General features: G+C 70.9%; 50 protein-coding genes, 3 pseudogenes and 4 CRISPR repeat arrays (1 of these 57 cut by a window edge). Of the genes and pseudogenes, 27 read left to right on the top strand and 26 right to left on the bottom strand.

From position 1 onward, the window contains the following. From ABZ194_RS18540 to fxlM (ABZ194_RS18530), 3 genes are all read right to left on the bottom strand, one after another. Positions 1 to 1541 carry the 5' portion of a lantibiotic dehydratase gene (locus ABZ194_RS18540; protein WP_355597717.1) on the bottom strand. The gene continues 1525 nt to the left of window position 1, outside the view, so the window shows 1541 of its 3066 coding nt (coding positions 1-1541); it begins with the start codon at positions 1539 to 1541; its stop codon lies beyond the left edge, outside the window. A gap of 86 nt (positions 1542 to 1627) precedes the next feature. Then, entirely contained in the window at positions 1628 to 1807 is a 180-nt protein-coding gene (locus tag ABZ194_RS18535) for an FxLD family lanthipeptide (RefSeq protein ID WP_355597715.1), read from the bottom strand. An 85-nt stretch (positions 1808 to 1892) separates the two neighbouring features. Next, positions 1893 to 3110: a methyltransferase, FxLD system gene (gene fxlM, locus ABZ194_RS18530; RefSeq protein ID WP_355597713.1), complete on the bottom strand. Its 1218-nt coding sequence runs from the start codon at positions 3108 to 3110 to the stop codon at positions 1893 to 1895. Between the two features lie 407 nt (positions 3111 to 3517). Between fxlM (ABZ194_RS18530) and ABZ194_RS18525 the strand changes: the two genes are divergently transcribed. Genes ABZ194_RS18525 through ABZ194_RS18515 form a run of 3 tightly spaced genes read left to right on the top strand, consistent with a single transcriptional unit; the run spans position 3518 to position 5094 of the window. Continuing rightward, complete coding sequence (locus ABZ194_RS18525) at positions 3518 to 3742, top strand: hypothetical protein (RefSeq protein ID WP_355597711.1); 225 nt, start codon at positions 3518 to 3520, stop codon at positions 3740 to 3742. Beyond that, entirely contained in the window at positions 3720 to 4238 is a 519-nt protein-coding gene (locus ABZ194_RS18520) for a DUF6879 family protein (RefSeq protein ID WP_355597709.1), read from the top strand. The genes ABZ194_RS18525 and ABZ194_RS18520 overlap by 23 nt, the downstream gene beginning before the upstream one ends. A 4-nt stretch (positions 4239 to 4242) precedes the next feature. Beyond that, a complete protein-coding gene (locus ABZ194_RS18515; RefSeq protein WP_355597707.1) occupies positions 4243 to 5094 on the top strand; it encodes a helix-turn-helix transcriptional regulator in 852 nt (283 codons plus the stop codon). A 205-nt stretch (positions 5095 to 5299) separates the two neighbouring features. After that, positions 5300 to 5568: a CRISPR direct-repeat array (repeat unit 25 nt; unit sequence GTCCTCCCCACGCCCGTGGGGGTGA). Between the two features lie 89 nt (positions 5569 to 5657). Here ABZ194_RS18515 and ABZ194_RS18510 read toward each other — a convergent pair. The 3 genes from ABZ194_RS18510 to ABZ194_RS18500 all read right to left on the bottom strand — a co-directional run bounded on the left by ABZ194_RS18510 (position 5658) and on the right by ABZ194_RS18500 (position 6953). Next, positions 5658 to 5870: a BldC family transcriptional regulator gene (locus ABZ194_RS18510; RefSeq protein ID WP_355597789.1), complete on the bottom strand. Its 213-nt coding sequence runs from the start codon at positions 5868 to 5870 to the stop codon at positions 5658 to 5660. Between the two features lie 319 nt (positions 5871 to 6189). After that, positions 6190 to 6735: a hypothetical protein gene (locus ABZ194_RS18505; protein WP_355597705.1), complete on the bottom strand. Its 546-nt coding sequence runs from the start codon at positions 6733 to 6735 to the stop codon at positions 6190 to 6192. Then, complete coding sequence (locus ABZ194_RS18500) at positions 6732 to 6953, bottom strand: hypothetical protein (protein ID WP_355597703.1); 222 nt, start codon at positions 6951 to 6953, stop codon at positions 6732 to 6734. Before ABZ194_RS18500 ends, ABZ194_RS18505 begins: the two co-directional genes overlap by 4 nt. A 172-nt stretch (positions 6954 to 7125) precedes the next feature. On the opposite strand from ABZ194_RS18500, the gene ABZ194_RS18495 reads away from it, so the two are divergent. Both ABZ194_RS18495 and ABZ194_RS18490 read left to right on the top strand, forming a co-directional pair. Continuing rightward, complete coding sequence (locus ABZ194_RS18495; RefSeq protein WP_355597701.1) at positions 7126 to 8460, top strand: helix-turn-helix transcriptional regulator; 1335 nt, start codon at positions 7126 to 7128, stop codon at positions 8458 to 8460. Positions 8461 to 8802: 342 nt separating this feature from the next. Beyond that, positions 8803 to 9588, top strand: a complete 786-nt coding sequence (locus ABZ194_RS18490; RefSeq protein WP_355597699.1) for a hypothetical protein — start codon at positions 8803 to 8805, stop codon at positions 9586 to 9588. 237 nt (positions 9589 to 9825) lie between these two features. On the opposite strand, the gene ABZ194_RS18485 is transcribed toward ABZ194_RS18490, so the two are convergent. Both ABZ194_RS18485 and ABZ194_RS18480 read right to left on the bottom strand, forming a co-directional pair. Further along, entirely contained in the window at positions 9826 to 10089 is a 264-nt protein-coding gene (locus ABZ194_RS18485; RefSeq protein WP_355597697.1) for a hypothetical protein, read from the bottom strand. A 254-nt stretch (positions 10090 to 10343) separates the two neighbouring features. Beyond that, entirely contained in the window at positions 10344 to 11543 is a 1200-nt protein-coding gene (locus ABZ194_RS18480; RefSeq protein ID WP_355597695.1) for an acyl-CoA dehydrogenase family protein, read from the bottom strand. 137 nt (positions 11544 to 11680) lie between these two features. Here ABZ194_RS18480 and ABZ194_RS18475 point away from each other — a divergent pair. From ABZ194_RS18475 to ABZ194_RS18465, 3 genes and pseudogenes are all read left to right on the top strand, one after another. Next, positions 11681 to 12655, top strand: a pseudogene (locus tag ABZ194_RS18475) (CoA transferase); the annotation flags it as partial. A 312-nt stretch (positions 12656 to 12967) separates the two neighbouring features. Next, positions 12968 to 13915 (top strand): CoA transferase, encoded by a 948-nt coding sequence (locus ABZ194_RS18470; RefSeq protein WP_355597787.1) that lies wholly within the window; start codon positions 12968 to 12970, stop codon positions 13913 to 13915. Further along, positions 13912 to 15651 (top strand): class I adenylate-forming enzyme family protein, encoded by a 1740-nt coding sequence (locus ABZ194_RS18465; protein ID WP_355597693.1) that lies wholly within the window; start codon positions 13912 to 13914, stop codon positions 15649 to 15651. The genes ABZ194_RS18470 and ABZ194_RS18465 overlap by 4 nt, the downstream gene beginning before the upstream one ends. A 98-nt stretch (positions 15652 to 15749) precedes the next feature. Here ABZ194_RS18465 and ABZ194_RS18460 read toward each other — a convergent pair whose 3' ends face one another. Beyond that, on the bottom strand, positions 15750 to 16352 hold the full coding sequence (locus ABZ194_RS18460) for a sigma-70 family RNA polymerase sigma factor (RefSeq protein ID WP_355597691.1): 603 nt from the start codon (positions 16350 to 16352) through the stop codon (positions 15750 to 15752). Between the two features lie 152 nt (positions 16353 to 16504). On the opposite strand from ABZ194_RS18460, the gene ABZ194_RS18455 reads away from it, so the two are divergent. Continuing rightward, positions 16505 to 17695 carry an MFS transporter gene (locus tag ABZ194_RS18455; RefSeq protein ID WP_355597689.1) on the top strand — a complete coding sequence of 397 codons (1191 nt, stop codon included), beginning with the start codon at positions 16505 to 16507 and terminating at the stop codon, positions 17693 to 17695. Next, on the top strand, positions 17692 to 18738 hold the full coding sequence (locus ABZ194_RS18450; protein WP_355597687.1) for a hypothetical protein: 1047 nt from the start codon (positions 17692 to 17694) through the stop codon (positions 18736 to 18738). Before ABZ194_RS18455 ends, ABZ194_RS18450 begins: the two co-directional genes overlap by 4 nt. On the opposite strand, the pseudogene ABZ194_RS18445 reads toward ABZ194_RS18450, so the two are convergent. The 7 genes and pseudogenes from ABZ194_RS18445 to ABZ194_RS18415 all read right to left on the bottom strand — a co-directional run. Beyond that, a pseudogene (locus tag ABZ194_RS18445) lies at positions 18707 to 18976 on the bottom strand (hypothetical protein); the annotation flags it as partial. The gene ABZ194_RS18450 and the pseudogene ABZ194_RS18445 sit on opposite strands and share 32 nt — an antisense overlap. A gap of 292 nt (positions 18977 to 19268) precedes the next feature. Beyond that, a pseudogene (locus ABZ194_RS18440) lies at positions 19269 to 20306 on the bottom strand (FAD-dependent monooxygenase); the annotation flags it as partial. 182 nt (positions 20307 to 20488) lie between these two features. After that, positions 20489 to 21277, bottom strand: a complete 789-nt coding sequence (locus ABZ194_RS18435; RefSeq protein ID WP_355597685.1) for a zinc ABC transporter substrate-binding protein — start codon at positions 21275 to 21277, stop codon at positions 20489 to 20491. Next, positions 21274 to 22113, bottom strand: a complete 840-nt coding sequence (locus ABZ194_RS18430; protein WP_355597683.1) for a metal ABC transporter permease — start codon at positions 22111 to 22113, stop codon at positions 21274 to 21276. The genes ABZ194_RS18435 and ABZ194_RS18430 overlap by 4 nt, the downstream gene beginning before the upstream one ends. Further along, positions 22110 to 22895 (bottom strand): ATP-binding cassette domain-containing protein, encoded by a 786-nt coding sequence (locus tag ABZ194_RS18425; protein WP_355597681.1) that lies wholly within the window; start codon positions 22893 to 22895, stop codon positions 22110 to 22112. Before ABZ194_RS18425 ends, ABZ194_RS18430 begins: the two co-directional genes overlap by 4 nt. A 432-nt stretch (positions 22896 to 23327) precedes the next feature. Next, positions 23328 to 23951 (bottom strand): copper resistance protein CopC, encoded by a 624-nt coding sequence (locus tag ABZ194_RS18420; protein ID WP_355597679.1) that lies wholly within the window; start codon positions 23949 to 23951, stop codon positions 23328 to 23330. Positions 23952 to 24080: 129 nt separating this feature from the next. Continuing rightward, complete coding sequence (locus tag ABZ194_RS18415) at positions 24081 to 24638, bottom strand: hypothetical protein (RefSeq protein ID WP_355597677.1); 558 nt, start codon at positions 24636 to 24638, stop codon at positions 24081 to 24083. A gap of 568 nt (positions 24639 to 25206) precedes the next feature. On the opposite strand from ABZ194_RS18415, the gene ABZ194_RS18410 reads away from it, so the two are divergent. The 5 genes from ABZ194_RS18410 to ABZ194_RS18390 all read left to right on the top strand — a co-directional run bounded on the left by ABZ194_RS18410 (position 25207) and on the right by ABZ194_RS18390 (position 28972). Then, entirely contained in the window at positions 25207 to 25677 is a 471-nt protein-coding gene (locus tag ABZ194_RS18410) for a hypothetical protein (protein ID WP_355597675.1), read from the top strand. A 484-nt stretch (positions 25678 to 26161) separates the two neighbouring features. Beyond that, positions 26162 to 26611, top strand: a complete 450-nt coding sequence (locus ABZ194_RS18405; RefSeq protein WP_355597673.1) for a hypothetical protein — start codon at positions 26162 to 26164, stop codon at positions 26609 to 26611. 67 nt (positions 26612 to 26678) lie between these two features. Further along, a complete protein-coding gene (locus tag ABZ194_RS18400; RefSeq protein ID WP_355597671.1) occupies positions 26679 to 27107 on the top strand; it encodes a hypothetical protein in 429 nt (142 codons plus the stop codon). Positions 27108 to 27110: 3 nt separating this feature from the next. Continuing rightward, complete coding sequence (cseB, locus tag ABZ194_RS18395; protein WP_355597669.1) at positions 27111 to 27773, top strand: two-component system response regulator CseB; 663 nt, start codon at positions 27111 to 27113, stop codon at positions 27771 to 27773. A gap of 2 nt (positions 27774 to 27775) precedes the next feature. Continuing rightward, positions 27776 to 28972, top strand: coding sequence for a HAMP domain-containing sensor histidine kinase (locus ABZ194_RS18390; RefSeq protein WP_355597667.1), 1197 nt, complete (start codon positions 27776 to 27778; stop codon positions 28970 to 28972). A 182-nt stretch (positions 28973 to 29154) separates the two neighbouring features. On the opposite strand, the gene ABZ194_RS18385 is transcribed toward ABZ194_RS18390, so the two are convergent. The 7 genes from ABZ194_RS18385 to ABZ194_RS18355 all read right to left on the bottom strand — a co-directional run bounded on the left by ABZ194_RS18385 (position 29155) and on the right by ABZ194_RS18355 (position 36902). Further along, the gene (locus tag ABZ194_RS18385; RefSeq protein ID WP_355597665.1) at positions 29155 to 30171 is read right to left on the bottom strand and encodes an NBR1-Ig-like domain-containing protein; all 1017 of its coding nucleotides are present in this window, start codon (positions 30169 to 30171) and stop codon (positions 29155 to 29157) included. A gap of 652 nt (positions 30172 to 30823) precedes the next feature. Then, positions 30824 to 31222 (bottom strand): hypothetical protein, encoded by a 399-nt coding sequence (locus ABZ194_RS18380; protein WP_355597663.1) that lies wholly within the window; start codon positions 31220 to 31222, stop codon positions 30824 to 30826. Beyond that, positions 31219 to 31374 (bottom strand): hypothetical protein, encoded by a 156-nt coding sequence (locus tag ABZ194_RS18375; protein ID WP_355597661.1) that lies wholly within the window; start codon positions 31372 to 31374, stop codon positions 31219 to 31221. Before ABZ194_RS18375 ends, ABZ194_RS18380 begins: the two co-directional genes overlap by 4 nt. A 183-nt stretch (positions 31375 to 31557) precedes the next feature. Beyond that, complete coding sequence (locus ABZ194_RS18370) at positions 31558 to 32199, bottom strand: hypothetical protein (protein WP_355597659.1); 642 nt, start codon at positions 32197 to 32199, stop codon at positions 31558 to 31560. A gap of 407 nt (positions 32200 to 32606) precedes the next feature. After that, on the bottom strand, positions 32607 to 34796 hold the full coding sequence (locus tag ABZ194_RS18365) for a transporter substrate-binding domain-containing protein (protein WP_355597657.1): 2190 nt from the start codon (positions 34794 to 34796) through the stop codon (positions 32607 to 32609). Between the two features lie 33 nt (positions 34797 to 34829). Next, on the bottom strand, positions 34830 to 35036 hold the full coding sequence (locus ABZ194_RS18360; RefSeq protein ID WP_355597655.1) for a hypothetical protein: 207 nt from the start codon (positions 35034 to 35036) through the stop codon (positions 34830 to 34832). 486 nt (positions 35037 to 35522) lie between these two features. Then, the gene (locus ABZ194_RS18355; RefSeq protein WP_355597653.1) at positions 35523 to 36902 is read right to left on the bottom strand and encodes an FAD/NAD(P)-binding protein; all 1380 of its coding nucleotides are present in this window, start codon (positions 36900 to 36902) and stop codon (positions 35523 to 35525) included. Between the two features lie 364 nt (positions 36903 to 37266). Between ABZ194_RS18355 and ABZ194_RS18350 the strand changes: the two genes are divergently transcribed. The 9 genes from ABZ194_RS18350 (at position 37267) to fxlM (ABZ194_RS18310) (ending at position 48655) form a co-directional block, all read left to right on the top strand. Continuing rightward, positions 37267 to 38028, top strand: a complete 762-nt coding sequence (locus ABZ194_RS18350) for a class I SAM-dependent methyltransferase (RefSeq protein WP_355597651.1) — start codon at positions 37267 to 37269, stop codon at positions 38026 to 38028. 3 nt (positions 38029 to 38031) lie between these two features. Then, a CRISPR array of direct repeats spans positions 38032 to 40010; the repeat unit is 28 nt; unit sequence GGACCATCCCCGCGTGCGCGGGGAGCAC. Positions 40011 to 40562: 552 nt separating this feature from the next. Further along, complete coding sequence (locus ABZ194_RS18345; protein WP_355597649.1) at positions 40563 to 40742, top strand: hypothetical protein; 180 nt, start codon at positions 40563 to 40565, stop codon at positions 40740 to 40742. A gap of 42 nt (positions 40743 to 40784) precedes the next feature. Further along, on the top strand, positions 40785 to 40970 hold the full coding sequence (locus ABZ194_RS18340) for a DUF397 domain-containing protein (protein WP_355597785.1): 186 nt from the start codon (positions 40785 to 40787) through the stop codon (positions 40968 to 40970). 380 nt (positions 40971 to 41350) lie between these two features. Next, positions 41351 to 41521: a helix-turn-helix transcriptional regulator gene (locus ABZ194_RS18335; RefSeq protein WP_355597783.1), complete on the top strand. Its 171-nt coding sequence runs from the start codon at positions 41351 to 41353 to the stop codon at positions 41519 to 41521. Between the two features lie 168 nt (positions 41522 to 41689). Continuing rightward, a complete protein-coding gene (locus ABZ194_RS18330) occupies positions 41690 to 42679 on the top strand; it encodes a hypothetical protein (RefSeq protein ID WP_355597647.1) in 990 nt (329 codons plus the stop codon). Positions 42680 to 42981: 302 nt separating this feature from the next. Next, positions 42982 to 43146 (top strand): FxLD family lanthipeptide, encoded by a 165-nt coding sequence (locus ABZ194_RS18325; RefSeq protein ID WP_355597645.1) that lies wholly within the window; start codon positions 42982 to 42984, stop codon positions 43144 to 43146. Between the two features lie 78 nt (positions 43147 to 43224). Beyond that, positions 43225 to 46236: a lantibiotic dehydratase gene (locus ABZ194_RS18320; protein ID WP_355597643.1), complete on the top strand. Its 3012-nt coding sequence runs from the start codon at positions 43225 to 43227 to the stop codon at positions 46234 to 46236. After that, positions 46233 to 47414 (top strand): lanthionine synthetase C family protein, encoded by a 1182-nt coding sequence (locus ABZ194_RS18315; protein WP_355597641.1) that lies wholly within the window; start codon positions 46233 to 46235, stop codon positions 47412 to 47414. The genes ABZ194_RS18320 and ABZ194_RS18315 overlap by 4 nt, the downstream gene beginning before the upstream one ends. A gap of 35 nt (positions 47415 to 47449) precedes the next feature. Next, positions 47450 to 48655, top strand: coding sequence for a methyltransferase, FxLD system (fxlM, locus tag ABZ194_RS18310; protein ID WP_355597639.1), 1206 nt, complete (start codon positions 47450 to 47452; stop codon positions 48653 to 48655). Positions 48656 to 48719: 64 nt separating this feature from the next. Beyond that, positions 48720 to 52069: direct repeats of the CRISPR family, unit length 29 nt; unit sequence GGGACCATCCCCGCGTGCGCGGGGAGCAC. A 470-nt stretch (positions 52070 to 52539) separates the two neighbouring features. Here fxlM (ABZ194_RS18310) and ABZ194_RS18305 read toward each other — a convergent pair. From ABZ194_RS18305 to ABZ194_RS18295, 3 genes are all read right to left on the bottom strand, one after another. Further along, positions 52540 to 52785, bottom strand: a complete 246-nt coding sequence (locus ABZ194_RS18305; protein ID WP_355597637.1) for a BldC family transcriptional regulator — start codon at positions 52783 to 52785, stop codon at positions 52540 to 52542. Between the two features lie 370 nt (positions 52786 to 53155). After that, complete coding sequence (locus tag ABZ194_RS18300; protein ID WP_355597635.1) at positions 53156 to 53617, bottom strand: hypothetical protein; 462 nt, start codon at positions 53615 to 53617, stop codon at positions 53156 to 53158. Next, entirely contained in the window at positions 53614 to 53829 is a 216-nt protein-coding gene (locus ABZ194_RS18295; protein ID WP_355597633.1) for a hypothetical protein, read from the bottom strand. Before ABZ194_RS18295 ends, ABZ194_RS18300 begins: the two co-directional genes overlap by 4 nt. Before the next feature lie 809 nt (positions 53830 to 54638). Here ABZ194_RS18295 and ABZ194_RS18290 point away from each other — a divergent pair. The 3 genes from ABZ194_RS18290 (at position 54639) to ABZ194_RS18280 (ending at position 56076) form a co-directional block, all read left to right on the top strand. Further along, entirely contained in the window at positions 54639 to 54914 is a 276-nt protein-coding gene (locus ABZ194_RS18290) for a GntR family transcriptional regulator (RefSeq protein ID WP_355597631.1), read from the top strand. Positions 54915 to 55040: 126 nt separating this feature from the next. Beyond that, on the top strand, positions 55041 to 55889 hold the full coding sequence (locus tag ABZ194_RS18285) for a helix-turn-helix transcriptional regulator (RefSeq protein WP_355597629.1): 849 nt from the start codon (positions 55041 to 55043) through the stop codon (positions 55887 to 55889). Then, complete coding sequence (locus ABZ194_RS18280) at positions 55873 to 56076, top strand: DUF397 domain-containing protein (RefSeq protein WP_355597627.1); 204 nt, start codon at positions 55873 to 55875, stop codon at positions 56074 to 56076. Before ABZ194_RS18285 ends, ABZ194_RS18280 begins: the two co-directional genes overlap by 17 nt. A gap of 105 nt (positions 56077 to 56181) precedes the next feature. Beyond that, positions 56182 to 56393: direct repeats of the CRISPR family, unit length 29 nt; unit sequence GGGACCATCCCCGCGTGCGCGGGGAGCAC. Between the last annotated feature and the right edge of the window lie 116 nt (positions 56394 to 56509).

Genomic DNA, 56509 nt, shown 5'->3' with positions numbered 1-56509 from the left:
GCGAGCGCGTCCCGGGCGCCTGGGGGCAGGCTCGCGTACAGGGGGCTCATCCGCTGCCGGTGCTCGTCGTCGAACAGGTCCAGGAACCGGCCGGTGATGGTGCCCACAGCGCGCGATGCCCCGGTGACGACGAGCGTGAACCGGCCCTCGCCCAACGCCTGGCCGGTGGGCGCGTCGATCCGCACGGTCAGCTCCGTACTGGGCTGAACCGGCGCGTCCGAGGGCACCCCGCCAAGGTCGGCGATCATGTCGTCGTCGAGCAGGATCTCCCGCTGGCGGCGCATGGCGGCGTTGTGCGCCAGCGCCAGCAGCTTGCGGTCGCGGTCGGTCAACGCCGTCTCCTCGGGTGCGCGTGCGCCGTCGTACCCGGCCGGGTAGCCGAGCCCGACGTCGGCGTCAACGGCTTCCCGGAGCGGGAGCAGGGCGCGTGGGCCGTAGCGGTCCAGGAACCGTTCATGCCAGGCATCCCAGCCCGCGTTGAGGGCGGGCCGGCGGGTCAGGCGGACCAGCGCGGATGCTGCCGCAGCCGCTTCTGCCGCCACGGCGGCGGGCACCGTCACCTCCCCGTCCAGCCGCAGATCAACCCAGAGCGGCGGGCGGGCGGTGCGGTGGATGACCGCCATCGCGGACATCGCCCGTGTCCGGTGCTCGCCCGCCACGGCGGCAGGCGCCCGGTCATGAGCGGCGAGCTCGTCGGCGACGGCGCGCAAACCCTTTACGACGTCGGCCACCCCGCCGACCTCGTCGGCGTTCACAGCGTCCAGTTCGCGCAGGAGATGCCTGAGCGGATCGGTGGTCGTCATGGGCGGGCGCAGGCTGGTGAGCAGGAGGTGTTGGGCCACCAGTTCGGCCATTAACGCGTCGATCGTGGTCTCGGCGGTTCGCGGGAAGGCGGCCAACAGCCGGTCCATCAGCCCCGTGATCGGAAGCGGGTCACGCGCCAGCCGGAGGATTGTCCGTACGGGGTCGATGGCGCGCACGCTCACCTCCTCCGGTGCGCCGCCCGCCACGCTGTTGGCGCGGTGTTCGAGCACCATGCGGCCGTCCCGCTCGAACACGAGGTTGTTGGCCGCCACCGTCAAGCGCCGCCGCAGCGCCGTCTCACCTTCCAACCGCTGAACGACCGCGGCGAGCCATTCCGCTGTGACGCGGGCTATCGCGCGGTGCGCGTCCCCGATCCGCACCACCGGCAGGTCCGTTGCTGCGCTGATGCGGGCCGGGGCCACCCCGGCGAACAGCCCGAACGGCGTTGAGCGGCCCGAGGCGCGCAGCAGGTAGCGCATCGTGGAGAGCACCGCACGGCGCACGGCCGGAACAGACATCTGCTCTCCGGCGCAGATCTCGCGCACCCGCCGCGCCAGATCCGGGCTGGCCTGCTCCACAGCCGCCGCGAAGCCCGGCTTCTGCCACGTACGAGCCAACCAGGCCCGCCAGGAGGCGCGGCCCGCGTCCGGGCAGGTCAGGTCAGGCCACGATGCGATCTGCTGGTCCGGCGGCCACGATGGGGCGCGTAACACCGCGGCGTCGAGGTATCGGTACATCAAGTCGCTCCCGTAGCGGGGGCGCCCGGCTGGTCGGTGAGCCACGCCGGCCGGGCGTTCGGATCAGGCTTCGCCCAGCGGGGCGCCTACTTGCAGCTCACGCACGCGGTCCCGCACGTCGAGTTGCAGCCGTCGTCGGTCATGCGGATGAGCTGCTCGGCGGCCACACCGGACTCGACGATGGACACGTCCAGCTCGGCGAGCCAGTCGGTGTCCTGGGGTTCCAGCGCGAGTGCAGCCACACCTTCGGTAGAACGAACGATCATGAAGGTTCCTCCTTCGTTGGGTGGGTGGGATTCCCCGGCGCCTCCCCGGGCAGATCGTCGGACCTGCCCGGGGAAACCCGGCGGTCTATGGCCAGGTGACGACGACGGTCCCGTGCCGCTTCGCGACGGCTCCGGCAGAGGGGGCCGTCGGTATGGCGGGCTTGGGGATGTACTGGATGGACGCGGCGCCGCGCCAGCAGTACTTGTCCGCCCACTGGCGCAGCAGCTCCACGTACCGGGTGGCGACGTTCTCGGCCGCAGGCCCATGAGCGTAGACGCCGCTCTCGTATCCGCTGCTCATGTCGTCGTTCTCCCGCGCGGCCCGGTAGGCGAAGCTGTCGCCGTCGAGCAGAACGGGTACGCCTTTGAGCGTCGAGCTCGCGAGCAACTCCTGGTCGACCGCCTCCTGCCCGGAGTACAGCAGCGCCATGTTGGGGGCGTTGGTGAGCAGGAACAGCGCCAACTCGTCGGGCATGTCGAACACGGCCCCGGACCAGCGTTCGATTCTCGGTAGGTGCAACGCCCGCCGCAGCGCCTCCGCATCAACCATGAGATCCTCGTCATCGAGGCGCAGCACCACCCCATCATCGATCGTGACGGTCCGTTCGATGTGGGAGCCGGCCCCCTGGAACGGCACGAAGACGCACAACCCGTAGCTACGGCTGACCAGGCCGCCCCCGCTGTCGCGGTCGAATGCGATCCAGCGCGTCGTCCCCTTCAACCGGAGAGGGACGACGATCCGGCCATCGTCTGCAAGCTGCTCGATCCACGCGGGCGGGATATCCCAGCTCCCGGCCGTGACGATGATCCTGTCGAAGGGGGCGGCCATGGGGACGTCCTGCTCCGCGTCGGCCAGCACCACATGGACGTGGCCGTATCCGGCCTCGTGCAGGAACGTGCCGGCGCGTTCGATGATGTACGGGTCGATGTCCACCGTGGTGACGCGTCCGTTGTCGCCGACGAGCTCGGCCAGCAATGCCGCGTTGTAGCCGCCGGAACCAACTTCGAGGACCCGCATGCCAGGTTCGATCGCGGCCGCTTCCAGCATGGTGGCCTGGAGATGGGGGGCGGATACGGAGCTGAGGGTCAGACCGTTGCCGTCGGTTTTGACGATCGGTGTGGCGTCCACGGCGTAGGCGACCTTCAGCGGCTCACCCGGCGTGAACAGGTGGCGCGGTACGGAGGTGAAGGCAGCCGCCACAGACTCAGACCGGATCGCCCCCTGGTCGCGGAGCTCGCGCACCATGGCGGCGCGCACTATGGCGGCTTCCTCGACGTCGTTGTCGGTGGTCACGTCGCTCACGGGTAGGTCCCCCTCTTTTTTGGTTGTGGTGGGCAGGTCGATGGTGGCTGTCGGTCGGCCGCTCCAGGGTTAGCCGCGCCGCCCCCTTCCCTTGAGGAAGGTGTCGGACTTGTCTGGACTTCTCGGCTCGGGCCGGCGCCGTGTCACGGAGCCGCCGCCGACAGGTCTGATCGTGACGTCCGGAGCGGCGTGCGATGTGGGGTTGCGGACCCGCAGCTGTCCATGCTGACAAGGTATGGATGCCGTTCTGAACAGCTCAATGTCGTTGCCGCACCTTGCGCGCGCCAGGCCCGTACCGCGTCAAAGCGGATGGCGATTGGCAATTTCTGGCAATCGTGTTGAGGTCAGAGCACGGCCGGGCGCAAGCTACGGCACACAGGCACTCCATCCCCAGCAGGAGGCATCCCATGGCACTTCGATTTCTCGGCAAGGATCCCGACAGCCCCGACGGCGACTCGCCAACCGTCTGGGAGGACGGTGACGACTACATCCTGCAGGGCTTCACCATCACCGACACCGCCACTCTCCAGCATGTGGGCGACATGCCCGAGGGCGAAATGCTGATCCGCTTCCCCAAGCGCATGATGCAGTTCTTCCCGGAGGTAGCCGGTGGCGGCAACAGCAACGCTTAAGCAACTCCTGACCGCCTGTCAGCGCTCTGCCTGGCATCTGGAGATGCGCGACGGCTACACCCTGAACGATCCCGACCTCAGCGCCTGGCAATCCGGGCACAGGATCGACCTGGATGACCGTTCCTCGTGGTGGCGGCCATGGCTGCAGAACATCGTCGACGCTGTAGGCCGGGGCGTTGAGGTACAGCGAGCGCGCGTCGTATCGGAGCCGATCAGCCCCTACATCCGGTACGAGTACGACGTCACCGTCCCGAACATACGGGCGGGGGAGCATGTGCGATGGCTGCCCCGCCGAAAGGCCACGGATCTGATGTTGCCCGCGAACGACTTCTGGCTGTTCGACGGCAGCACGCTGCTCGTTCATTACTTCAGCGGGGTGGGTGACAAGGTGGGAGAGGAGCTCGTCACCGATCCCATCGTGGTCAAGCAGCAGGCGGAGGCGTTCGAGGCCGTATGGCAGCGTGCCACCCCGCACGAGGACTATCGGCCAGCCTGAGCCCGTGCGCCCAACGTCCTCCAGCGCTCAGCAGGCGCTCGAACTCCTGGCGGCGAGACTCCGCCACCTTCGGCAAGAAGCCAGCCTGTCCGGTCGTGATCTCGCGCGGCTGACAGGCTGGCACGCCTCCAAGGTGAGCCGCATCGAGCACGCCCGCCGGCGCCCGGCCGCAGCCGACATCCGCATCTGGTGTCGCTGTTGCGGTGCGCCGGAGCAGGCGAACGAACTGGTGGCCTCGCTGGAGACGATCGAGGGCATGTTCGTCGAGTGGCGGCACACGGAGCGCAGCGGGCTGCGCCAGGCTCAAGAGGCGGTGCTTCCTCTGTGGGAGCGGACACGGCGATTCCGGATCTACTCGTCCAAGCTGATCCCGGGGCCGTTGCAGATCGGCCCCTACATCGCGGCGGTGCTTACGGCGCTCATGCTGCGCCGGAGCGTCCCCGACGACGTGACTGAGGCAGTACAGGTGCGCCTGGACAAGCAGCGGGTGGTCCAGGAGGGCGACCACCGATTCGCGGTCGTGCTGGAGGAGAGTGTTCTCCGCGCTCCCATCGGCGGCGGTGAGGTGATGGCCGCCCAGCTCGGTCACCTGCTCACCGCGAGCGTGATGCCGTCCGTGTCGCTCGGCATCATCCCCCTCGGGGTCGACCGCTCCCGCATGTGGCCCACGGAGTCGTTCTTCATGTTCGACGACGATGAGGTCACCGTGGAACTGGTGTCGGGGCATCTGACGATCACGCAGCCCCACGAGATCGCCATGTATGGCAAGGTGTTCACGAAGATGGCGGAGCTCGCGGTGTACGGCAAGGCGGCCCGCAACCTCATCACGTCGGCGGTGGCCGCCCTGGACGACTGACTGGCCTCTGCTGTGCAAGGCGACGTCCCGCCCCCTGGTCGTCCTGGCCACCCTCGGCAGCAGCCTGCGGTAGCCGATGGCCGCGTTGCTACTGTGCGCTGACCTTTCGCGACCGGGGCCGTAGGCTTGCTATGTGGGTGCTCAGCTACTGTGTCGCGCTTGTCGGAAACTTCAAGTGCAAATGTGAAACGGCAGGTCAGGAAGTGTCCTCCCCACGCCCGTGGGGGTGAACCGGCGGAGCTGCTCGGCCAGGCCGGGGCGGCGGCGTCCTCCCCACGCCCGTGGGGGTGAACCGCGGAGCCGATTGCGCGGATCACCTCTGCGCTGGTCCTCCCCACGCCCGTGGGGGTGAGCCGTGGCTCGGCGACGAGCTGTTCCACCGCGCGGAGTCCTCCCCACGCCCGTGGGGGTGAGCCGCTGGCTCGGCCTGCCGTAAGGGTTTCACGAACGTCCTCCCCACGCCTGTGGGGGTGAACCAGACGGTGGGTGGTGCCCGGACGGCTCGCGGAGCGGATCATCACGAGCCGTCCGGGGTCAGAGGGGACTTCCCGGGTGGCGGCTCGTCACTCGCCGCGTTTGTAGGTGCTGTCCGCCAGGAGGGCGAGGACTTCGGCTCTGCGGTAGCGGCGGTGCCCGCCCAGGGTGCGGATGCTGGTGAGTCTTCCTGCCTGGGCCCAGCGGGTGACGGTTTTGGGGTCGACGCGGAACATGATCGCGACCTCGGTCGGGGTGAGCAGCGCCTCGAACCGGGGCGGGAGGACGGGGAAGGGGGTGATGAGGGCGGAGCCGTCACCACCGATGACCTTGATGCCTTTCATGGGGATCTCCTGGTGGGGGTCGGGGGTATGGGCGGACGCAGTCGAGGATCTCGGTGTGTACGGCGAGCGCGGTGTGTACGGCGGGCGCGGCCGGCCAGGGCGCTTGGAGGGGTGCACCGGCCGGGCCGGGGGTGCGGTCCGGCCGGTGCGTGCGGCCCTCTTCCCCCTCCGGGAGAGGGCCGCGCTGGGGTGCGGCCCGGGACCCCTCCGGCCCGGGTCGCACGGCGGTGGGCGCGATGACGCGCTACGGGGGCGTGCGTGCCGTCACGCCGGCTTTTTAGGCCGCGTCCCGGTAGGGGTGGTGGGGCGCGGCGGCGGATGCCGGGGAAGGGACGCCGCCGCGCCTGCTCGGAGGAGACGAGGACGCCAGGGGCGTCGGGAGAGGCGAGGACGCCGGAGGTATCGGGGGCGCCGATGCGGCAGGGGACGCCGAAGCGGTCGGGGCGGCCGGGGGTGCCGACGTAGTCGGAGGGGCCGGGGCGGTCGAGTTGGCCGGGGTGGTCGGGGCGGTGAGGGAGATCTCGCGGCGGGTGGTCACGGCCATGACCGCCTCGTACATCCGCCTCTCCAGTTCCTCGGCATCGGCGGCCTCGATCATCAGCGGTTCGGAGGTCGCCCAGGTGGCCAGGGCGTAGAAGCGTCGGCTGCCCACGCCGTACAGCACGGTCCAGCTCGGCCACGCCTGGGCGAGTCGTTCGGCCTGGGCTCGGGCCGGGCCGTCCCACAGGCGGCGGTGCACCGTCGTGGGGCGGGCCTGCCCGGCGCGGTGACGGCCGGAAGTACCGGAGGGGTGGGAGTCGCGGGGGTCGCGGCGCCACATCACGACCTCACCGCCTGGGCCGCCGCCGTCTCCTCCTGACGGGCGGTCTCGGCCCGCAACTGCTCGAAGGTGTCGGCGTCCACCGTCCGCTCGGCCCCGGCATAGGCGGCCTGGAGGGAGAACGGCTCCCGGCGGCTGGCCCAGAAGCGGCCCCTGTCGCTGAGGAACACCTGCCAGCCGGGGATGGCGGGTGCGGGCACGGCGGCCCTAACATCACTCATGGATCGCACCTCTTTTGCGATCAAGGAGCCCCGTATGGCCTGCTCGCCTGCGGGGTTCCGCTTTACGTAACGCTGACTGCTGCCATAGTTGATGTCACGGAGAGTGTGCGACAAGGCACACCACGTCGCGCCGGCGCCGGTGCGACGCATGAGACGGATCGCGAGGGCAGACGTGACCGGACAATCGACATCGACCACCTCGGCCGAATGGCAGGAGTTCGGCCGCACTCTGCGGACATGGCGAGAGCGGCGCGACCTGAGCCTGCGTGATCTCGCCGAGCGAATCCGATGGCACTTCTCACTGATCGGCAAATGGGAGCAGGGCAAGAACCGCCCGCCCGCCGAGGCGATCACGGCCCTTGACGCCGAACTCGACGCCAAAGGCGAACTCGTAACCCGGGGGCTGCGTGCCGCCATGACCGACGCCGACCGATGGCGAAAGGTTATTCTCGAAGCAAAAGCCTCAACCCGGGATGAGGGCGAGGATATGGAGCGCAGACGACTGATGCGGGATGCCGCAGCCGTCGCCGTCGGCGGTACGGTCGCACCCGCGCTGGCCGCCTTGACCGACGCCTGGCAGGCGTCCCAACCACGTATTCCTGGTGCGAGCGTGTCACAGGAAATGATCGACGACTGGGAGGACGCCGCAGACATCCACGCCAAGCGGGCGTACGTCGATCCACCCGCCGTCGTCCTGGCCGCGCTCGCCGCCGACTTCACCGACATGGCCCCTCACCTGAGCCGGGCTCAACCTGAGCCGGTACAGAGTGACCTCGCCCACGCCGCCGCACGCCACGCGGCCCTGATCGCCGGAAAATGGTTCGACCTGGGAAACCGCCGCGAAGCACACCGCTGGTGGACGAAGACACGGACCCTGAGCGAACGATCCGGAGACACCCTGCTGGCGGCATGGCTGACAGGCCGGGAAGTGCTCTACCGGAGGCAAGATCCGGGCGAGAACCTCGATGACGTGCTTCTCCTGGCCGAGCAGGCTCGCCGTCTCGCCGGAAACCGTCCCAGTGTGCCGCTCGTAGCCGCGCTCTGTGCCGAAGCGCAGACTCTCGCGACGTTGGGTCGTCATGCCGAAGCGGTGGCCGCCTTACGGAAGGCCGAAGATGTGTTCGATCAGTTTCCGTCTCAGATCATCAGCCTGGATTCCAACTGGGCTCTCTGCGGGACCTACTACGATCAAAGTCTGATCTACACGCTCGCCGGAGATGCCAAGCGAGCCACCGAAGCACAGCGTGCCGCCGAGGGCCTCTATCCAGCGGAGCACCGTACGGCGATTCTGATAGCGCTGCACAATGCGGCGCTGAATGCTCGCACGGACCCGGAGCAAGGCGCACAGCAGGCGTTGAGACTCGTGGAAGCGCTCCCGGTCGCACGGCGGGATGTACGGGTTAGGGCGACGGCTCGCATCGTGCTGGACGTCACTCCGGAGAAGGCGCGTGCGCTGCCCGCTGTGCGGGAACTGCGTGCTCTGACGATGGGTGACCGATCCGCCTGAGCCGGACACGGCGACGTCCCGCCGGTCACCGACCGGCGGGACGTTTTTGCTGTTAATAGGCACTTCCCTGTTGAGGTCAGGTGCGTAATCAACGTTCGTGCTAGCACGGACTCGACGGCTCCAGCCTCAACGCGGGCAACTACAGTCCTCCCCACGCCTGTGGAGGTGAACCGGCGTGACCGGTTCAGGGTGTGTGAATATGAGGTGTTGTTTTATGTGGGGAGACATGGAGGCCCCTTGTGTCATGTGTCGAGGCGAGGGGGTGTTCCTCGGTTCTTCGAATTCAGGAACTTATGCCGAGGAAATCTTGACGCCTTTCCTTCGTTGGGTTTACCTCGACACATGAGTGATGTCACCTCGTTTTCCTCCCCCGCCGGGGAATCCCGGAAATCCGGGGAGAGAATAAGTAGATACAGGTCGGCGGCCTACTCCCAGGCGAGTCTCGCCCGGCTGGTCCTCGCGGAGCAGGCCTGTGAGCTGGCCGATGCCGCCCGTGACCTGGTGCCCACCACGTCCGATGCTCATGCCGCCGAGGGTGAGTTCGTCAAGGACTCCACCCGCCTGGTCGAGACGGCCCGCCGCCTGCTGGAGGCCGCCGTGGTCTATGAACACCTCAGAGGCACCACATGGGAGAGCATCGGTGTCGCGTTGGGTGAGGTCGGAGGTCAGGCCGCCCACGAGCGCTACGGGCGGGTCGGCAGAGAGTTTCAGCAGCGGTTCCTGCACGCCTGGCTGAGGCCCGAGCGCGCTCACGAGATATTCACCACCGCCGATGATCTCGCCCGGTTCGTCGCACACCTGGATGCCTGGGTGGTCGCCCATCGCGAACTCGACGAAATCGACCATGGCGATCAGCCGATCACCGCGGGGCTGCGGCCGATGAGCATTGCCGAGCGCTCCGCCCTGATCGCCCAGGCCGCGTCCCAGCTCCAGGTCATGGCCGCCGACCCGGGGGCCGATGTCCGGCACTGCCGGGAGTTGGAGATCGGTCTGTGCCGCCGCAGCATCGAGCTGTATGAGGATCTGATCGTCCAGAGTCCCGGTGATCCCGGCGCGCTCACCGCTCTGGCCGGCGCCCGCGCCCGCCTGGCCGTACTCCAGGCCGATGAGGCGGCTGCGACCAGGTAGGAGGCGCGTCGCGTCGCTGTCGTTCTCCCCGCGTCCGGGGCGTGACGTACCCCGATCCCGTGAGATCGGGGAGGCGGTCCCGCCCTGGGGGAAGCCGACGAGCCGGGTCTTCTTGTTCTCGTCGGGTGGTCTCGCCTCGAAGTGGAGGACGGGTGAGCGGTTATCGCCGCTCACCCGTTTTCTCTCTCCGGGGTTCGCCGGGCGTGGCTCCTCCGGGAGGGCGGGGTCGGTTACGGGTTAGGTGCGCTTCCAGCGCCACTGGCCGTTGCTGTACTCGCTGCACCTGTAACGGCGGTTTGTGGTCTTCGCGTAGCCGTATTTTCCGTGGGCGGCCCATGGGCAGAACGCGCCCGGGGTGACGCAGTTCCAGTGGTTGCCGGACCGCTGGTAGGTGCACGCGGCCGTCGTGGTGGCGGCGTGCCCCTGGGTGGAGGCTGCGGCGGGGAGACCTGCTGTCGGGATGATCACGGCGGAGGCGACCAGAGCTGCGGATATCAGCATTTTTCTAAGCAAGAGGCGCTCCAGGAGAGAAGGAAGGACACAATTGAGACGATTCGCTGGGGCATCAGGTTGTCCAGTGAATGGTGTTTTGTTGGAGCTCCAGGGGCGGATTTGGCGTCACGCGCGAAGAACCCCCGAATTGCCCTTAGAAGATGAGGTCTTTTTGGGTATTTGTCGTATTTATTGGTGATTCCGGGCGGGGGAGTGTGGTGGGCGCTGCCGCCGGTGAGTCGCCGGTGTCTCGCGGATGTGGTTCAGCCGAGGACCCGCTTGGCCACCGAGGTGATGTGCAGTTCGTCGGGGCCGTCGAGGAGGCGGGCTATTCGGCCGGTGCGGAACAGGGCGGGCAGCGGGGTGTCGGGGCCGAGGCCGGCCGCGCCGTGGATCTGGATGGCCGCGTCGCTGACCTGCTGGAGCATCCGGGCGGAGGCCACCTTGGCCAGGCCGGTCTCTATCCGGGCGTCCAGCCCGGCGTCCACCCGGGCGACGGCCTCGAACACCAGCGGACGTGTCGTCCTGATCGCGAGCAGCGCCTCGAAGACGAGCCGCTGGACGAGCTGGAGGTCGGCCAGCCGTCCGGAGGCCGTCGGCCGCGAACGGGCCCGGTCGCGCATGAGGGTGAAGGCGCGTTCGGCCTGGCCGAGCCAGCGTAGGCAGCGCAGCAGGCGGCCGAGCCGTACCCGTTCGGCGATCACGCGCAGTCCCCGGCCCGGCTCGCCGAGCAGATGGTCGGGCGGGACCCTGACCCCGTCCAGGACGATCTCCCACTGGCCGCCCGCGCCCAGGATCGGCAGCTCGCGGACCACCCGGAAACCGGGGGCGGATGTGGGGACGAGCAGCAGGGACAGGCCGGTCGTGGAAGGCGGCGCGGCGCAGGTGCGGGCGAGTACGGCGGCCAGGCCCGCCTCGCCCGCGCCGGTGACGAACCATTTTCGGCCGTGGACGGTCCACGAGCCGTCGGCCTCCTGGCGTGCCCAGGTGGCGGTGAGGCCGGGATCGGAGCCGGGCGTCTCCGGTTCGGTCATCGCGTTGCACACGGTCATTCGCCCGCCGGCGATCTGGGGCAGATACCGGTCTCTCAGGGTGGCCGCGGCGTGTCCGGTGAGGACGGTCGCGTCCAGCAGCGCGGTGGAGCCCAGTACGGCGGGGCCGTGATCGCTCGCCCCCTCCGCCTCCGCCACGTGCGCGTACTCCGTCAGTGACAGGCCGGTGCCTCCCAGCTCGGCCGGGAGCGGCAGCCCCCACAGCCCCTCGGCCCGTGCTTCGTGCCGGAGGCGTCTGAGGAGCGTCCGCGCGGCGCCGCCCCCCGAGTCCAGTTTCCGTTCGTACGGCATCACACGCTCGCGGACGAACGCGGCCACCCGGTCGCGGACCTTGAGCACGTGAGGCGGACAGGCGGGCGCGCCCCAGCCGGATCCCTCGGGATCGGTCATGACGTCGGCCTGCTGTGACATTCCAACTCCATACATGTCGGGAACTGAGTGAAAAATCCATCCGACTTCCTGCTGTGAAACAGGTCGCGTGAACGCGTCTCCGAGTTCCCGTTCGCATCAGGCGCGACTCGCGGCCACCCCCGAGGGAGAGGAGAGTTATGACATATTCCGTCACCGGCGGAGTGGTGCGTCCACTGGCCGGCATCGGGCTGCGGACGGCCGGGCCACCCGCCCTCACCACCGTCGCGGCCCGCCATCTCGCCCTGCTCGGCGCAGTCGGCCCCGTTCCGGACCCCGCCGACGCCCCGTCGGCCACCTCCGGCCTTGGATCCGTGCCCTCGAACGATCCCGAGGACGTGACCTCGAACGATTCCGGGACGGTGCTTCCGGATGGTTCTGAGGTCGTGACCTCGGGTGGTTCCGGGGGTGCGGCATCGAACGGGCCGGAGGGCACGGTCTCGGGTGGTTTCGGGGGCACGGCCTCGGGTGGCTCCGGGGCGACGGCATCGGGTGGGCCGGGGATCGTGTCGCTCGTGGACACGGACGGACGCCCGCTCACCGTCGAGATCTCCTGGGCGGAGGTCACCCCGGACGGCGAGGTGACCGACGAGGCCACCGCGCAGGCGGCGACCGGGGTCATGCACGTCCACGGGCGCCGTGACGGCGAGCCGCGTGGCCTGGCCGCCGACTATCTGACGACCGCGTGCTCGGTGCTGGCCGTCCAGGGGCTCCTGGCGGGGTTGATCGGCCGTGCGCGAGGTGTCACCGTCGAGACCGTCCGGACCGGGGTGGACCTGGCCGGGCTGCTCGCCGTCGGCCAGTATCTGGCCGCGGCCACCGCCGAGGACGACGAGGTGGTGCCGTTCGCGCCCGGGGGACCGCCGTTCGTCACGGCCGACGGGGTGTGCTTCGAGGTCGAGACACTGGACCCGGCCGTGTGGGTGGCGTTCTGGCGGGCGCTCGGCGTGGCCGAACGCCTCGCCGGATCCGCCTGGAGGCATTTTCAGTTCCGCTACGCCACCGCGTGCTGCCCGCTCCCCGGGGAACTGCACGCGCGGGCCCGCTTGACCGGCTGGGAGGGGGTGCGGCGCGCGGCGGCGGAGTCGGGGGCGTCGCTCTGCGCGCTCCGATCCCTCGCCGACCGTCTGGCCGAACCCCGCGAACGGATGCCTTGGCGATTCTCCCTCGGCTCCCAGATCCTCGACTCCCCGATCCCCGGCCCGTCCATCCCCGGCCCGTCCATCCCCGGCCCGTCCATCCCCGGCCTGCCCGGCTCAGGCCCGCCCGTGTCAGGGTTGCCCGCCTCAGACCCGTCCGTGTCAGACCCGTCCGGCTCAGGTATGCCCGGCTCAGGTCCGCCCGTGTCGGGGTTGCCTGCCTCAGGGCCGCCTGCCTCAGGGCCGTTTGCCTCAGGGGCGTCGCGGTCGACGGGGGGCGTCCGTCCGCTGACAGGGCTCACGGTCCTGGAGGCGGGGCGGCGGATCCAGGCACCGCTGGCCGCCCACCTGCTGGGCCTGCTCGGTGCCGACGTGGTGCGGATCGAACCGCCCGGCGGAGATCCGCTGCGCGGCATGCCGCCCACGTGCGGCGATCTGTCGGCCCGCTGGCTGGCGCTCAACCGGGGCAAACGCGCGGTGGAGATCGACATCAAGTCGGCCTCGGGCCGGGCCGGGCTGCGTGACCTGGTCGCGGACGCCGATGTGTTCCTGCACAACTGGGCCCCGGGCACCGCCGAGCGTCTCGGCCTGGACGACGGTGATCTGTCGGCGGTCAATCCCGGCCTGGTCTACGCCTACACCAGCGGCTGGGCCGGGAGGCTGGCCGACGCCCCGCTGGGCACCGACTTCATGGTCCAGGCCCGCACCGGGGTGGGCGAGGCCGTACGGCCCGCCGACCAGCCGCCCGCCCCGTCGCTGATGACCCTGCTCGACGTCCTCGGCGGGCTGCTGGGCGCCGAGGCGGTGCTGGCCGGGCTGTTGCTGCGTGAGCGTGTGGGACGCGGGGTGCGGGTGGACTCCTCGCTGCTGGGGGCGGCCGAGATGCTCACCGAGCCCGCACTGCGCCGGGCCGCGTCCGGTGCCGCCCCGCGATCGCCGGCCGGATTCCGCGGCCCGCTGCGGACGGCGGACGGCTGGGTGGCCGTCGCCGACGACTGCGCCGGGCGAGCGGACGCGGTTTCGCTTACCGGGTTGGCCGTGCCTGGTGTGGACGCGGTCCCGCTCACCGGGCTGACCACCGTTGAGGCGCTCGCCGTTCTCCGCGCTGGAGGGCTGCGGGCGACCTCCGTGACGACCGCCCTCGACACCCTGCCCGCCGATCCGCGTTTCACGTCCGCCCTCACCCGTGACGAGCACGGAGCCCTGGCCGTACCCGATCCCTGGAGGTTCGCATGATCCCGCGCCTGGACGACCTGGTGCCCGCCACGCTGAGACGCGAATGGGCCGCTGACGGTATATGCCCGGACCTCGACCTGTACGCGCTGTTCCGCGTCCACCGCCTCGCGGCACCCGGCCGCGTCGCGGTGATCGACGCGGACGGCGAGCTTACCTACGCCGAGCTGGATCGGCTGGCCAGGAGCGCCGCGGCCGGGCTGCGGGGGCTCGGCGTCTGCGAGGGCGACGTCGTCGGCGTCCAGCTGCCCAACGGCCGGGACGCGGTCGTCGCCGACCTGGCGCTGGCCGCGCTCGGAGCCGTGGCGCTGCCGTTCCCGGTCGGGCGCGGCATCGCCGAGGCCGTCTCCCTGCTCGGCCGTTCCGGCGCGCGTGCCGTCATCGCGGCCGTTGAGCACCGGGAAACGGCACCCGCCCGTGAGCTCGTGGCCGCCGCCGAGAGGTTGCCCGGTCTGCGGGCCGTCGTCGCCGTCGGTCCGCGGCGGTCTCCGCAGGGTGGCGTGGCGTGGAGCCAAGCCCCGGAGGGCGGTGCGGCGTGGAGTGAGGCTTCGGGGGACGGGGTGGCGTGCGTTCAGGTCCCGGAGGGGAGTGTGGCGTGGGGTGAGGTGCTCGCCGCCGACGGCCGCGCCTTCGTGCCGGCCAGGCCCGACCCGGACGGCGCGGCCCGCATCCTGGTCTCCTCCGGTTCGGAGTCCGAGCCCAAGATGGTCGCCTACTCGCACAACGCGCTGGCGGGTGGGCGGGGCAATTTCATGGCCACGCTGATCGCCGGCACGGACCCGCCGCGCTGCCTGTTCCTGGTTCCGCTGGCCTCCGCCTTCGGCAGCAACGGTACCGCCGTCACCCTGGTCAGGCACGGGGGCTGCCTGGTTCTGCTCGACCACTTCTCGCCTCGGGCCGCGCTCGCCGCGATCGTCGAGCACCGGCCCAGCCATGTGCTGGCCGTACCGACCATGGTCCGCATGATGCTCGACCAGCCGAGGGGCGGGCCGATGCCGCCGATGACCGCGCTGGTCCTGGGGGGCGCCGAGCTGGACGCGGCCACGGAGGCGGAGGCGGGTGATGCGTTCGGGTGCCCGGTCGTCAACCTGTACGGCTCGGCCGACGGGGTGAACTGCCACAGCGGGCTCCGGCGACCCGTGGCGGGTGGCCTTGGTCCCGGGGTGGTGGTGGGCCTGCCGGATCCCCGGGTGACGGAGATCCGGATCGCTCCCGCCCCGGACGACGACGGTGACGACGACGGTGGGGGGCGGGTCGGAGAGATCATCGCGCGCGGTCCGATGAGCCCGATGTGCTACGTCGGCGCGCCGGAGCTGAACCGGCGCTACCGTACGGCGGACGGCTGGGTCCGCACCGGAGACCTGGGGGTGATCGACGCGGATGGGCGGTTACGCCTGGTCGGCAGGGTCAAACAGGTCGTCATCCGGGGTGGCGCCAACATCAGCCTGGCCGAGGTGGAGCACGCGCTGGCCAACCATCCCGAGGTGCGCGAGGTGATATGCCTGGGCATGCCCGACCAGGTGATGGGTGAGCGGCTGGCGGCCTGTGTGGTGCCGCGTCCCGGCCGGACACCTGATCTCGCCGGTCTCGCGTCTCATCTGCTCCGGCAGGGGCTTGAGCGGGGTAAGCACCCCGAGCGCCTGCTGCTGGTGAAGAGGCTGCCGCTGACCCCGGCGGGCAAGCCCGACCGGGACGCGCTACGCGACCTGCTTCTCCACGGGCGGTCCGAGCCGCTGTGACCCCTCCGGCCCCGGGGGGCGACTCCGGAGCGGCGTGACTTTTCCCGGGCCGGAGGCGACCCGGTCCGGGAGAGCCCTTCCGCGGAGGGCGTTTTCGATCAGGCGGCCTGGTCGGCGGCTTTGAGTGAGGCGATCAGCTGGCTGCGGGCACGGGCCACGCGGGAGCGCACCGTGCCGATCGGGCATCCGATCATCGCGGCGGCCTCGGCGTACGGCAGGCCCATGAGCTGGGTGAGCATGAACGCCTCACGCCGTTCGCGCGGCACCCTGGCCAGGAGGTCGGCCAGGGCCACACCGTCCTCGCGGCCCGGCAGCCCCCGGGGCTGGCACCGCTCGGCTGTCGCCTGCCAGTCGGCGAGGTCGGCGACGACCGGGCGGGAGGCGGCGGAGCGGAACCGGTCGACGACGACCCTCCGGGCGATGGACAGCAGCCAGGTGCGGGCCGATGACCGGCCGGCGAACCCGGGCAGACTCCGCAGGACGCGTACGAAGGTCTCCTGGGTGAGGTCTTCCGCCGAGTGGGCGCCGGCCAGGTAGGCGATGAATCTCCGTACGTCGGTGTACACCGCGCCGGTGAAGGCCGCGACGTCCGCGGGGGCTCCTTCGCGCGCGGCCAGGGCGAGCACCGTCAGATGGTCGTCGGAGTGCGCGGCGGGGGTGTCACGGTGAGGGGCGCGGTGATCGCGCATGACAGAACTCATGATGATCGTTCCTTGTGTCGCAGAACAGAGTGGATTGCCTGGTGAGTGGTGGGGTGGTTCATCTGGGGCTCCGCTGGGAACCTCGGCGGGCCGGTGAGCGACTGTCTGATGCGCGGTCCCTGGACGGACCCTGTCGGCGGAGGGAGAAGGCGATGCGGCCGGAACGACCGAGACGACCCGGAGGTGGCCGGGGCGGAGAACGACAGGTCACCGTCCTGCTCACCACGGCCATGGGCGTGTCGATGCTTCAGCTCTTCCTGATCGGCGCGCTCGGTCCCCGCCTGGTCGGGGAGGCGGGTGTCTCCCGCACCGTGATCGGCCTGACCACGACCGCCGGATTCGGGGTGGCCGCGCTTCTGTCGCTCACCGCCGGTCGCCGGGTGGATCGGCTGGGGGCCCGCCGCTGCCTGGTCGCCCTGCTGCTGCTGGCCGCGCTGGCGCTGGCGCTGATCGGTTCCGCCTCGGGCGCGCCGATGCTGCTGGCGGCGGTGGCGCTGGGCGGCCTCCCGCAGGCGCTGGCCAACCCCGCCACCAACAAGGTCATCCTGGCCACGGTCGGACCGGACAGACGGGGCGCGGTCACCGGCTGGAAACAGTCCGGGGTGCAGCTCGGCGCCTTCGCGGCGGGGCTGCCGCTGGCGGCGCTGGCCGCCTGGACGGGATGGCGCGGCGCCGTCTGGACGGCGGCCGTGATCGCCGTGCTCGTCGCCTGCTGGGCGGTACGGGCGCTGCCACCCGACGCCGCGGTCTCGGCGGGTCCGCCGCCGGGTGACGTGCCGCGTGCCGGTGTCGGCCGGTTGGCGCTGTTCTCCTTTCTCCTCGGTTGCGGGATCGCCGCGGTGAACACCTATCTGGCGCTCTTCGGCGCCGAGCGGCTGGGACTGGGGCCGGTCGTGGCGGCGTGGCTGGTCGCGACCCTGGGCGTCACCGGGGTGGCGGGCCGGGTCGGCTGGTCGCGGTGGGCGGGACGTCTTGGCCGGGCCGAGGTGCTCCTCGCCCCGCTCGCGGCGGGGGCCTGCGGGGCGGTCCTGCTGTTCGGGGCGGCGCCGGGGCTTCCGGCCCTGGTCTGGGTGGGCGCGGCGGCCGTCGGGGCCTTCGCCGTCGCGGCCAACGCGGTCACCATGGTCTCGGTGATCAAGCGCGCCGACCCTCGCAGCGCCGGCCGTGACTCCGCGCTCGTCTCGGCGGGTTTCTTCGCCGGTTTCGCCGCCGGGCCGCCGCTGTTCGCGGTTCTCGTCGAGGCCGGGGGGTATGGGCCGGGCTGGGTGCTGGTGGCCGTCGAGTTCGCCGCGGCGGCCGTGGTCGCGGCACCGTTCCGGCTCCGGGCCGGGGCGCCCCGATGAGCTGGGCCGAGCGGGCGCTGGGGGAGCTGCTGGAACGGGCCGGGGCGGTCGAGGCGCGGCTGGAGGGGCGGTGGCCGCTGTACGCGGACCCCGCCACGGGTCACTGGACGACCACCGCTCGCGGATCATGGACCGGTGGTTTCTGGGCGGGACTGCTCTGGTTGAGAGCGATCATGGGCGGGGGTCCGGCCGACCGGGCCGCCGCGGCCGGCCGCACCGCGGCGCTCGCCCCGTGGCTCCAGGCCGACACCGCGACCCGGGGTCTGATCCTCTGGTACGGCACCGCGTTCGGCGTCATGGCGGGGGACGCCTCGGCGGTGGCGCTGCGCGACCACGCGGCCCGGACCTGCCTGGACGCCTACGACTCCGAGCTGGGGCTGGTGCCGTGGGGCGGCGCGTTCGGCGGCTCCCGGGAGCTGGCGCGGGTCGACGGGCTGCCCGGCCTGCTGCGGCTTCTGCGCCTGGCCGGTCCCGGTGGAGAGGCCGCGGCCCAAAGCCAGCTCGATCGGCAACTCGGGCTGACGGCGGGGGAGCGGGAGCTTCCTCCGGCCTGGCGGGCGCTGCCGGGCGGTGCCTGGGAGCCGTACCCCGACCCTCCGCCGGGCTGGAGCCGTACGGTCGGCTGGCTGTCGCTGGCGGTCGCCGACACCGGTGACGGCGACCGGAGGAGAGCACTGCTCGCCCACCCTCGGGTGGCGGCCCGGTTCGCCGCCGGTTCGCCCGCCGCCCCCCTCGTACGGCCCGGCGGCCCGCCGGACACCTCGGCCGCCGCGATCGAGGCCCTCGCCGCTCTCAAACTGGCCGCGTGGACGGGGCGGGAGTCCGGGGCGGCCGGGCGGGGTGGGGCCGCCCCGTTGCGTGACCGGGCCGCGGGTGTGCTCCGCGAGCTGGTCGCGGAGCATCTGCGTGGGGGGCGCCTGCTGGACGGCTGCTATGACGCGGACCATGGTGTGGCCACCCGCCACGAGCTGGTGTGGGGCGACTTCTTCCTGGCGGTGGGGCTCGCTGTTCTCACTTCGGCGATCGATCCTTTCGCCTGCTGAGCGTCGTGGTCAGGGCGTGGGCGACCGCCCGGTCCGGGTGGCCGGGCAGGCGAGGGCAGCGCCAGGCGACGTGGTCGTCGGGCCGGATCAGCACGGCGCCGTCGGCCGCGAGGCCGTACGCGGCGGCGATCTCCGCGTCGCCCACGTGCACCAGCAGCGGCACGTCCGGCGCGTCCGGAATCTTCGCCGCGGCCTCTCGCCAGGCCGTCCCGTCCGGCCCGGTGAGCAGGGTGAAGCCGGTGCCGACAAGGTCGAGGGTGGAGAGCGCGCGCCCGTCCTGGCGGGTCCAGAGGTGGGGGGGCGCGGTGACCGGGACGGGCCGAGGGCCGGTAGACGGAGACCGGGTCCGGCGGGTCGGCGGCGGGAGTGCCGTCGGGGATCACCGCCGCGCCCGGACGGTCGTAGGCGTAGCCCAGGACGAGCCCGTCGCTGGGCCGGGGCCGGGGCCGGGGCCGGGGGCCGTTCACGCCCGCGACGACGGCGGTGGAGTCCAGCGCCGCGAGCAGGCTGCGGCGGCTCTCGGCCACCGTGTCGGCTCCGACCGGCCGCCGCTCGGCCTGGTAGGAGTCGAGCAGGCCGGGGCCGGCCCAGCCGTGCAGGACGGCGGCGAGCTTCCAGGCGAGGTTGTCGGCATCCTGGATGCCGCAGTTCATGCCGAACCCGCCGTAAGGGGTCATGGGGTGTGCCGCGTCCCCGGCCAGGAGGATTCGCCCGGCCCGGTAACGGTCGGCCAGCAGCGCGGCGGCGGTCCACTCCCGGATCCCGACCACCTCGACGTCGAGCCCCGGTACGGCCGCCGCCTCCCGGATCAGGGCGGCGCAGTCGTCGCGGGTCAGGCCGTCGACGGTGCGCCGCGCGGGGTCGTGGACGAGGTTGAACAGCCACCGGCGCCGGTTGTCCACGGTCATGAACGTCCCGGTCAGCGTGGGGGTGTCGATGCTGTAGATCAGGCTGAGCCGGTCCTCGACGTGTGGGCGGAGGTCGGCCTCGAAGAGGATGTTGAGGTTACGGCTGAGCGCGGCGTCCCCGGACATGGCGATGCCGAGTTCGCGCCGTACGGAGCTGCCGGCGCCGTCGGCGGCGACGGCGTAGGCGGCGCGGACCGTCGACACCTCGCCGTCCCGGGCCCGCAGCCGTGCTGTCACCCCTTGACCGTCCTGTTCCAGCCCGGTCAGCTCCTGGCCGAAGTGCACCCATCCGGGGCCGAGCGACTCGGCGTACTCGCGCAGCAGCGGCTCCAGGACGTCCTGGGAGCAGGCCACGGTGAAGGCGGGACTGAGGGCCGCTCGCGCCGGGCCGGGCGGATTGCCGTTACGGACGTAGTCGGCGCAGGTCAGCGAGGTGCCGGAGAAGAAGTGCAGGCTCTCCTCGCGGGGCACTCCGGCCGCCGCCACGGCCTCCTCCAGGCCGTAGCGGCGCAGCACCTCCATGGTCCGGACGCTGAGCGCCCGGCCCTTGGGAAAGGCCGAGGCGGCAGAGTGCCGTTCCACCAGCAGCGAGGGCACGCCGAAACGTGACAGCGCGATGGACGCGCACAGGCCGACCGGTCCGCCGCCGACGATGAGCACGGGAATGTCCACGGATATTCCTTCTGGACAAGAGAGAACGCGATGGAGGGAGGAGGGAGCGGGAAGGGAGAGGGACGGAGAAGGGCGGGGCGGTTCCGGGGCGCCCCGCGAGGGCGCTCAACGAGGGCGCTCAGCATGAGGCGGGTCGGCCAAGGGGCGGCCGAGAGGTCAGCCGAGGCGGGTCAGCCGAGGGCGGTGATGATGGCGTCGGCGTTGGCCCGGTACATGGCGATCAGGTCCATCTCCCGGCCGGGGAAGTTGTCGATGACCACGCGCCTGGCCTCGACGCCCGCGAGGGCGCCCCCGCCGGGCATGGCCGAGTTGTCCAGCACCAGCCGGGGCTTCTTGGCGGCCAGTTCGGAGATCTGACCGGCGGTGGGCGGCTGCGGGCCGTACACCGCCGCGGGCCGCGTTCCGGTCAGGTCGACGGCCCAGGCGACAAACGCCTGCGCCACGACCACCGGCGCGGTGCCCTTGGTGGCGCCGGTGACCTTCTTCTTCAACGCGGCGTACTCGGTGTCGAAGGTCGCGGTCCACGCCTTGGCCGCCTCCGCGGTGCCGAACTCCCCGCCCAGCCGCGCGACCTCCGCCCTGACCTTGTCGGGCGTGTTGTCGAGGGACACCTCGATCAGTTTCGCCTTGGATCCGGCGGCCTCCTTGAGCTTGCCGGCGAAGCCCTCGAAGGCGGCGTACAGCACCACGTCGGCCTCGGCGACCCTGACCAGGTCGGAGGGCTTGGGGTCATAGTCCGGGGCGTGGTGCACGCCGGGCGGCACGATCACCGTGATGTCGGTCGCGCCCGCGGCCCTGGCGAACCCCGCCTCCCAGGTGGAGGCGGCGACCACCTTCAGGCCCTTCGGCCCCTCCACGGAGGCTGGGGACTTGTCCTGCTCGATGCCCCCGCAGGCGGTCATGGTCACGGTGGCGATGACGGCCACGGCGGTGAGGCGGAGCCGGCGCATTCTGATCATTTCGCGAGAACCCTTTCAGGGGTCGGGTGGAGGAGGTCTTCCGGAATCGCCTGGAGAAGGAGGGTGCAGACCCCGCCGACCAGCACCAGCACCGGGCCAGGGGGAAAGTCGAGGAGCAGGGCGAGAAGAAAGCCGCCGAGGTTGAAGGCCAGCCCGAAGACGACCGACCAGCCGGCCATCGCCGGAAGTGAACGGCCGACCCGGCGGGCGGCCAGGGCGGGCAGCAGGGTGAGCGCGTCGACCAGCAGCGCCCCGGTCAGCCGGATGGCCGAGGCGATGGCAACCGCGATCACCACCAGCAGGATCAGGGTGAGCCGCTCCACCGCCACTCCCGAGCAGACGGCCAGCTCCCGGTCGTGCAGGAGCAGCGCCAGGTCCCTGCGGCGCAGGCCGTACAGGACGGGGACGATCACCGCGAGCGCGGCGAGCGCGACCACGTCACCGGGGCGGGTGGCCAGGATCGACCCCCAGAGCAGCTCGAACGCCCCGTTGGCGTTCACCCCGGAGATCGACAGCACCAGCAGCGCCGCCGCGACGGCGAGCGTCATCAGCAGGCCCATCGCGCCCGACAGGCCGGTGCTGCTGCGGGCCAGCGGGGTGAGCGCGCCCCCGGTGAGGCCGCAGAGCACCAGGGCGCAGAGCAGGGGGTCCAGCCCGGTCAGCAGGCCGATCGCGATGCCGAGCAGCGCGACGTGCATCATCGCGAAGCGGACCGGCATGATGTCCAGTCCCACGATGAACACCCCGACGATCGGCAGCGCCACCGAGCCGAGCAGCAGCGCCAGCAGGGCCAGCCGTACCGAGGGGATCTCCATGAGTGTCCAGATCGAGTTCACCGGACCTCCCGCAGCCGTCCGGCGGCCATCTCGGCCACCCGCCAGCAGGACCGGGTGACGGCCCGGTCGTGGGTGACCACGACCACGCTCACCGGCAGCCCGGCCAGCACCGCCGCCACCTGCTCCTGACCGGTGAAGTCCAGCGCCGCGGTCGGCTCGTCCGCCAGGAGCAGGCCCGCCCCGGCCGCGACCTGCCCAAGGGCCCGCGCCAGGTAGGCCCGCTGTAGCTGGCCACCCGACAGGGTGCCGAGCGGGCGTTCCAGTAGTTCGGCCACGCCCAGCTCCTCGGCGGCGGCCAGGGCCCGCTCGGTGTGGTGACCGCTGGCCAGCAGTTCGCGCACCAGCAGCGGGAAGCGCCCGGCCGCCTGCCGCTGCGGGATCCAGGCGACCTCCGCGCGGCGGCGAGCCCAGTCGGCGGCGCCGCGTGCCTGCCGGCCCGCGACCTCGATCACGCCGGAGACCTCACGGTGCAGGCCGAGAACCGCGCGCAGCAGCGTGCTCTTGCCGGAGCCGTTGGTACCGGTGATCGCCAGATGCTCACCGGGAGCGAGCGTCAGGTCCACCCGGTCCACCGCGAGGAGCCGGCCGTGCCGGCAGCTCACGGCCGACAGCCGCAGGCCGGCGGCATGCGGTGGGGAACCGGCGCGGAAGCCGAGGGGGGAAGCGGGCAGGGAACCCGGGCCGGTGGCGTGGCAGGGGAGGGGGCCGGGCGGGGAACCGGGGTCGGCGGGGGAGGTGGGGGGATCCAGGGGGTTGAGGGGGTCGGGGAGTGAAAGGGCCATGGGCGTACTCCGGCCGGGGACGGGGCGGCGTGGTGACGATCGGGAGGACTTGGTCCACCCGGGCCGGCAGGCCGACGTTCGGGTAGTCAGGGCGATGTCCGGATGAGTAGGGAGATGTTTGGAGAGCGGGACGCCCGCTTACCACTCGGTGGAGCGGAACGTGCCCGCCTCACCGCCTGTCAGAACGGGCCGGTCCTGTTCTCCGGCCGTGGGGGAGGGCCGCCTCCGGTTCCGTGCGCCGGAGCACACCGCGTCCGGAGCCCACCGCGTCCGGAGCACACCGCGTCCGGAGCCCACCGCGTCCGGTCTCCGCTCGCGTCCGTTCACCGTCCGCCGGAACGGACGTGGGCGGCGGAGCCCGGCCCGAGGCGCGCTACGCGAGGGCGGCGGCTCGGGCGGTGCGGGGAGCCGGATCGGAGGCCCTGGAAAGGGTCACTCCGTGCCGGTCGTCCGGGGCCGGTGTGTCCTCCGCCTCCTGAGGAGGACGGCCAGGCCGATCACCACCAACGCGGCGAGCCCACCCCAGATCAGCCCCGGAACGCCGCCCGAGGTGTTCTGGTCGCCGGTCGCCGAGACGGGGACGGGCGAAGCCGGGGCGGCAGGGGCCGCCGGACTGGCGGCCGGACTGGTCGGTGGAGCGGCCGGTGCGGTGGATGCGGTGGGGGTGCTGGACGGCGTCGCCGGGCCGGTGAGGGTGAAGGGGATCTCTCCCTCGATCGGGTGACCGTCGGAGGAGACCACCCGCCAGGCGGCCACGTACTTACCCGGCGGCAGCACTCCGATGATCTTCGAGGTCACCTTGGCCCCGTCGGCGTGGGGCTTGCCGACGGTCACCAGCGTGCCGGCCGCCTCCCGCAGGGCGATCGCGGGGAACCGTACCTGGGCGGTGAACTCCAACTCGATCCGCTCGATGGACGAGACCTTGGCGTCCATGGCCGGGGAACTGCTCTTCAACCGGTCATGGGCGAGCGCGGCGGGCGCGGTCAGCATGAGGAACAGTCCACAGCAGAGCGTCGCCAGCACCGTTCGGTACATGAATCGTGGCAAATGTGCCATTTGGGCTCCAGAGGAGACTCCCGAGCCGCGCTCCTGGCGCGGCCGGGCAAGGCTGGAAGGGCGCTTCCGCGGTATGGGCGGGACGCCAGGTCACGGGGGCACACCGGCCTTCCGGACCCTCCAGGTCTCTCAGCCGGCGCGGTTCGGCGCGGGCGGACCACGTCTGCGGAGCGCCGGGGAGATCTCCCAGCCGCCGTACGGCCGGACATCGGAGGCCGGTACGGTCTGCCAGATCGGCCGTGGTGTCTCGACAACGCCGAAAACGACCATCCGGATCAGCGGAATCCGCCTGCCGTACAGCCGGATCATGAGCCAGAGCGCGCTCTCGCCGCGGTGCAGCCACCACCCCGTCAGCAACGCCACCACGAGGTGAATCACCGTCATGCCCAGACCGGGATGGCCGTGATCGGCGGAGACCGCCGCGTGCGGTGCCGGCGCGGCCAGGCTGAACAGCTCGTGCAGCAGAATCTGCGCGGCGACGGTCGTGGGAAGCACGACCTCCAGCCCGCGTTCGCGCCCGTTGAGCGCATAGGCCAGGCAGAAGGCGACCACCGCGCCGAGCACACCCAGGTGCGCGGGGACCAGCCCGCCACCGGCCAAGGCGTGGCCACCGCCGGTGACCACGAGGCACAACGTCGCGAAGACGAGTGCTCGCGGCAGGCGAAACGCCGACGCCATTGGGGTCACAGGCGCCATCCTTTCAGCCGGCCCGTCCGGAGAGAAGACCGCATCCCGATAGGCCGCCTCACCGGTGTCGGCGGATGCCCCTGGCGGTGGACACCTGCCGGGAGGTCTTCACGGCCGGTGAGGGGAACGGCAACGGCGGAGACCCGATGCCCGGCGGGGACCCGGGGCTGGGCGGGGACGGGGCCGGATAGAGGTGCGGAGCTGGGCGGGGACGGGGCCGGGCGGGGATCCGGAGCCGGGTGGAGGCATGGGGCCGGGGGAGATCCGGGGGGCTGGGCGGGGCCGTCCCGGATATGTGGCGGGAACGCTATGGAGGTGGGTGGGGACGGAGCGGAGGCACCGGGGCGGTATGACGCGGGTGCGGTGGGAATTTCGACGGCCGTGCGATTTTTTCGCTGCTCACTTCGGATGACATATCTCCATATGTCGGGTGAAACATAACTTGCCATCAATTGCACTACCTTGTAATCAACCAATCGCCATACGTAACGTTCGTGATGGCCGTTAGCGAGGTGTCAGCCCGCGCGGTTCTTGGATCCCCCTCTCCCCACCCGCACCAGGAGGCGTCATGTCCGACAACCCCACGAGCCCCATCGTCCGCAACGCCGCGCCGATTCAGACCTCCACCATCTGGGGGTCCGACCGCTTTCTGGTCAGCACCCCCGACACCTGGGTGAACCTCCCCGGCGCCACGATCCCCCAGCAGGTGGGACAGGGCACCCCGAGCTTCGGCGCGCTGTACGTCGCGGTCTTCTCGGCGGAGTCCCTGGTGAAGGTGCAGGGTGACAACGGCGTCTGCTGGCTGGACATCACCTTCGGCGGCCAGAACCCCCACCCGATCAGTGACAACCACCGCTTCGACTCCTCCATCGACATGGGCACCGAGTGGAGGAGTATCACCACAACGCGGATCATGGAGGTTCCGCCGACCATTCCCGTGGTCAACGCGACGGCTCAGGTGCGGGTGCAGTACGCGGGCGGCACGCTCGTCGAGTGCGGGTTGCAGAACTGGGTGCTCACGCTCTTCCGATACGCCTGAGCCCGGGGCGTGCCGGTCCGGCGCCTCCGCCGGCACCCCAGGATCACGGTGGCTCTCGGGGCCCCGCCGCCGATCACCGGCCCGTCGCACCGCTCACGGTGAGCCGGCGCGCGACACCGAATGAGACGGCCTGTCAGGAGGTGCCGGTGCCCCAGGGGAGGTGATCTCAGAAATCACCCTCCGCGTGGGCGGCGGTCACGTCGTACGGCCTTCGCCCGATCGTTCGTCCGATCGGGCGGAGGCCGTATTCGGTTTCATGGGGAAAGGCCGTATTCGGCTGATGAGGGCGGCCGGTCCGAGGGGTGGTGGTCGCCGGTGGTGAGGGCGGGAGGGGTATAGGCGTCTTCTGGTAATTGGAGGGGATAGTGGCTGGTGGGAGAGGGGGAGTCGATGGGGGACTGTTACACGGTCGCCGGACGGCTGAGAAGACTTCCTTCTAACGTCGTTGACGTGCCAGGGCAGAGTGCCGGGGCGAGGAGGACACATGCGAAGGATCATCACCGTGGCGGTCGCGGTGCTCGGCGTGGCGACGGCGGCCTGCGGGGCGGGGACGGGAACAGCGACGGGGGCGGGGCCGGGGACGGCCGGGGAGACGCCCCGGGCCGTGGAGCAGGTCTATGTGATCAATCTCCACGGGGCCGAGGACGGCCGCGCCGACCAGCGTCCGGAGAACCTGGTCGTGTCGGAGTTCAGTTCGCTGCGGAAGGTCGGCTGGAGGAGCTGGGGGCCGGACGGCGCCGTCGGCACCGGCAGGCTGAGCGGGACATGGTGCCTGCCTACCTGCCGGAAGACGCCCTACACCGCGACGGTCACCCTCGGCGGCGTCAAAAAAGTGCGGGGTAAGAACTACTTCACCACATTCAGCATCGACGGCGACTTCACCAAGCCGCGGGAGACGGCGGACACGCTGACCGGCAACCTGCCGATGCCCTGAGCCACGAGACTCCGGCGCCCAGGGCGACGGCGGGTTGTCGCGTAGCCTCCAGGCGATGAGGAACGGTATGAGGCGAGCAGTCACTGTCTGCGCCGCGGCCCTGATGGCGGCGGGGTGCGGGGCCGACGGCGGCGTACGGGTCGAGGGCCCGGCGCCGCCGTCCGAGTCGCCCCGGGGACCGGTCTACGTGGTCGCCTACATGGGCGATCCGCTGCAGCGGCCGAGCAGGTTCGCGCTGGACGAGTTCAACGCCATGGCGAGGATCCGCTGGGAGTCCTGGGGCGGCGGCAGCGCGGTGGGGACGGGCGAGCTCAGCGGCATGTGGTGCCTGCCCGAGTGCATGGCGGAGCCCTACCGGGCGACGATCACCCTCAGCGGCCTCACCTGGCGTGAACGCGCCGGATACTACGGCCGCTTCACGGTCCGGGCCGAGGGCCTGCCCGCCGGCAGGGCCGGGGAACTGACCGATCGGCGACTTACGACACCGGAGCCCTGAGACATGATCGATGTGCTGCTCGTCGAGGACGACCCGGTGATCCGTGAGGCCACGGGGATGGCCCTGGAGCTGTACGGCATGCGGGTGCGGACCGCGCCCGACGGGCTGAGCGGCCTGGCGGCGTTCCGGTCCGGGTCTCCGGACGTGGCGCTGCTGGACGTGATGCTCCCGCGTCTGGACGGGGTCAGCCTGGCCCGGCGGATCCGGGAGGCGGGCGGGGTCCCGATCATCATGATCTCCGCCAGGTCCGACGCGATCGATGTGATCAACGCGCTGGAGGCCGGGGCCGACGACTACGTGACCAAGCCCTTCGACACCGCCGTGCTCCACGCCCGGATCCGCGCCGTGCTCCGCCGCGCCGCCGTACCCGAGCGGGAGGACGGCACGCTCTCGTTCGGCGACCTCACGATCGACGCGGAGTCCCTGGAGGTACGGCTGCGCGGCGAGCGGGTGGGGCTGACACCGACCGAGCTCAAGCTCATGCTGGAGTTCGCCGCCGAACCCGGGGTCGTGCTCTCCAGGGACACCCTGCTCCAGCGTGTCTGGGACTACGCCTGGGAGGGTGACACCCGCGTCGTCGACGTGCACGTCCAGCGGCTCCGGGCCAAGATCGGCAACGACCGGATCGAGACCGTGCGCGGTTTCGGCTACAAACTGCGGAGGTAGCCGTGGGCCTGCGGGTGAAGCTCGGTCTGGTCATCGCGGGGATGTCGGTGTTCGTCGCCGCGGTCCTCGGCCTGCTGGTCCACACCCGTACGGCCGCCGTGACGCTGGACGCAGCCCGGCGTGCCCTCGACGCCGAGCTGACGACCACCCTGCTCCGCCACCAGGAGGGACAGGACACCCCGCTGGGCACCGGGCCGCCGCCCGCGCCGCTGGCCGAGGCGGTCGGCCGGGGAACGCGCGCCACCTATCTGGCGGACGGCACCGTGCTGTGGGCGGCCACCGTGGCCGGTGGGGAGGTGCTCTGGCTCCGCCGGTCCTACGCGCCGGAGAACGCCCAGCTCGCCCGGCTCGACTGGATCCTTCTCCGGTCCGGGGCGGCGGCGGCCGTACTCGCCTCCGGGGTGGGGTTCGCGGTCGCCGGGGGGCTCAGCCGCAGGATCCGCACGGTGGCCAGGACGGCCGCGCGCATCACCGAGGGGGACCTGTCCGCCCGGGTCGGGGCCCGGGGACGGGACGAGGTCGCGGCGGTGGGTGCCGCGCTGGACCAGATGGCCGACACGCTGCGGGCCAGGCTGGAGGCCGAGCGGCGGGTCACCGCGGACATCGCCCACGAGTTGCGCACGCCCGTCACCGGTCTGGTCGCGGCGGCCGGGCTGCTGCCGCCCGGACGTCCCGCCGAGCTCGTCCGGGACAGCGCGGCGACGCTGCGCCGCCTGATCGAGGACGTGCTGGAGGTGGCCCGGCTGGACTCCTCGGCCGAGACGCCGGTCAGGGAGGAGCGTCCGGCCGGGGTACTGGCCCGGCGGGCGGTCGCGGCGTCGGGGGTGGTGGGGGTGGAGGTGGTGGTCGCCGGGGACGCCGAGGTGGAGACCGATCCGCGCCGGGTCGAGCGGATCCTCGCCAACCTGGTCACCAACGCGGCCAGACACGGCGCCCCGCCGATCCTGGTCACGGTGGAGGGGGCCGTCGTCACGGTCAGGGACCACGGGCCAGGCTTCCCCGAGGAGATGCTGGCGACCCTGCGCGAGTACGGCCCGCAGCGGTTCGGCGTCGGCTCGGCCGCGCGCGGCGTCGGCGTCGGTCTCGGCCTGACCATCGCCGCGGGACAGGCCCGTGCCCTCGACGCGGACCTCACCTTCGGCAACGCCTCCGACGGCGGCGCCGTGGTCCGGCTGGACCTGGGTCACGGGAAACGGTGACGCCGCAGCTCCCGCCGGGCCGCATCGGCCGAGCCCGGAGCCGCCGAGCCGTATCGGCCGGGCCGGACCCGGTAAGCCCGTCCCCGCCGAATCGGCAACCGGTTCGCTGAGTCCTCACCTGTCGAGCCGCACCCCGGTGAGCGGGGCCGGCCCTCGCCGCTCCTCCCCGGCGTGCGCTGAAATCACTTCACCGTGACATCCAGAAATATCGGCCTCTTCCCGGCGAACAGCGGGGCTCCATCCTCGTTGGTCATCTTCCAGTAGATCTTGCATCTGCCCGGGGCGCCGGCGGCGCGGACACGCACCGCTATGTCGACCGACTCGCCCGGAGCGGTCGACGGGATCAGCACCCGCCGAGGGGCATGGCACGGACCGCCGTCCATCTGGGTGAGATAACGCCTGTACCACGGGGTGGCTCCCGTGTTGCGGATCCTCCACACCTTGGTGAAGCGCGTTCCCGGCTTCACCACGGTTCCGTCCGGATAGGTGACGTCGCCCTCGAACGTGGAGTCGTCGCGCGGCAGGGCAGCGGCCTGTGTCCGGGTGACGTCCGGACGTGGCCCGCTCTCCTCGCCTCCGGCCGTGGGCGACAGGACCACGATGAGGGTGCCCACGGTGACGGCGACCACGGCGGACAGCGCGACGAGAACGGCCGGCCTCCGAATGCGCGGCGGTTTCCCCGCGGGCGGCGGCTGCGGGACGTGCGGGGGTTTCCCGATGTGCGGGGGCTTCCCGGTGTGTAGCGGTTGCGGGACGTGTAGCGGTTGCGGGACGTGTGGCGGTTGCCGGATGTGCGGCGTCTCCGCGTCCCGCTCCGGCCGGCGCTCCTCGGCGCCGGAGGTCTTCTGCCCGACGGGGTCGGCGTTCCTGGCCTGTTCCCAGTGCCCCCGCCACTCGCGTTCGGTCTGCGCCGAGTCCCGTCCCAGCCGGTCGACCGCCAGAACCCGGACGAACTCCCACGTCGTCTCCCAACTCGGCAGCGCGCGTCCCCGGGCGGCGGCGGCCAGCGACGACTTCGAGGCGGCCGCGCCCAGACGGGACGACATCTCCGCGAAGGAGGGATCGCCCGCCTGCTCCTTGAGCTCCCAGAGCCGGTGCGCGAGCAGCGCCACCGGGCCGGACTCCGGATCGGGCCGGACCGGCCTGCGGCCTCGCCGTGTCCCCGAGTCCCCCTCATGTGGCTCCGGCGATTCCGCCATCCCTCACCCACCCTGGTCGGCACCGCTGTCCGGCTACGCGCGCGAACCTCGGTGCGGCCCTTCCGGCAACACGTCTCAAACTTGAGAAGGTTACCTGAAGTCATCAGGGAAGGTCATTTCCCAGGGGGTCTACCACCTCACAATCGTAGAGACCGGGAAAACCCCGCACAGGGATCGGGAGACCCGGAGGAGGAGCGGGATTTCGCCGCCGGAGTCGTCCCTCCACCCGTTTCGAGGCCGTCATGGCGGTGGCTGGATCCCGCTGTTACGGCGGGACCCGCCCCCGTTCCGCCATGACGGCCGACGACGGGGTCAGGGTCTTTCCGGTCGTCGCCCCACGCCTCGAAAAGCGATCTGGAAATCTCGCGAAGCCCAGATTTCTCGCGGCCGCCGATCGGATGCGGATATCGCGAGAATCCGTTGAGATCGGCGGTGCGGGAGGTGTTCGCCACTATGTCGGGCCGCTGTGATCGGCGGCAAGGGAAATTCGCCGGATCTCCGTCCAGACATTGTCCAGAGCCCTTTGGACAACAGAAGGCACAGGTCGGGGCGGTGCCGGTAGGCGGCTTTCCCGACCTCCGGAGATGCTTCCGCTCCGGTGTCTTCTTCCACGGGGGCGGGACATCTGCTGGGCACCGCGACGACCTGACGGCTAAGGGATCGGGTCGATCTCCACGTCGGCCGCGAGGGCTCGCAGCGGGAAGGGGTTGCCCGTCACGATGGGCAGCCCGCGCCGCCTGGCCGCGTGCACGACCGACGCCGCGGTGAGCGCCTCGGCCGCGTACGGCCCGGCGATCTTGAGGATTGCCGCGATGGACGGCGCGGAGCTCGCGGTGAGGTCGTCGACGACCCGCACCTCCAGGGCGAGCAGCGTGTCCAGGATCGGCACCGCGGGCGCGGGGATCTGCGCGAGCGCGGCGGTCAGCGCGGGAACCGGGATGATCAGAGGGGCGACGTCGGATATGCGGCTCCAGATGACCGCCTCGACATAGCGCGTCCTACGGGTCGCGAAGTCGACGAGCGCGGTCGTGTCGAGCACGCGGCCGATCACGGAGCGGCGGTGAGACGAGCCTCGAACACGCGGTCGCGCTCCTCGACGAGCGCCAGCATCTCCGGATCGGGTTCGCCGAGCAGCGCGCGCAGCTTGGCCAGCGCGGCATCCCGCGCCTCCGGCGTCATGGTGGGGGTCTCGACGGCGTCCATAGTCGAAGGGTACCCGGCGCGTCCACCACCTCACAGGAAAGCACGACTCTTTCGGCCGCCGGGACGCCGACCTGCGACGAGACCTCGAATCGGAGTCCGGGCCGGTCCCGGCGCCCACGTTCACCCCGGATGAGGCCCCGGTGGCGGGGGCTCTCATCCGGGGTGAACGTGGGCGCCTACGCCCTACGCCCTGCGTCGCAGGAGAAGCCGCCATCCGGCGTAGGCGAGGCCGAGAACGAGGACGGCTCCGCCCGAATAGATCCAGGGGGAGACCGGCGCGGTGGGGGAGGCGTCGGCCGGGGGCCGGGAGGCGGCCGGCCGCGGGCGGGTGGCCGTACCGAGCGCCGACAGGAGTTCGGCGGTGAGCGGTTCTCCGTCCTGGGGCCCGTCCTCGGCGCGCAGCGGGCCCTCACCCGGGCGGACCGATTGGTTGCCGTCGCAGAGCGAGGTGTGCAGCGGGACGCCCGGGTCGGGGTCGAACATGCCGGACTTCCGGTCGGAGGCGAACACCAGATACCGGGAGCCGACGGCGAAGGCGTAGCCGCAGGCCGCGCTGTCGGCGTTGGTGACCACCCGGTACTCGGCGCCCGCCTTGCCCTTGTAGACCTGGTCGGCGCGGAAGGTGTGGACGATCGGCGGGTTGGGGCCGAGAGGGTCGCCCTTGACCTGGTGGGAGGCGACCACGGTCCCGGTGAAGACGGCGGTCGCCTGCTTGACCTGTTCCGCTGGTTTGAGCGGTGCGCAGCTGCAGGCGCACGCCGTACCGGGGGTGATCGCGACGGTGGCGGCCAGCAGCAGCAGAACGACGAGAACCCGAGACCTCATGTCCCCATCACGTATCCCATCGCGCGGTGGTTCGCGCGACCCGCCCCCCGTTCCCGCCGCGGTGGGCCCGTACGGCGTTCCGCCGGGGGCCGCCGTGCCGGCCGCGGCCCGTGTGGGGCCGGGACAGGCGTCCGGGACAGACCGGGACGACCCCCGTTGACGTGCGGGGATGGATCTGGACGGAGGGGAGTCGCCGTCCCGGCGCGAGACGAGCTCGCCAAAGGCGCGGGATCGGGGTGTACTTGGACGGTGGGGGCGAGCCGGGCGGGTCCGTACCCGCACCGCACGGGAGGGTACGGCTGCCACGAGGTTTCCTGAGGAGTCTGTTCGTTGGCCCGGACACATCTCGCTGAGGAAACGCTGAGGGGGTCTTCCCAGGGGAGACCCCCTCATGTGCCTTGTGGCGGTCAGGGGATGACGGGCCGGTTCCTCAGTATTTCGTCGGAGAGATACTTGTCGCGGCCCGAGCCGGGGAGGATGAGGGCGCCGAAGTGTTCTCGCACATTCTTCTCCCACCACTTCTCCGCGATCAGCTGCTTCAGGATCGCGTTGAGCTCGCCCGCGTCGATGTAGGGGTGGCGGGGGTGGAGCCCGATCCCCCACTCCTCCGATGAGGGTGGGCCGTCGATGAGCTTGAGCCGCTCCGCGTCGGCGCCGGATTCGGCCGCCGAGACCACAAGAATGGCCTTGTCAGTGGAGACGGCGTCCAAGCCGCCTCCGTTGAGGATCTCTTTGATGCCCTGCTGGTAGTCGTCCAGGCTCTTGTTTTTCTCGTTTTTGGCCCAGTGCTCTCCGAAGCGGGTTTTCAGCCGCTCGTAGGGGGTGGAGCCTTCCCTGTACCCCAGCCTGACGTTCCGTATGTCGTCGAGGTGGTTGATGTCGTGCCTGTCCGCACGGACCAGGACGGCCTGCTCGGTGATCAGGTAGGGACCGGCGAACAGCATCCTGTCGCGACGCCGTTCGGTTATCGAATAGGTGCCCATCAGCATGTCCACTTGCTGGGGGTCGTCTGCCCGATAGGGCCTGAGGAGCATCTGCTCCCTGCCCTCGAACCCCTTCGTCCACAGATTCCCGTCGGGTTCTATGACCTTCGGAGAGGGCAGTATGCCGTATCTCTCGCTCAGCCTGCGGGTTATCTCGTCGATCAGGGCCTTCTCGAACCGGTAGATCCTATTGTCGCCGGCTTTCTGGCCGAGACTGACCCGAAGGGGTCGCCCGCGGTTCTCGGCGGTCCTCCCCGGTTTGATAATCGGTACGGTCGGGTGAGGTGAGTCGACCGCGATGAGTGCCGGTGTACCGGAGCCGGAGACGGCCGCCGCTCGGCGGCCGGCCTCGGTGAAGGGCTGGTTGTGGAAGATGATCTCGCCGGGGTTGATCAGCAGGTCGAAGTCCTTGTTCCTGGCCTGCGGGCTGCTGTCGGGAAAGGTGGTGAAGCAGTCGAAGCCGATGACGACCCCCAGATCCGCCAGATTGGCGGGAGGTGTTCCCAGGGGGATGTCCTGTAGCTGTATGGCCTTCTGGGCACGGTTGAGCGACCGCATCGCCTCCATATGCTCAACTCCGCTGTGGAGGAAGAGCCTGTAGGTGACGTTGCCGTAGTAGCTGTAGTTCGAGAGCCGTTCGGTGCGGCTGTGACTCAGATACAGGATCACGTCCATGTACCACGGCTCCTTGGAGCCGGCGAGTTTGCGGATGACCTCCTCGTCCAGCCCGTTCACCGCGATGCGGTACGTGTTTTTCAGCGTCGCCTGACCCTCCTGGTCGTCCGGAGAACTGGTCTGCGCGTGCCGTAGGGAGCCCCCCAGGGTACGAACGATCATGATTTCGATGGGTGGGGGTGAGTCCGAGACCTGGCGGTAGGTCTCGGCGGCGATGACACCGCCGATCGCCGCCAGCCCGCCCGTCCATCGCCAGAACCCTCGACGGGACATCGGTGGCGGTGGAGGCGGGGTCGCGGACGGGAGTGGAGGCGGAGGTGGAGGCGGGGACACGGGCGGAGGCGACGGTGGGGGCGGAGGCACGGTGGTGATCTCCTGGTACGCCTTGCCCCAGCGCCGTGCCTCGATCCGGGGCAGGCCGCAGGCCGCCGCGAAGGCCTCCACTATGGCGGCGTCCAGTGGCGCGTTGCCCCGCATCTTGTTGTTCAGCGTGGTCCGAGAGAGATGGGAGTAAGGAAAGACATGAGGGGAGTGCCCCTGCTTCGAGGGGTTCGACCGTCTGTCGAGCGTCTCATAGGAGAGGCGGAGCACTCTGTCGCGCATCTCGTCCATGAGAAGGCGGAGGCCTTTCAGGTCCTCGGCCCCGCCGGGGTCGGGGAAGGTCCCGGTGATGCCGGGAAAGCAGCCGATGACACGCCACTTCCGCTCCCTGGCGGCCTTTTCCCATCCGCCGAGCCAGCCGCTTGTCGTCTCCCCGCAGGCGTGCGCGTACACGGCGGTCACCTCCCAGGAGAGCAACTCCCGCGCCCAGACCCGCTCGATGGTCTCCCTCAGCAGGCCGGTCCGCTCCACCAGGATGTCCAGGGCCTCCCGGCCCTGGACACCTTGAGGCCGCAGACCAGCCAGATCGTGTAAAAACCGCTCTGACTCACTGGTCATGATCGTCTCGTCTGATTCAGCGCCGACCGGCCGTCACCTGGTGAAGGCGAGACGACGGGCGATCTCGGCGGCGGCCAGGCCCACGACCAGCACCCCGTTGGCCGCCTCCGGCAGGGGGTAGCCCCGCTGGATCAGCAGGTAGACGAAGACGACCACCACGATCAGCACCAGCGTGGTCCACCGGGTGAGTGGCCGCGGGGCCGGCGACCGCCCGGTGGTCGCGATCGACGTGACGGCCACGGAGCTCCGGCCGCCCCGGCGGCTGTTTCGGGAGGAACTTTGCGTCATTGAAACCCCTTTTCCTGAATTGAGGTTCGTTGGCCCGGACAGAGATCACTTTTGGTGGGTGATCTGCCTACATGTTTGTACGTCGCTCGCTTAACCACCAGTCTCCGAGCCGTCCACGCCACCCCGGGATATCCCGGAACAACCCGAAAAGTGCGTGGATATTGTTATGCCGTATCCCGGATGGATCCGGCATGGGCTCTCGAATTCGGATTTCCAGCATCATCAAGGCCCGACCGTGCGCCAAACGCCCTTGAGCAGGTGGAGACGGAGGAGGTTCTCCACGCGGCCTGTGTTCACGGGTATTGCGTACGGCTCGCACTCGCATGGGTGCCGTGCTGTGCGGTCCGTGGCAGCGGACGTCGCGCGCGGCCCCCGCTCATGGGCCTCGCCGGGCCGATGAGCGGCGCGTGACCCGGTGAGGTCGTACCCCGGTGAGCGTCACGGCGAGGGGCGAGAGACGAGAACGGGGGAGGTGGCCGCCTCGACGAGGCGCGGTGCGAGGGCCGCGGCCTGGGCGCGGATCTCCGGGACGGCGGTCGTCTCATACAGGCTTCCGCGCAACAGGGGGCCCAGCGCGAAGATCCTCGCGTTCGGGTGGCCGTCCGCGTCCAGGAGCGCGCCGCGGGGGTCCACGTCCAGGCCGAGCCGTACCGCGTCCGGCCGGGCCGTACCGGCGGCGACGAGGCCGGAGAGGAGAGGGTCGTCGACGGTGCGGGATCCGGGGCCCGTGGCGTTGACCAGCCAGCCGACGTCGAGTTCCCGGGCGACGCCCTCGACCTCCACGCCGAGGCGCAGGCGATCAGGGGCGACGGTCGCGGCCTGAACCAGGCTGCCGCGCAGGACGCGGAGGCGGCCGGAGGCTCGCAGGTCGGCGACGCGGGCGGCCGTCGCGGGCGGGATCCGGTGCCGGTGAACCTCCCAGTAGCGGGCGACCAGCCGCAGGAACCGCCGTCGCTCGTCCGGGGTGAGCCGCGCCCACAGGGCCTGGGCCTGTGGCCGCAGGCCGTCCACCACGCCGTGCCAGTCACCTCCCCTGCTCCTCACCGCCAGCCGTACGGCGCGCAGCAGGTCGGCGACCTTCAACGGCCCGGGAGGGATCGGCGTCGGGACCGGGAGCGGCAGGGGATGCGGATGCGGCCGGGGCAGCAGAGCGTGCCGCGACAGCGCGTACACGACCGCGTCCGGGTGCGTCCGGGACACGGTGACCGCCACGTCCACCATCGTCAGCCCGGTGCCCAGCACCAGCACCGGTGCGCCGTCGCAGATCCGGGTGAGCGCGTCCGTCCTCCACGGATCGGCGACGTACCGCGAGCCGGCGCCCGCCACGACCCGCGGCAGGGCGGCCGGGGGGCGGTTGCCCAGGGCCAGCACGATCGCGTCGGCGTCGACGCGCCGGCCGTCGCCCAACCGGACGCTCACGCCGTGACGGTGGTCCAAGGCGGTGACCGTACCGGTCACCCGCCGCAGCACCTGGGCGGGGGGCCGCTCCGCGGCGGCCAGCACCTCGCGCAGGTAACGCCCGTAGAGGGGTCTCGGCAGATAGTCGGAGCCGTCCACCTCCAGGCCGTGGTCGCGGGCCCAGCGCACCAGGTGTCCGTGGTCGCCGTCCAGAGCGCTCATCTTGTCGGCGGTGGTGTTGAGCAGGTGGTGCGGATCGGTGGTCGAGTACGCCTGGCCGAGGGCGTGCCGGCCGTCCCGGTCGATCAGGATGACCTCCATCGGCGTCGCGCGGGCCCGCGCGTGCCGGAGAAGGTGGATCGCGGCCAGGGCGCCGCTCGCGCCACCCCCCACGATGGCGACCGATGGTGAACGTGGCATACTTACCTACTATACTTGTAGGTTATAGAGGATTCTTGTTCTTGAAACGAGTGTCGCCGTCTGTTTCCCGGGCGCGCCACCGTGGCGAACGTCCCCGGGGCGGGGATGCGCGAGAAGTGCCGGGCAGAAAGCGGGCGGGGAGAATGGCGGAACGCCCCGTGCCGAAACCCCGCCGGACCGGCCCGAGAGGCTCCCGGCCGCCGGGTTTACCTGCCACAACGAGACCCTACGGCTTGGGCGAAGGGTTTTCCCGCGTTTTCTCGCCCGCCCGCACGGACAGACGCGGTAAGAATGAAAGGTATAAGTCATAAAAAAGCGGTATTTAGTGCAGCATAAGTGAGCCGACGGCGAACGGAGAGACCTCTTGGCCACCCCCGCAGGCGACGTCGACTACGAGCGTCACGGTCACGGATACGCCACTCGGCGCCGTACCGACCCTCGCATCGCCGCCCATGTCCACGCCGCCCTCGGCCCGGCACGCACCGTCGTCAACGTGGGCGCGGGCGCGGGCTCCTACGAACCGTGCGACCGTCACGTGGTGGCGGTCGAACCGTCCGCCGCGATGCGGGCCCAGCGCCCTCGCCACCTGGCCCCCGCGCTCGACGCCACCGCCGAACGTCTTCCCTTCGACGACGACAGCTTCGACGCGGCCATGGCCACCATCACCGTCCACCAGTGGGCCGACGCCGAGCGGGGCCTGCGGGAACTGCGCCGCGTCAGCCGCGGTCCGGTCGTCGTCCTGACCTTCGACGGCGACGCCCTCGGCCGGTTCTGGCTCGCCGAGTACGCCCCCGACCTCATCGCCGCCGAGCGCCGCCGCCTCCCGCCGATCGGCGTGATCGCCTCCCTCATCGGCACCACCGCCGACGTCCTGCCGGTCCCGATCCCGATCGACTGCGCCGACGGCTTCGCCGAGGCCTACTACGCGCGCCCCGAACACCTCCTCGACCCCCGCGTCCGCGCGTCCCAGTCGGCCTGGGGTTTCATCGGCGACGCAGCCGAAAGCCGCGCCGTCCACCGACTGAGCCGCGACCTCGACAGCGGTGCCTGGGACAGCCGATACGGCCACCTGCGCCACCAGCCCGAATTCGCGGGCTCACTACGGCTCGTCGTCGGCCGTCCATAGCCAGAACCACCCCCGCGCACGCGGGGAGCAGAAATGAGCCCCTATATATACGTCGGGACAAATAGGGCCATCCCCGCGTGCGCGGGGAGCAGGGACAGACCATGTTCCGAGGCTCCATCTTGTCGGGACCATCCCCGCGTGCGCGGGGAGCAGCCCATCTATCACAAGCTCCTCCACGAACCCCGGGGACCATCCCCGCGTGCGCGGGGAGCAGCAGAAGTCTTCAGCTTTTCCCGAAGCGCGTTGGGGACCATCCCCGCGTGCGCGGGGAGCACTGTGGTGGCCCGCTTTGCGGGCCGCCTGCTCTCGGACCATCCCTGCGTGCGCGGGGAGCACGGGCCTGGAGCGACGCTCCAAACCCCCCGTAGGGGACCATCCCCGCGTGCGCGGGGAGCAGGAAGCGGCCCGGCCCCTGACCCGGCTCTGTCCAGGACCATCCCCGCGTGCGCGGGGAGCACCCGCGGATCAGCGGACCAGGCGTGGCCGCCGTAGGACCATCCCCGCGTGCGCGGGGAGCACGACAGGCTGCCTACGGCTGCGCACGCATCATGGGGACCATCCCCGCGTGCGCGGGGAGCACTCAGGTCTGCCATGGTGGTTACTCCCGGTGTGGGGACCATCCCCGCGTGCGCGGGGAGCACAGCGCCGTGTCACGGGCGACGATGGAGGCGAGGGGACCATCCCCGCGTGCGCGGGGAGCACGGCTCAGCCCGCCGCACCAGCGCCGGGGGCCTGGACCATCCCCGCGTGCGCGGGGAGCACTGGCCTGCGGCCATCCATATCATACCTTCGGTAGGACCATCCCCGCGTGCGCGGGGAGCACGGGGGGAGCCGAGGCCGGCGCGAGCCGGCCCCGGGACCATCCCCGCGTGCGCGGGGAGCACGTCTGGATCCTCGCCGTCGGCGGTGGCCTGATTGGACCATCCCCGCGTGCGCGGGGAGCACCCAGCTGGTGAAGCGCAGCGATTCCCCGCGCGAGGACCATCCCCGCGTGCGCGGGGAGCACACGGACGCCCGCGCCCGGCCGTGCCGAGTGCGGGGACCATCCCCGCGTGCGCGGGGAGCACGGTCCAGCCTGGTACCAGGCTGGACCGAAGTGGGGACCATCCCCGCGTGCGCGGGGAGCACGTGATCGACGATCTTCGGGACGCCACAGGCGGGGGACCATCCCCGCGTGCGCGGGGAGCACCTGGTGGACGGCGGCGTCAGGAGGTCCGTGGGAGGACCATCCCCGCGTGCGCGGGGAGCACGCAACAACGGCAGAACCGCGACACCCAGGACAGGGACCATCCCCGCGTGCGCGGGGAGCACTGGCCCTGGCCCTACTCCGTGGAGGGCGAGGAGGGACCATCCCCGCGTGCGCGGGGAGCACGGTGGCGGTCGCGTAGTTGTCCGCGATCGTCCGGGACCATCCCCGCGTGCGCGGGGAGCACGGGTAGTTGGCGAAGCCGGTGTTCCGGACGTCGGGACCATCCCCGCGTGCGCGGGGAGCACGCGGCGTCCCACAACGGCTTACGCGCGCCCGGGGGACCATCCCCGCGTGCGCGGGGAGCACAGTTGTATCTGAGCTGCACACCACACCCCCTTGGGACCATCCCCGCGTGCGCGGGGAGCACTCGTGGCCCCAGCAGTCTTCGCACAGGTACCGGGGACCATCCCCGCGTGCGCGGGGAGCACCGCGACCTACGTCAGGCCGCCAGACCATAAGCGGGACCATCCCCGCGTGCGCGGGGAGCACCCCTGGGGGCTTTGGAATCCTTGCCTCGCCCGGGGACCATCCCCGCGTGCGCGGGGAGCACGGCTCTGGGCTGCCACGCAGAGGCCGAGCCACAGGACCATCCCCGCGTGCGCGGGGAGCACCCGGGCTTGAGATTGATCAGAGCGATCGTGAGGGGACCATCCCCGCGTGCGCGGGGAGCACAGATCATCATCTTTGCCGGACCCTGACTTCCCGGGACCATCCCCGCGTGCGCGGGGAGCACTCTGGCTGACCAGCAGGTTTATCCGTGAGAAGTGCGGAAATTGAGCACTTTTGAAAAATTGGATATTTCGGACATTGGTTGTTCCTTGGAGTGCCTGGCGGTGTGGGATCGGGCGGGGCTTGGCGATGGGGAAGGAGGGCGCGGGGCGTCGGCGCCGGGCGGCCCTGTGGAATGACGGATTTCCGCAGGAGGTCCGGGCGCCGACGAATGTCGCCCAGGATTATCCCCGCGTACGCGGGGAGCATGTTGAGTCTTGCCACTTGCATGGGACCATCCCTGCGTGCGCAGGGAGCGACTCCACCATCATGCCTGTTCCCTTGAGTATTTCACGTCCTTTCTGTTATGGGGGTAAATGCTATCTCCGGTGTGCTTATTCCAATAGTCAGCCCTATTGTCAAAGATGCCTTTTGTCTGAATTGTATAGATTTGGGTGTTCTGTTGTATGTGTATCCATGAACATGGACGCGGCAAATAGAAGAAACATGCAAGTGGTAAGTCTACGTCATGATGCCTTATGGTTCCCTTCGGAACAGACCTACGACTGGAGTGTCCATGGACAAAGAGTCCCCCGTGTTGGAGTTGAAGGCGTTCGTGCTCCTGCTGTTCGCCGTCCTGGTGGGGTGTGCGACGGGTGTGCTGACCTGTCTGTCTGGGGTCAAAGTGCCGCAGGCCGTAATCGCGGGAGGCGCCGCGGCGGGCGCCGCGCTTCTCTGGGCGAAAGGCGTGCTGTAGTCCTCGGAGCGGTGAAGAGGAGCAAAGCATGATCTCCCTGACCTGTCCGGCGCCGAGTTCCGTAAGTCCAGCCTCAGCGGTGGCAACAACAACTGTGTTGAGGTGGCCACGAACCTGCCGGGCCTCGTCGCCGTCCGCGACAGCAAGGACCCCTCCGGCCCGGCGCTGACCTTCTCCCCGGCCGTCTGGAGCGACTTCCTAGCAGGCGTCCGTAGCGGAGATTTCTGACTGGAGCGGGACAATGGGCCGGGCGGCCGTGTTCCTGAGAAGCTGGTTGGCCGCTCGGCTCTTTGTCCCCCGCGATTCGGGTGATGAGACGATATCGCCTGATATCGGATCATCCCCGCGTGCGCGGGGGAGCATCCGCGCATGATGTACTCCCAGGCCATGTACGGGCATGCCGCGCTTGGTCAGTGCCGGCTGGAAGGCGCCGTCTTGGTCGTAGCCCTCATCGGTGACCACCAAGAGGGCTTCTCCGGTGCCCGCCCCGCCGGATTCGAGCGCCGGGGCGCGGGCGAGTGCGCCCTTTCCCGGCGATAAACCGGCCCCCACGAGGTACGGTGGCGGCCTGTAGTGAAGCGATCATGGGCTTCGGGGTGTGTCCTGTGATGAAGATCGACAAGATCATCGGTCGGCGCATCGAGAAGGGGAGGCGGCGAAGAGGCTTATACCAGGGCGAACTTGGGGCCGAGGTGGGGCGGTCCGAGTCGTGGGTCGGGCAGGTGGAGCGCGGGATCATCTCGCTGGACAGCGTCAGCATGGCGGAACGGCTCGCCTAGGTGCTCGGTCTGACCATCGATCACATCCTGGCTTTCGACGTTCGATTTCCCCGAGCGGTTGTGGTGGCACAAGCGGCATCCCCGCCTTTGCCCCGCGCGACCGCGCCCGATGCGGAAAGCTCTGAGACTGTGCTTCGACGTACCTTTACTCTCGGTTCGCTCGCCGGTTTGACCGCCGCCATCGCCGGATTCTCGCCTGACGCCCACGCCCACGCCCACGCCGGTCAGCCCGGCACCGTCGACGAGGCGGTCGTGGACGAGCTGCGGTCGATCGGAGCGTCCTACCGGCGCTCCTACAAGAGCTTCCCCGCCTCAAGCCTGGTGCCGGTCGCGCATTACCAGATCCAGATGGTCGCCTCGCTCCGGCCGAAGAACCAACCGGTCCATGTGCGAACCTCGCTGCTGGCGCACATGGCCGAGATGGCCGCGCTCGCCGCGATCCTGCTCTCCATCGACCTCGGCGACCAGGAGCAGGCCGACGCCTACAGCGATCTTGGCTACCAAGTCGCCAAGGAGATCCAAAGCCCGGAGCTGTGCGCGCTGCTGCTGGGCGGCCGGGCCTTCGGCACTTCCTACGGCGGTGATCCCGAAGGCGGCCTGGATTACGCGCTCGCCGCGGTGGACGCCGCTGAACGCGGGGCCTCCGGCAGGATGCGGGCCTGGACGCACGCGGTCGCCTCCGAGATGTACTCCTCCATCGGTGACGAGCACGGCTTCCGCTCCTCACTGGAGGAGTCTCGTACCGTGCTGACCGGCCCGATGGACGACGAGCGGTGGGGCGGAATCTCCTGGTTTGACGAGTCCAAGGCGTCCGCCTACGAGGGCAGCGATCTGCTGAGGCTGGGCAAATACGAGGAGGCCCTGCCGTCCCTGGACCGGGCGATCGACAAGCTCGCGCCCGAGATGCTGCGGCACCGCTGCATGGCCCACATCGCTCGCGCCGAGGCACACTCCGGTGCCGGACACGTCGAGGCCGCCTGCCTGGACGGACACGCCGCCCTCGACTTGGTCGCCCGCATCCAGCATCGCGAAACCCTGCGGCGCGTCGGCGACCTGCACCGTAAGCTGCGGCCGTCCAAGTCCGCCGCCGCGCGAAGCCTGGGCGAGCACTTGATCGACGTCCGCTCAGCTCTCGCTGCGGCCGGCAGGGCGGCCTGAACCTCTGAGCGGTAGACCGAATGCGGTTCGGCTCCACCGGCTTTTCGTTTCCCCTCGCTGATCCCCGCGCGAAGAGGTCCGATCGCTGGTCGGACCACGTACTGCCCTATCTGGTCTAGACCAGGCCGCAGTGGGGATACGGGCCCGCAACCCCACTGCGGATCTGATCTTCGCTGAGTCGGCACTGTGGTCTGCGCGCCGCCCCAGGGGAGTGACGACCGGAGGTTGGCCGCGCCCTTCCGGCTCCCCCCGACAGCGGGGAAATGGCACCGAATCCGTATCGAACCAGAAGGAGTACCGACATGGCGAACACCAACGTGCTCACGCCGGAGGCCGTGGAGGCCGACCCGTTTGACCTCGACGTGACGGTCACCACCGAGTTCGGCGGCGACCGCATGCCGAAGGCGTGCGGCACCTCGGACGGGTGCGCCCCGACCTGCGCGTCCTCCTGCGCCAGCGCCGTCTGATCCGCAACACCGCTGGGGCCGGGGACTTCGCCTCGCCGGCCCCAGCACCCCCTTCGGGTCCCCACAGCGGAGGAACGGATGAACGCCCGCTCGCTCTACCAGCACTCCGGTATGGCCCTCCTGCGGGCTGCCGCCACCCCACTGACCGGTGTCCCCGACCGGTGGCCGGACCCGGCCGACGCGGCATCGTGCCGCGCCTGGCTGGAGGAGGTCTGGTCCAGCGCGGACTTCGCCGCCGCGATCCACGAGGCCAGCACCAGCCTGGCGGAGCGTATCGACGCCATCGCGGCCGGCCGACCGACAAAGCCCAAGCAGATCCGCCGGGCCGCCGTCGCCACCGCCCGATACCTCCTGCGGGCCACCGGACGCCCCACCCCGTTCGGCCTGTTCGCCGGAGTCGCCCCCACCGCCACCGGAACCACCCCGGACGTCCGGTGGGGCACCGGGCACCGGCTCGTCGCCCGCGTCGACAGCGAGTGGCTGTCCGCCGTCATCGGCACCCTGGAGGCCGACCGCGACCTACTGGAACGCCTCGACGTGGTATTCAACAATCTCGCCACCCAGCGCGGCGGCCGTCTTCAGATCCCTCAGGGCGGCCCGAACCGGGTGAGCATCCGCCGCACGAGCGTGATCCGCTTCGTGCAGGACACCGCATTCGTCCCGGTACGGTTCGCCGCCGTGGCCGACAAGCTCGCCCAGACCGCCGGCGTGGAGCGGGGCAAGGCCACCGGCCTGCTGGCCGAACTCGTCCGGCGGGGATTCCTGATCACCGCTCTCCGTGCTCCGCTCACCGTCACCGACCCGCTCGCGCACCTCCTCGGCCGGCTCCAACAAGCCGGCGCCACGACGCTCCCAGCCGCCGTGCCGGTATTGGCGGAGCTCGCCGCGATCTACGCCGACCTGCACCGGCACAACCACGCCGATCCGGGCAGCGATCTGGCGGGCGAGCGCGAGGCAATCCGCAAGCAGATGCACCACCTGGCGACGGACGGGCGGACGCCGCTGGCTCTGGACCTGGTCCTCGACTGCGACGCCCGGCTGCCCAGCGCCGTGCTCGGGGAGTTGGAGCGGGCCGCAGACGCGCTGCTGCGGCTGACCCGACAGCCGACCGGCGACAAGGTCTGGCGGAACTACCACTCGGCGTTCTGGGAGCGATACAGCACCGGAACACTGGTCCCGCTCCCCGAACTCCTCGACCCCGCCACCGGACTCGGCTACCCGGCCGAGTACCCCGGCAGCACGATGACGCCGCCCACGCGGGGACCGAACGAGCGCGACGAGCGGCTGCTCGCCCTGGCCTGGCAGGCGCTCGCCGACGGTAGCCGGGAGATCGCTCTCACCGACGAGACGATCGACACCCTGGCCGGTGCCCAGACCTTCGACGCCCGGCACATCGCGCCGCACGTCGAGATCTCCGCCCGTGTCCACGCCACCGGCCGCGACGCGCTCCGCTGCGGTGAGTACAGTCTCACGGTGGCCCCGGCCCGCGCCGCCGGAACGCTGACCTCACGCTTCTCCGTCACCGCCACCGGCGCCGGCCTCGCCGAGGTCTACCGGGGAGTGCCCACCCTGATCGAAGGGGCCCTGGCCGCGCAGTTGTCCTTCCCCCCGCTGTATCCGCATTCGGAGAACGTCACCCGTATCCCCGCCTACCTGCCGCACGTCATCGCGCTCGGCGAGCACCGGCCTACGGACGACGGGGCGGAGGTCATCGCGGTGGACGACCTCGCGGTCACCGCGACCCGCGACCGCCTATACCTGGTCAGCATGTCCCGGCGTCGGATCGTCGAGCCTCAGGTGTTTCACGCGCTGGCACTGGACAAGCAGGCGCCGCCGATCGCCCGGTTCCTCGCCCACCTCACACGGGCCTTCTCTCCGTCCTGGACCGGCTTCGACTGGGGCCCGCACGCCCGAGCCCTGCCCTACTTGCCCCGCGTCCGCTACGGCCGCACCATCCTGGCCCCGGCCCGCTGGCTCCTCACCCCGGCCGACCTGACCGACCTGACCGGGTGGCGGCGTCGCTGGCAGTGTCCTGGTGTGGTGGAACTACGCGACGACGACCGCACTCTGCGGCTCACCTTGGACGAGCCGCTGCACGCTGCCATTCTCGCCGCCCACCTCCAGCAGGCCGGGCAAGCCTTTCTCACCGAGACGGCCGCCGCCGAGGACTTCGGCTGGCTGGACGGGCACGCGCACGAGATCGCCCTCCCGCTCGCGCGCCCGGGGCCCGGTGCCCCGTCGCCGCTGGCCGGGCCGTTGCCGAGGATCGATACCCGCACCCACGGCATCTTGCCTGGCATCCCGGCCGGCCGCTGGTTGAACGCGAAGATCTCCTCCCACCCGGAGCGGTTCACCGAAATCATCACCGTCCACCTGCCCCAGCTCCTCGCCTCCCTCGACCAGCCGCCGTGCTGGTTCGTCCGCTACCGCAGTCCGAACGAGAGCGACCACCTTCGCCTGCGACTGCGCGTCATGGACGGTGGGCACGCCGAGGCCGCGGAAGTGGTCGGCCGATGGGCCCAGCATCTGAGGGACGGCGGCCTGGCCGGTGGCCTGGCCTTCGACACGTATGCTCCGGAGATCGGCCGCTACGGCACCGGCCGGGCACTGGAGGCCGCCGAGAAGGTGTTCGCAGCCGACTCCCGCTTGGTGATCGTCCAACTGCGGAACCTGCCGCCGTCCGCCGTCCACCCGAGCGCGCTGGCCGCGCTCAACATGGTGCACATCACCGAAGCCTTCCTCTCACCCGGCACCGGCACGGACTGGCTGGCTACCCGGCCCGTCGCACCGGCCATGGCGGACCGGGCCGTCGCCGATCAGGTCGTCCCGCTGGTTCGGTTCGGCTCGCACACCGACCTGCCGGGCTGGACGGCCGAGGTCGCCGCTGCTTGGCAGGACCGCGCGAAGGCCCTGGCCGCCTACCGGCGGACCCTACCCGCCGACGCCGATACGGACGCCGTGCTGGAGTCTCTGCTGCACATGCACCACAACCGGGCCGTCGGCCTCGCCCCGAACGGTGAGAAGATCTGCCGCCACCTGGCCCGGCAGGCCGCCCGCGCCCGCCATGCCGCGATCGGCGGCGGGCGGTGAACCCGGCACAGCAGCCGCCGGCGGCCGAGCCGGAGCCCGGATGGGGTCAGGCCATGGCCGACGGCGCTCCCGGAACGGCGCTGGAGCACATCGAGTACGCCCGCTCCGGCACCATCCCCTGGGCGGACGCCCATCGGTGGGCAGCGGCGATGACCCGCCGACCGGTCACCGCGCTGCCCGACGACTGCCTGTTCCGAGGCGCCCCGGCCGTCGCGTTCGTCCTCAACGCGGCCCAGCACCCCTCCTACGGGCGGGCCTTGGCCGCCCTCGACCCGCACGTCGACCACGTCACCCGCACCCGCCTGGAACGCGCCCACGCCCGCATCGACGCCGAACAACTGCCCGAGCTGCGGGAGTGGGACCTAATCAGCGGGCTGACCGGCCTCGGCGCCTATCAACTGGCCCGCCACGGTGACACCTCCCTGCTGCGGGACATCCTTGCCTACCTGATCCGCCTCACCGAACCGGTCACCGTGGACTGCGCTCCGCTGCCCGGATGGTGGTGCGCAGGTGGCCCGGCCGACCTTCTCAGCAGGCACTGGCCCGGCGGGCACGCCAACCTCGGCCTGGCCCACGGCATTTGCGGGCCCCTGGCGCTACTGTCGACCGCGATGAGACACGGCATCAGCGTGCCCGGCCAGGCCGACACGATCGCCTGGATCTGCACCTGGCTGGATCAGCGGCGCCGGGGCGGCGGGACGCGATCCTGGTGGCCGGGTACACTCTCACGGGCCGAGTGGAAGGCCGGTGCGGTCAGTCAGCGCGGCCCGCAGCGGCCGTCCTGGTGCTACGGCACCCCCGGCCAGGCCCGAGCCCAGCAACTCGCCGGCCTCGCCCTCGACGACTCCGCCCGCCAGCAGCTCGCCGAAGACGCCCTGGCCGGGTGTGTCAGCGATCCGGCCCAGATGTTCGACCTCACCGACGCCACGCTGTGTCACGGCTGGGCCGGCCTTCTGCTGACCACCTGGCGGGTCGCCGCCGACGCCCGTGATGACCGCCTCACCTGCCGGCTGCCCCGGCTGCGGGCACTGATGGACCGCTACCTGCACGACGGTGGCCAGCCGGAGAACGCCGGGCTGCTGGAAGGCACGGCCGGGCTCCGGCTCGCCCAGCACACCACTTCTGTGACCACCCCGCCCGCCTCTCGTTGGGACGCCTGCCTGCTTCTGGCCGGCTGACCGCGAACCGCCTCGCCACGGAAGGACACCACCCGATGAGCACCGCCACCCCTCCCTCGCCGAAGACGCTGCGGAACCGCATGGTCGACACCATCGCGGCGACCCACCCGCTCACGGCGGAGGTCGAGGACGCCTTGCGGACGGTTCCCCGGCACGAGTTCGTGCCCGACGTCACCGCCGAGCAGGCGTACGCCGACCAGAGCGTCACCATCAAGCCCAACCCGGCCGGCGGTCTGCCGCTCAGCTGTGCCTCGGTGCCGTCGCTGGTCGCCGACATGCTGGTGTGGCTGCGGGCCCAGCCAGGCGACACCGTCGTGGAGATCGGCGCGGGCACCGGCTACAACGCAGCCCTGCTGGCCCGCCTGGTCGGTCCGGGCGGCAAGGTCGTCACCATCGACATCGACCAGGACGTGACCGCGCACGCCCGCAAGACGCTGGAGGCCACCGGCAACACCGCCGTCACCGTGCTGACCCGCGACGGCGCCCTCGGTGCTCCCGAACACGGTCACCCCGCCCGGATGATCGTCACCGTCGGCGCCTGGGACATCCCCGCCGCCTGGTGGGACCAGCTGGAGCCCGGCGCTCGCCTCGTCGTCCCGCTCAGCTGGCGTGGCCAGGCCCGCTGCCTCGGCCTCGACCGCCAGGCCGGCAAGATGGTCTCCGACGTGGTCGAGCTGTGCGGCTTCGTCCCGATGCTCGGCCAGGATGGCGAACGCACCGCCGCCATCGACGCCGATGGGCTGGTCACCTTGCACTTCGACGCCGACCAGCCCATCGATCCCGCCGCCCTGCACGGCACCCTCGACCAGCCGAGGACCCAGGTCGCCTCCGGCGTGACCATCCGCGGTGACGAGTCCTTCGACGGCGTCTGGCTCCGGCTGACCGCCACAGACCCGGCCACCTGCCGCATCGCCGCCGACCGCGCCGCCGTCGACAACGGCCGATGCAAGCCCGCCATCCCCAGCCGCAGCCCCGCCTTGGCCGAAGGCGACTCCCTCGCCTACCTCACCCTGACCCGCCGCGAGATCGAAGGCTCCGTCCGCTTCGAGCTCGGCGCCACCGGCCACGGCCCGGCCGGCCGGCACCTCGCCGACCGCATGTGCGACCAGATCCGCCTATGGGACAAGGCCCGGGGCGCCCGGCCCACCATCACGCTCCACCCTGCGGGGATGCCGGATGGCAAGATCGGCGGCGGGTACGTCATCAACAAGCCCGGCGTCCGGATGGTCATCGCCTACTGACGGGCCTCGCCGCTCGGCGGCCACTCCACCAGCACCGTGGGGTGTATCCGGGCGTGCCCCCGTTGGGGCCATCCCCGCGTGCGCGGGGAGCACAGGCGAAGAGCTACTTCACGAAACCCGGGTACGGGACCATCCCCGCGTGCGCGGGGAGCACTCAAACACGGGTCCACGCTGAGCAGCCGTCGAGGGACCATCCCCGCGTGCGCGGGGAGCACACGCCGAGCATCCCGGCGTAGGCCAGGCCCCGGGGACCATCCCCGCGTGCGCGGGGAGCACGGCCGACGTCTACTTCAGGCGTATCACCAGCCGGGACCATCCCCGCGTGCGCGGGGAGCACGTCCTTGGCCAACTCCTTCTCGGCGTCGGACAGGGACCATCCCCGCGTGCGCGGGGAGCACGGTGGAGCTGCTCCGACAGCGGGTGCGTATCCAGGGACCATCCCCGCGTGCGCGGGGAGCACGAGCCGGTCGACGGTCCCGTCCGGGGGGATGAGGGACCATCCCCGCGTGCGCGGGGAGCACGTGGGTTTGGCTTGAGGTGCCGGGTGGAGCGGGGGACCATCCCCGCGTGCGCGGGGAGCACACCATCCGCTCGGCCCGCTCCAGCAACGGAAGGGGACCATCCCCGCGTGCGCGGGGAGCACCGCGCCGAACGTGCCCCGGCTTGACGATCAGGGGGACCATCCCCGCGTGCGCGGGGAGCACGTGGCCAGTCGAGTTCACCATTCGCGCGGGAGGGGACCATCCCCGCGTGCGCGGGGAGCACACCGGCAACTGTTGCACGAAGTACCGGCAACAGGGACCATCCCCGCGTGCGCGGGGAGCACGGGAGCACAGCGGAGGACGCGGAGCTGGGCCGGGGACCATCCCCGCGTGCGCGGGGAGCACGCGACCAGCATGTGGGAATTTTTCGACCAGGAGGGACCATCCCCGCGTGCGCGGGGAGCACCGCGCGATCGGCGTACGGACCCTGGCCCGGGCGGGACCATCCCCGCGTGCGCGGGGAGCACGGTACCGGAGTCCGCGAAGCTGGCGAAGCTGCAGGGACCATCCCCGCGTGCGCGGGGAGCACGGCTCACCGCTACCGCGTTCGGATGGTCAGGGGGGACCATCCCCGCGTGCGCGGGGAGCACTTCGCCCAGGAGGACAACCGCCTAGAGCAGGCGGGACCATCCCCGCGTGCGCGGGGAGCACGGGACCGCGAGACCGAAGGTGGGGTCGACCATGGGACCATCCCCGCGTGCGCGGGGAGCACGGCATGGGCGGCATCGTGGGCACCCTGCTGATCGGACCATCCCCGCGTGCGCGGGGAGCACAGATGGGGCAGGCCGACAACACTGAGCGGCTCAGGACCATCCCCGCGTGCGCGGGGAGCACGGCATGGGCGGCATCGTGGGCACCCTGCTGATCGGACCATCCCCGCGTGCGCGGGGAGCACAACCAGATGGTGGCGTTCGCCGGCACCCGCACGGGACCATCCCCGCGTGCGCGGGGAGCACCGAAGGGGCCGAGATACTGCGTGGCGGTCGTGAGGACCATCCCCGCGTGCGCGGGGAGCACTGGCCCGCAGCTGCTCTACGGTGGCCCGCGGCCGGCCGTGCCGCCCGCGGTTGTGGACGGGACCATCCCCGCGTGCGCGGGGAGCACTACCGCTCGTCGAAGAACGAGGCAGTGTCCCTGGGACCATCCCCGCGTGCGCGGGGAGCACGGCGAGTCGCCCGACGAGTTGCCGGGGGAGTTGGGACCATCCCCGCGTGCGCGGGGAGCACGCGCGCGCGGGATTGCGCTTGGTCGGGTCCGAGGGACCATCCCCGCGTGCGCGGGGAGCACGATGAAGCGCGCGTCGCGTCTGTTCTTGAGCCGGGACCATCCCCGCGTGCGCGGGGAGCACGCGACCGGCATGTGGACCTTCTTCGCCTCCGAGGGACCATCCCCGCGTGCGCGGGGAGCACGAGTGCGACGGCATGCCGGTGATGGAGGAGCCGGGACCATCCCCGCGTGCGCGGGGAGCACCCCGCCGAGCTGCCGAGCGGCTGGCCGTAGTCGGGACCATCCCCGCGTGCGCGGGGAGCACAAACATCAGCGGCGCGAACGTGACCAACGTCTAGGACCATCCCCGCGTGCGCGGGGAGCACGCCGCACTGGGGGAGCTGGCCGTCCTCCCCGCGGGACCATCCCCGCGTGCGCGGGGAGCACCCGTCGGCCGCGAACGACGCCAATGCGCCCTGGGGACCATCCCCGCGTGCGCGGGGAGCACTGGCGGACGACCCGCACCCACTCGCCGCGGCGGGGACCATCCCCGCGTGCGCGGGGAGCACGCGTACCAACTCTGATTTCCGGGGGTGGTCCCGGGACCATCCCCGCGTGCGCGGGGAGCACCCGGGCGTCGAGGGGCGTCGGGCGAGCTTCGTGGGACCATCCCCGCGTGCGCGGGGAGCACGCCGACGACGGCACCCTCTGGGGCCTCGTCGCGGGACCATCCCCGCGTGCGCGGGGAGCACTCTCGCTGGCGACTTCAGCGGCGGCACGGTCAGGGACCATCCCCGCGTGCGCGGGGAGCACCGTTACAGGGTGAACGGCCCCGCCCTGCGCGCGGGACCATCCCCGCGTGCGCGGGGAGCACCCGGTGAGGACGTTTCGCACCACGCGGGCCGTGGGACCATCCCCGCGTGCGCGGGGAGCACACGATCGGCGGCGTCCGCGGGGCCCCGGCCGTGGACCATCCCCGCGTGCGCGGGGAGCACGGGGAACTGGGCGAGCACGATCGCCACCGGCAGGGACCATCCCCGCGTGCGCGGGGAGCACGGGGGTTTACACGTGGCCAGATGCCTGCTACCGGGACCATCCCCGCGTGCGCGGGGAGCACGCTCATGCCGCACCGTCCGTGTGGTGGTGGCCGGGACCATCCCCGCGTGCGCGGGGAGCACCCTGGAGGAGTGAGAGGCGATGTCCGGCCCGTGGGACCATCCCCGCGTGCGCGGGGAGCACTCAAAGGTGATCGTCCCGTTCGTGTCAGGTTTGGGACCATCCCCGCGTGCGCGGGGAGCACTGTGCGTCTGGTGCAGCCGCGACATCGTGGCCGGGACCATCCCCGCGTGCGCGGGGAGCACCATCGAGCGGTCCCGGATCGCCCATTCGGTGGCGGACCATCCCCGCGTGCGCGGGGAGCACATCTCGCGGGCGGTTGTCGGCGTTGGGATCCGGGGACCATCCCCGCGTGCGCGGGGAGCACTGCACGATGAAGTCGGTTCCGTGGAGGGGGGCGGGACCATCCCCGCGTGCGCGGGGAGCACCAGTTCTCCTGGTCGGCCCAGGCCCGGCCTTCGGGACCATCCCCGCGTGCGCGGGGAGCACTAGGGGAACAAGTGCGCACGGTCGACGTGAAGGGGACCATCCCCGCGTGCGCGGGGAGCACTCTGCTTGACCTGCGGCGTTGTCGGCGGTGAGCTCGAAATTCGAGCACTTTCGAAGGATCGGACATTTCGGGCGCCACCGGATTTGTTGTCTCCACGTCCCACAGCAGAGTAGTCCACGCCTGTTGCGGGACGTGCTCGACGCAGCCCGCGCCTACTGACTCCAGTACGGCGGCCTGCCCGTCTACGGCGCCACGGTACGGATCACCCCTGGGCGGGACGGTCCATCTGCGGCGCGGCTGGTGGACGGCCACCCTCGGGTAACCGACGGATCCCTCGGGGCGTCCCTGTGGACCACCCCCCGCGTGCGCGGAGAGGCGGGGAGCACGACCGCGACCTGGACTGCGTGAGCGGGAACCGCTCAGACAGGGGGTGGTGCTCGGACGGCCCGTGGTGTCCGGACGGTTCGCGGAGCGCGTCGTCACGAGCCGTCCGGGGTTGGAGGGGCCGCCTCGGGGGGGGGGGCTTGTTGCTACTCGTCGCGTTTCTGGGTGCTGTCTGCCAGGAGTGCGAGGACTTCGTTCTTGCGGTAGCGGCGGTGGCCGCCGAGGGTGCGGACGGACGCCAGCTTGCCCGCCAGGGCCCAGCGGTTGACGGTCTTGGGGTCGACGCGGAACATCAGGGCGACCTCGGCGGGGGTGAGTAGCGGCTCGAACCGGGGCGGGGGAGTGGGGATGAGGGTGGCGCCGTCGCCACCGAAAATCTTGATGCCTCTCATGGGGGAATCTCTCCTGGTGGGGGTCGGGGGACTACTGGCGGAAGCGGTCGAGGATCTCGGCGTGTATGGCGTGTATGGCGTGTATGGCGAGTGCGGCGGTCGGGAGTTCGGGCGTGCCGCGGCCGACGGAGTGTCCAGTACGGATCTCCTGACGACGGATAGCCGGGCGGGGGGATGCCCGGCCAGGAGGCGGTCCGGCCGGGCGTTCGGGGGGTGCGCCGGCCGGACGGGGGGTGTGGTCCGGCCGGCGCGGGTAGTCCCTCCTCCTGCGAGGGGGACCACGTCGGTGTGCGGCCGGGCCCCCTCCTGCCCGGGCCGCACGTTCAGGGGCGCGACGGCGGGGACGGCATTCGCCCGCCGTCGCGCCGGTCTATGCCGCGTCCCGGTAGGGGTGGCGGGGGTGGTGTGGCGCGGCGGCGGCTGCCGGGGAAGGGACGCCGCCGCGCCTGTTCGGGGGAGGCGGGGACGCCAAGGGTGCCGGGGGTATCGGGGGTGCCGAAACGGCCGGGGCGGTCGGGGGCACCGACGCGGCCGGGATGGTGAGGGGGGTCTCGCGGCGGACGGTCACAGCCATGACCGCCTCGTACATCCGCCTCTCCAGGTCCTCGGCGTCGGCGGCCTCGATCATCAGCGGTTCGGAGACCGGCCAGGCGGCCAGGGCGTAGAAGCGGCGGCTGCCGACGCCGTACAACACGATCCAGCTCGGCCAGGTGCGGGCGAGCCGTTCGGCTTCGGCGCGGGCCGGCCCGTCCCACAGGCGGCGATGCACCGTCGTGGCGGGTTGCCCGATGAGATGCCGACCCGGCGCACGTCTCGCGCGCCGCCCGATCATGAGGCCACCTGCTCGGCGATCTCTTCCTGCCGCTTCACGGCCGCCTCGATCTCGGCGAGGGTGTCGGCGTCCAGCTCCGAATTGGCTCCGGCGCGCATCGCCTCGATGGGGAACCGGGTCTGACGGAAGGCCCAGAACCGGCCTCTGTCACTGATGATCAACCGCCAGCCGGGGATCGCGCCTGCGGCGGGTGGGGGGCTACCATTCTGCATGAATCGGACCTCCGATGTCCGGTTATGGACCCGCTCCGACGATGCAACCGTCGGGCGGGTCCGCTTTATGAGGTGGGAGGAAAGTCGTCGGGGCGCCGTCGGGGCGGCTCTGGTCGCGCCGGGGTGCGGGGCGCTCGTGCGGGTGCCGGGTGCTGGCCGTCGCTGCGGCCGGGTGGGTCTGGTGGCCGCCGGCGGTCTGCCGGGCCGGGGGAGGGCTCGGGGTGTCCGTTTGGGCAGCGGCGGCCGGGTAGGAGGTACGGCGGGCGGAGCCTGCCGGGGAATCTCCGGAGCGGCGGCGGGCTCGGGGCGGCGCTGGGCGGGAATCAGCGGGACGACCTCGCCGGGCGCGACGTCGGTGGGTGGCCTGAAGCGGGGCAGATGGGCTGGGCCGCCGTGGCGGCGGGCCTCCAGGCGGGCGTTCATCAGTTCCCCGGACGGCTGGACGTAGTCGTGATCGGCCAGGGAGCCGGGACAGCCATGCGCGTAGGGGGCATGCCCGCACAGGGCGCACCCCATCGGCAGAGGTATGGCGGCGGCGAAACAACCACAGCCGTCCCGGATCGGAGCGTTCCGGTCCAGAACCAGAGCACTAGGGTTGGTCATGTTCAGGAACCACACTTCCTGATCGGGGCCTGTCCGAGCGTGTGCAGCGTTCGGGCAGGCCGTTCTATCCCGGCAGTATTTGATCTTCAGGTGCGTTTGTGCAGCTCAAAGGGGTTACTGTGTCCTGCACGTTCACGGTCTAGCAGTCCTTTGCGTGGACGGTCGTGACTCTTCAAACTAGAGCTTCGCTGTTTACGGTCTTCCCTATGATCAATCAGGGGGAGTGGGTTTGGGAGGAGGGGACGGCGCGGTGGAGGCAGCTTTACGCCGTCCTCAGAGATCGCATCGAGTCCGGCGTGTACCCATCTCGGCGGCTGATACCGAGCCTGATTCAGATGGAGGAAGAGTTTGGCCTGGCGCGGAACACTGTCCGCAAGGCTCTTGTCCGACTCGCTCGTGAAGGTTACGTGCGTCCTGAGCAGGGAGTGGGTACCGTCGTGCGGCCTCAGGAGGAGTGGAAACCTGAGACGGGCGAGGAGTGACGCGATGGTCGGCCTCGCTGTCATGGTCATCCTTTCTCGGGGGCACCTCACATCATGAGTGTGCGCTGCGCACATGCGCAAGCGCCACGCATGGAATTCTTTGAGAGAGGAAGCCACACTTACGTCATGGTTCTGAAGAGTCCAACCATCCGGCATCGCCGCCTTGGTCGGGAGCTGCGACGGCTTCGGGAGGAAGCGGGTTTGACGCCTGAGCGGGCAGCCCAGCATCTCGGCTGGAGCCGCTCCAAGCTCAACCGGATCGAGATCGCGCGGATCAAGGTGACCCCCTCCGACGTCGCCAACGCTTGCGATCTGTACGGTGCCGACTCGGACACCAAGACGATGTTGATTCAGCTTGGCCGTGAGATAGGCCACCGAGGATGGTGGGCTGCTTACAGCGATGTACTAGCCGGGACATATGTAAGCCTGGAGGCCGACGCTGCTGTTATCCGTACGTGGGAGCCGCTGCTTATCCCGGGATTACTGCAAACCGAGGGATACGCCCAAGCGATCATCAGTGGTGGACGGCCTGGCCTGGATGAAGCCGAGTTGCGGCGGCGTGTATCTGCGCGAATGCAGCGGAAGGTCACGCTGCTGGGTTCGGCGTCGACTCTCCATGTGCTGATGGATGAGATCGCTCTTCGGCGCCCGATCGGGGGCGCCAGCATCATGATCGAACAGCTCGACGACCTCATTCAGGTGTCTGGTTGGCCCACTGTCACGGTCCGGGTGCTCCCACTGACCGTAGGCTCACATGCGGGGCTGGACGGTTCCTTCTCGGTGTTCTCCTTCGACGAGGGAGATCCGGATGTCGCCTATACCGGAGGAGCTGCTGGCGAGGCATACCTGGAAGATTCCTCTCAGGTGCGTGACCTTACGCTGGGTTTTGAGCGCCTCAGTCAAATGGCGCTATCCCCCGAGGAATCCGTGGCGCTCATCGCTGCGGCAAGGAGCGATCATGAACAAGACCCCTGATCTGTCCGGCGCAGAGTTCCGTAAGTCGAGCTTTAGCGGAGCTCACGACAACTGTGTGGAGGTGGCCACGAACCTGCCGGGCCTCGTCGCCGTCCGTGACAGTAAGGACCCTTCTGGTCCGGCACTGGTCTTCTCCCTGGTCGCTTGGAGCGACTTCTTGGCGAGCGTCCGCAACGGGGACCTCTGACCGGAGCGGAACAATGAGCCGTGCGACCGTGCACCTGGGAAGGTGGTCGGCCGCGTGGCCCTTTGTCCTCTGCGATTCGGATGATGAAACGGTAGCCCATGATGCTGGACCATCCCCGCGTGCGCGGGGAGCACCTGACCGCCCCCGGCGACGTCGTCGAGCTGATGGGACCATCCCCGCGTGCGCGGGGAGCACATCCCGCCGGTCGTGTAGTTCATGAAGATGAAGGGACCATCCCCGCGTGCGCGGGGAGCACTGGGCGTCGTAGCGTGGGGGTGTCGCGTCGTCGGGACCATCCCCGCGTGCGCGGGGAGCACCTTTCCTGGCATCACAGCCTCCTAGTACGGCAGCCGCCATTTGCTTCGTGAGCTGGGATGATGTGCGTCAGGTCGATGCGATCTTGTGATGACAATCCCGTGCAACGAGAGCAGCC

This window comes from Streptosporangium sp. NPDC006007 (genome assembly GCF_040614315.1).
GTDB lineage: Bacteria > Actinomycetota > Actinomycetes > Streptosporangiales > Streptosporangiaceae > Streptosporangium.
This window is presented reverse-complemented; position numbering and strand designations above follow the sequence as displayed.

Excerpts from the sequence above, each read along its gene's own strand:
- fxlM (WP_355597639.1), top strand. The coding sequence starts at position 47,450 with ATGAGCACCGCCACCCCTCCCTCGCCGAAGACGCTGCGGAACCGCATG.
- ABZ194_RS18375 (WP_355597661.1), bottom strand. The coding sequence starts at position 31,374 with ATGGACGCCGTCGAGACCCCCACCATGACGCCGGAGGCGCGGGATGCC.
- ABZ194_RS18485 (WP_355597697.1), bottom strand. The coding sequence starts at position 10,089 with ATGCTGATATCCGCAGCTCTGGTCGCCTCCGCCGTGATCATCCCGACA.
- ABZ194_RS18455 (WP_355597689.1), top strand. The coding sequence starts at position 16,505 with ATGCGGCCGGAACGACCGAGACGACCCGGAGGTGGCCGGGGCGGAGAA.
- ABZ194_RS18425 (WP_355597681.1), bottom strand. The coding sequence starts at position 22,895 with ATGGCCCTTTCACTCCCCGACCCCCTCAACCCCCTGGATCCCCCCACC.
- ABZ194_RS18500 (WP_355597703.1), bottom strand. The coding sequence starts at position 6,953 with ATGAGTGATGTTAGGGCCGCCGTGCCCGCACCCGCCATCCCCGGCTGG.
- ABZ194_RS18320 (WP_355597643.1), top strand. The coding sequence starts at position 43,225 with ATGAACGCCCGCTCGCTCTACCAGCACTCCGGTATGGCCCTCCTGCGG.
- ABZ194_RS18535 (WP_355597715.1), bottom strand. The coding sequence starts at position 1,807 with ATGATCGTTCGTTCTACCGAAGGTGTGGCTGCACTCGCGCTGGAACCC.
- ABZ194_RS18385 (WP_355597665.1), bottom strand. The coding sequence starts at position 30,171 with ATGGCGGAATCGCCGGAGCCACATGAGGGGGACTCGGGGACACGGCGA.
- ABZ194_RS18480 (WP_355597695.1), bottom strand. The coding sequence starts at position 11,543 with ATGTCACAGCAGGCCGACGTCATGACCGATCCCGAGGGATCCGGCTGG.
- ABZ194_RS18335 (WP_355597783.1), top strand. The coding sequence starts at position 41,351 with ATGAAGATCGACAAGATCATCGGTCGGCGCATCGAGAAGGGGAGGCGG.
- ABZ194_RS18405 (WP_355597673.1), top strand. The coding sequence starts at position 26,162 with ATGCGAAGGATCATCACCGTGGCGGTCGCGGTGCTCGGCGTGGCGACG.
- ABZ194_RS18285 (WP_355597629.1), top strand. The coding sequence starts at position 55,041 with ATGGTTCTGAAGAGTCCAACCATCCGGCATCGCCGCCTTGGTCGGGAG.
- ABZ194_RS18280 (WP_355597627.1), top strand. The coding sequence starts at position 55,873 with ATGAACAAGACCCCTGATCTGTCCGGCGCAGAGTTCCGTAAGTCGAGC.
- cseB (WP_355597669.1), top strand. The coding sequence starts at position 27,111 with ATGATCGATGTGCTGCTCGTCGAGGACGACCCGGTGATCCGTGAGGCC.
- ABZ194_RS18525 (WP_355597711.1), top strand. The coding sequence starts at position 3,518 with ATGGCACTTCGATTTCTCGGCAAGGATCCCGACAGCCCCGACGGCGAC.
- ABZ194_RS18300 (WP_355597635.1), bottom strand. The coding sequence starts at position 53,617 with ATGATCGGGCGGCGCGCGAGACGTGCGCCGGGTCGGCATCTCATCGGG.
- ABZ194_RS18365 (WP_355597657.1), bottom strand. The coding sequence starts at position 34,796 with ATGACCAGTGAGTCAGAGCGGTTTTTACACGATCTGGCTGGTCTGCGG.
- ABZ194_RS18400 (WP_355597671.1), top strand. The coding sequence starts at position 26,679 with ATGAGGCGAGCAGTCACTGTCTGCGCCGCGGCCCTGATGGCGGCGGGG.
- ABZ194_RS18465 (WP_355597693.1), top strand. The coding sequence starts at position 13,912 with ATGATCCCGCGCCTGGACGACCTGGTGCCCGCCACGCTGAGACGCGAA.
- ABZ194_RS18435 (WP_355597685.1), bottom strand. The coding sequence starts at position 21,277 with ATGATCAGAATGCGCCGGCTCCGCCTCACCGCCGTGGCCGTCATCGCC.
- ABZ194_RS18450 (WP_355597687.1), top strand. The coding sequence starts at position 17,692 with ATGAGCTGGGCCGAGCGGGCGCTGGGGGAGCTGCTGGAACGGGCCGGG.
- ABZ194_RS18420 (WP_355597679.1), bottom strand. The coding sequence starts at position 23,951 with ATGGCACATTTGCCACGATTCATGTACCGAACGGTGCTGGCGACGCTC.
- ABZ194_RS18345 (WP_355597649.1), top strand. The coding sequence starts at position 40,563 with ATGGACAAAGAGTCCCCCGTGTTGGAGTTGAAGGCGTTCGTGCTCCTG.
- ABZ194_RS18460 (WP_355597691.1), bottom strand. The coding sequence starts at position 16,352 with ATGAGTTCTGTCATGCGCGATCACCGCGCCCCTCACCGTGACACCCCC.
- ABZ194_RS18295 (WP_355597633.1), bottom strand. The coding sequence starts at position 53,829 with ATGCAGAATGGTAGCCCCCCACCCGCCGCAGGCGCGATCCCCGGCTGG.
- ABZ194_RS18410 (WP_355597675.1), top strand. The coding sequence starts at position 25,207 with ATGTCCGACAACCCCACGAGCCCCATCGTCCGCAACGCCGCGCCGATT.
- ABZ194_RS18370 (WP_355597659.1), bottom strand. The coding sequence starts at position 32,199 with ATGAGGTCTCGGGTTCTCGTCGTTCTGCTGCTGCTGGCCGCCACCGTC.
- ABZ194_RS18355 (WP_355597653.1), bottom strand. The coding sequence starts at position 36,902 with ATGCCACGTTCACCATCGGTCGCCATCGTGGGGGGTGGCGCGAGCGGC.
- ABZ194_RS18325 (WP_355597645.1), top strand. The coding sequence starts at position 42,982 with ATGGCGAACACCAACGTGCTCACGCCGGAGGCCGTGGAGGCCGACCCG.
- ABZ194_RS18490 (WP_355597699.1), top strand. The coding sequence starts at position 8,803 with ATGAGTGATGTCACCTCGTTTTCCTCCCCCGCCGGGGAATCCCGGAAA.
- ABZ194_RS18305 (WP_355597637.1), bottom strand. The coding sequence starts at position 52,785 with ATGAGAGGCATCAAGATTTTCGGTGGCGACGGCGCCACCCTCATCCCC.
- ABZ194_RS18290 (WP_355597631.1), top strand. The coding sequence starts at position 54,639 with ATGATCAATCAGGGGGAGTGGGTTTGGGAGGAGGGGACGGCGCGGTGG.